51 protein-coding genes are annotated in these 57,671 nt (G+C 70.8%); 5 read left to right on the forward strand and 46 right to left on the reverse strand.

The window, feature by feature from the left end; translation table 11 throughout:
* Positions 1-244: 244 nt before the first annotated feature.
* Positions 245-829 carry a hypothetical protein gene (locus ACFYYH_RS31630; RefSeq protein WP_388558391.1) on the reverse strand — a complete coding sequence of 195 codons (585 nt, stop codon included), beginning with the start codon at positions 827-829 and terminating at the stop codon, positions 245-247.
* Between the two features lie 319 nt (positions 830-1,148).
* On the opposite strand from ACFYYH_RS31630, the gene ACFYYH_RS31635 reads away from it, so the two are divergent.
* From ACFYYH_RS31635 to ACFYYH_RS31645, 3 genes are all read left to right on the forward strand, one after another.
* Complete coding sequence (locus ACFYYH_RS31635) at positions 1,149-2,558, forward strand: histidine kinase (protein WP_388558558.1); 1,410 nt, start codon at positions 1,149-1,151, stop codon at positions 2,556-2,558.
* Positions 2,555-3,205, forward strand: coding sequence for a response regulator (locus ACFYYH_RS31640; protein WP_388558393.1), 651 nt, complete (start codon positions 2,555-2,557; stop codon positions 3,203-3,205). The genes ACFYYH_RS31635 and ACFYYH_RS31640 overlap by 4 nt, the downstream gene beginning before the upstream one ends.
* 189 nt (positions 3,206-3,394) lie before the next feature.
* Positions 3,395-5,254, forward strand: coding sequence for a glycosyl hydrolase family 18 protein (locus tag ACFYYH_RS31645; RefSeq protein WP_388558396.1), 1,860 nt, complete (start codon positions 3,395-3,397; stop codon positions 5,252-5,254).
* Positions 5,255-5,393: 139 nt separating this feature from the next.
* Here ACFYYH_RS31645 and ACFYYH_RS31650 read toward each other — a convergent pair whose 3' ends face one another.
* The 25 genes from ACFYYH_RS31650 to ACFYYH_RS31770 form a co-directional block, all read right to left on the reverse strand.
* Positions 5,394-5,840 (reverse strand): DUF2550 domain-containing protein, encoded by a 447-nt coding sequence (locus ACFYYH_RS31650; protein ID WP_388558399.1) that lies wholly within the window; start codon positions 5,838-5,840, stop codon positions 5,394-5,396.
* A gap of 126 nt (positions 5,841-5,966) precedes the next feature.
* The gene (locus ACFYYH_RS31655; RefSeq protein WP_388558402.1) at positions 5,967-6,341 is read right to left on the reverse strand and encodes a F0F1 ATP synthase subunit epsilon; all 375 of its coding nucleotides are present in this window, start codon (positions 6,339-6,341) and stop codon (positions 5,967-5,969) included.
* 121 nt (positions 6,342-6,462) lie between these two features.
* Positions 6,463-7,914 (reverse strand): F0F1 ATP synthase subunit beta, encoded by a 1,452-nt coding sequence (gene atpD, locus ACFYYH_RS31660; RefSeq protein ID WP_388558405.1) that lies wholly within the window; start codon positions 7,912-7,914, stop codon positions 6,463-6,465.
* Positions 7,915-8,832 (reverse strand): F0F1 ATP synthase subunit gamma, encoded by a 918-nt coding sequence (locus tag ACFYYH_RS31665; RefSeq protein ID WP_388558408.1) that lies wholly within the window; start codon positions 8,830-8,832, stop codon positions 7,915-7,917.
* Positions 8,833-8,852: 20 nt separating this feature from the next.
* Complete coding sequence (atpA, locus tag ACFYYH_RS31670; RefSeq protein WP_388558411.1) at positions 8,853-10,448, reverse strand: F0F1 ATP synthase subunit alpha; 1,596 nt, start codon at positions 10,446-10,448, stop codon at positions 8,853-8,855.
* 170 nt (positions 10,449-10,618) lie between these two features.
* Positions 10,619-11,434, reverse strand: a complete 816-nt coding sequence (locus tag ACFYYH_RS31675; RefSeq protein WP_388558414.1) for a F0F1 ATP synthase subunit delta — start codon at positions 11,432-11,434, stop codon at positions 10,619-10,621.
* The gene (locus ACFYYH_RS31680) at positions 11,431-11,976 is read right to left on the reverse strand and encodes a F0F1 ATP synthase subunit B (RefSeq protein ID WP_388558560.1); all 546 of its coding nucleotides are present in this window, start codon (positions 11,974-11,976) and stop codon (positions 11,431-11,433) included. Before ACFYYH_RS31680 ends, ACFYYH_RS31675 begins: the two co-directional genes overlap by 4 nt.
* Before the next feature lie 50 nt (positions 11,977-12,026).
* Positions 12,027-12,257, reverse strand: a complete 231-nt coding sequence (gene atpE / locus ACFYYH_RS31685; protein WP_388558417.1) for an ATP synthase F0 subunit C — start codon at positions 12,255-12,257, stop codon at positions 12,027-12,029.
* A gap of 77 nt (positions 12,258-12,334) precedes the next feature.
* Positions 12,335-13,171 carry a F0F1 ATP synthase subunit A gene (gene atpB / locus ACFYYH_RS31690; protein WP_388558563.1) on the reverse strand — a complete coding sequence of 279 codons (837 nt, stop codon included), beginning with the start codon at positions 13,169-13,171 and terminating at the stop codon, positions 12,335-12,337.
* 213 nt (positions 13,172-13,384) lie between these two features.
* The gene (locus ACFYYH_RS31695) at positions 13,385-13,831 is read right to left on the reverse strand and encodes a hypothetical protein (RefSeq protein ID WP_388558420.1); all 447 of its coding nucleotides are present in this window, start codon (positions 13,829-13,831) and stop codon (positions 13,385-13,387) included.
* 274 nt (positions 13,832-14,105) lie between these two features.
* Complete coding sequence (locus ACFYYH_RS31700; protein WP_388558423.1) at positions 14,106-15,464, reverse strand: MraY family glycosyltransferase; 1,359 nt, start codon at positions 15,462-15,464, stop codon at positions 14,106-14,108.
* A 146-nt stretch (positions 15,465-15,610) separates the two neighbouring features.
* Entirely contained in the window at positions 15,611-16,870 is a 1,260-nt protein-coding gene (gene glyA, locus ACFYYH_RS31705) for a serine hydroxymethyltransferase (protein ID WP_388558425.1), read from the reverse strand.
* Positions 16,871-16,984: 114 nt separating this feature from the next.
* The gene (locus ACFYYH_RS31710) at positions 16,985-17,635 is read right to left on the reverse strand and encodes a protein-tyrosine-phosphatase (protein WP_388558427.1); all 651 of its coding nucleotides are present in this window, start codon (positions 17,633-17,635) and stop codon (positions 16,985-16,987) included.
* Entirely contained in the window at positions 17,632-18,279 is a 648-nt protein-coding gene (locus ACFYYH_RS31715; protein WP_388558430.1) for an L-threonylcarbamoyladenylate synthase, read from the reverse strand. The genes ACFYYH_RS31710 and ACFYYH_RS31715 overlap by 4 nt, the downstream gene beginning before the upstream one ends.
* A 106-nt stretch (positions 18,280-18,385) precedes the next feature.
* A complete protein-coding gene (gene prmC, locus ACFYYH_RS31720) occupies positions 18,386-19,267 on the reverse strand; it encodes a peptide chain release factor N(5)-glutamine methyltransferase (protein WP_388558433.1) in 882 nt (293 codons plus the stop codon).
* Between the two features lie 48 nt (positions 19,268-19,315).
* Entirely contained in the window at positions 19,316-20,395 is a 1,080-nt protein-coding gene (gene prfA, locus ACFYYH_RS31725) for a peptide chain release factor 1 (protein WP_388558435.1), read from the reverse strand.
* Between the two features lie 97 nt (positions 20,396-20,492).
* Positions 20,493-20,717 (reverse strand): 50S ribosomal protein L31, encoded by a 225-nt coding sequence (gene rpmE / locus ACFYYH_RS31730; RefSeq protein ID WP_066950131.1) that lies wholly within the window; start codon positions 20,715-20,717, stop codon positions 20,493-20,495.
* A 185-nt stretch (positions 20,718-20,902) separates the two neighbouring features.
* Complete coding sequence (locus ACFYYH_RS31735) at positions 20,903-22,012, reverse strand: LCP family protein (RefSeq protein ID WP_388558438.1); 1,110 nt, start codon at positions 22,010-22,012, stop codon at positions 20,903-20,905.
* 387 nt (positions 22,013-22,399) lie between these two features.
* Positions 22,400-24,436, reverse strand: coding sequence for a transcription termination factor Rho (gene rho, locus ACFYYH_RS31740; RefSeq protein WP_388558441.1), 2,037 nt, complete (start codon positions 24,434-24,436; stop codon positions 22,400-22,402).
* A 385-nt stretch (positions 24,437-24,821) separates the two neighbouring features.
* The gene (gene thrB, locus ACFYYH_RS31745; protein ID WP_388558444.1) at positions 24,822-25,739 is read right to left on the reverse strand and encodes a homoserine kinase; all 918 of its coding nucleotides are present in this window, start codon (positions 25,737-25,739) and stop codon (positions 24,822-24,824) included.
* 389 nt (positions 25,740-26,128) lie between these two features.
* Positions 26,129-27,211: a threonine synthase gene (gene thrC / locus ACFYYH_RS31750; protein ID WP_388558447.1), complete on the reverse strand. Its 1,083-nt coding sequence runs from the start codon at positions 27,209-27,211 to the stop codon at positions 26,129-26,131.
* A 7-nt stretch (positions 27,212-27,218) separates the two neighbouring features.
* A complete protein-coding gene (locus tag ACFYYH_RS31755; protein ID WP_388558566.1) occupies positions 27,219-28,520 on the reverse strand; it encodes a homoserine dehydrogenase in 1,302 nt (433 codons plus the stop codon).
* Between the two features lie 108 nt (positions 28,521-28,628).
* On the reverse strand, positions 28,629-30,023 hold the full coding sequence (gene lysA / locus ACFYYH_RS31760) for a diaminopimelate decarboxylase (protein ID WP_388558450.1): 1,395 nt from the start codon (positions 30,021-30,023) through the stop codon (positions 28,629-28,631).
* Positions 30,024-30,168: 145 nt separating this feature from the next.
* The gene (nrtL, locus tag ACFYYH_RS31765; protein WP_388558453.1) at positions 30,169-31,320 is read right to left on the reverse strand and encodes an ArgS-related anticodon-binding protein NrtL; all 1,152 of its coding nucleotides are present in this window, start codon (positions 31,318-31,320) and stop codon (positions 30,169-30,171) included.
* 112 nt (positions 31,321-31,432) lie between these two features.
* A complete protein-coding gene (locus ACFYYH_RS31770) occupies positions 31,433-31,873 on the reverse strand; it encodes a PleD family two-component system response regulator (protein WP_388558455.1) in 441 nt (146 codons plus the stop codon).
* A gap of 106 nt (positions 31,874-31,979) precedes the next feature.
* On the opposite strand from ACFYYH_RS31770, the gene ACFYYH_RS31775 reads away from it, so the two are divergent.
* Complete coding sequence (locus ACFYYH_RS31775; protein WP_388558458.1) at positions 31,980-32,336, forward strand: hypothetical protein; 357 nt, start codon at positions 31,980-31,982, stop codon at positions 32,334-32,336.
* On the opposite strand, the gene ACFYYH_RS31780 is transcribed toward ACFYYH_RS31775, so the two are convergent.
* On the reverse strand, positions 32,320-32,721 hold the full coding sequence (locus ACFYYH_RS31780) for a MerR family transcriptional regulator (RefSeq protein ID WP_388558461.1): 402 nt from the start codon (positions 32,719-32,721) through the stop codon (positions 32,320-32,322). The genes ACFYYH_RS31775 and ACFYYH_RS31780 overlap by 17 nt on opposite strands.
* A gap of 330 nt (positions 32,722-33,051) precedes the next feature.
* Between ACFYYH_RS31780 and ACFYYH_RS31785 the strand changes: the two genes are divergently transcribed.
* Entirely contained in the window at positions 33,052-34,200 is a 1,149-nt protein-coding gene (locus ACFYYH_RS31785) for an MFS transporter (protein WP_388558569.1), read from the forward strand.
* A 137-nt stretch (positions 34,201-34,337) separates the two neighbouring features.
* Here ACFYYH_RS31785 and ACFYYH_RS31790 read toward each other — a convergent pair whose 3' ends face one another.
* From ACFYYH_RS31790 to ACFYYH_RS31880, 19 genes are all read right to left on the reverse strand, one after another.
* Positions 34,338-35,177 (reverse strand): phosphate ABC transporter ATP-binding protein, encoded by an 840-nt coding sequence (locus tag ACFYYH_RS31790; RefSeq protein WP_388558464.1) that lies wholly within the window; start codon positions 35,175-35,177, stop codon positions 34,338-34,340.
* Positions 35,178-35,198: 21 nt separating this feature from the next.
* Positions 35,199-36,140: a sortase gene (locus ACFYYH_RS31795; protein WP_388558467.1), complete on the reverse strand. Its 942-nt coding sequence runs from the start codon at positions 36,138-36,140 to the stop codon at positions 35,199-35,201.
* Between the two features lie 220 nt (positions 36,141-36,360).
* Complete coding sequence (locus ACFYYH_RS31800; protein WP_388558470.1) at positions 36,361-37,833, reverse strand: Ig-like domain repeat protein; 1,473 nt, start codon at positions 37,831-37,833, stop codon at positions 36,361-36,363.
* 215 nt (positions 37,834-38,048) lie between these two features.
* Complete coding sequence (locus ACFYYH_RS31805) at positions 38,049-39,056, reverse strand: substrate-binding domain-containing protein (RefSeq protein WP_388558473.1); 1,008 nt, start codon at positions 39,054-39,056, stop codon at positions 38,049-38,051.
* A 254-nt stretch (positions 39,057-39,310) separates the two neighbouring features.
* Positions 39,311-41,818 (reverse strand): hypothetical protein, encoded by a 2,508-nt coding sequence (locus ACFYYH_RS31810; protein WP_388558476.1) that lies wholly within the window; start codon positions 41,816-41,818, stop codon positions 39,311-39,313.
* A complete protein-coding gene (locus tag ACFYYH_RS31815; protein WP_388558479.1) occupies positions 41,815-43,566 on the reverse strand; it encodes a phosphate ABC transporter substrate-binding protein PstS in 1,752 nt (583 codons plus the stop codon). Before ACFYYH_RS31815 ends, ACFYYH_RS31810 begins: the two co-directional genes overlap by 4 nt.
* Complete coding sequence (gene pstA, locus ACFYYH_RS31820) at positions 43,563-44,834, reverse strand: phosphate ABC transporter permease PstA (protein WP_388558482.1); 1,272 nt, start codon at positions 44,832-44,834, stop codon at positions 43,563-43,565. The genes ACFYYH_RS31815 and pstA overlap by 4 nt, the downstream gene beginning before the upstream one ends.
* Before the next feature lie 120 nt (positions 44,835-44,954).
* Positions 44,955-45,989, reverse strand: a complete 1,035-nt coding sequence (gene pstC / locus ACFYYH_RS31825; RefSeq protein WP_388558485.1) for a phosphate ABC transporter permease subunit PstC — start codon at positions 45,987-45,989, stop codon at positions 44,955-44,957.
* 288 nt (positions 45,990-46,277) lie between these two features.
* Complete coding sequence (locus tag ACFYYH_RS31830) at positions 46,278-46,625, reverse strand: hypothetical protein (RefSeq protein WP_388558488.1); 348 nt, start codon at positions 46,623-46,625, stop codon at positions 46,278-46,280.
* A 356-nt stretch (positions 46,626-46,981) separates the two neighbouring features.
* Positions 46,982-47,848 (reverse strand): FAH family protein, encoded by an 867-nt coding sequence (locus ACFYYH_RS31835; protein ID WP_388558491.1) that lies wholly within the window; start codon positions 47,846-47,848, stop codon positions 46,982-46,984.
* Complete coding sequence (locus tag ACFYYH_RS31840) at positions 47,845-49,038, reverse strand: mandelate racemase/muconate lactonizing enzyme family protein (RefSeq protein ID WP_388558494.1); 1,194 nt, start codon at positions 49,036-49,038, stop codon at positions 47,845-47,847. Before ACFYYH_RS31840 ends, ACFYYH_RS31835 begins: the two co-directional genes overlap by 4 nt.
* Positions 49,031-49,912: an alpha/beta hydrolase gene (locus ACFYYH_RS31845; RefSeq protein WP_388558497.1), complete on the reverse strand. Its 882-nt coding sequence runs from the start codon at positions 49,910-49,912 to the stop codon at positions 49,031-49,033. The genes ACFYYH_RS31840 and ACFYYH_RS31845 overlap by 8 nt, the downstream gene beginning before the upstream one ends.
* A gap of 4 nt (positions 49,913-49,916) precedes the next feature.
* On the reverse strand, positions 49,917-51,590 hold the full coding sequence (locus tag ACFYYH_RS31850) for a GH3 auxin-responsive promoter family protein (protein ID WP_388558500.1): 1,674 nt from the start codon (positions 51,588-51,590) through the stop codon (positions 49,917-49,919).
* 146 nt (positions 51,591-51,736) lie between these two features.
* The gene (locus tag ACFYYH_RS31855) at positions 51,737-52,210 is read right to left on the reverse strand and encodes a flavin reductase family protein (RefSeq protein ID WP_388558503.1); all 474 of its coding nucleotides are present in this window, start codon (positions 52,208-52,210) and stop codon (positions 51,737-51,739) included.
* An 84-nt stretch (positions 52,211-52,294) separates the two neighbouring features.
* The gene (locus tag ACFYYH_RS31860) at positions 52,295-53,404 is read right to left on the reverse strand and encodes an LLM class flavin-dependent oxidoreductase (protein ID WP_388558506.1); all 1,110 of its coding nucleotides are present in this window, start codon (positions 53,402-53,404) and stop codon (positions 52,295-52,297) included.
* A 105-nt stretch (positions 53,405-53,509) separates the two neighbouring features.
* Positions 53,510-54,787, reverse strand: a complete 1,278-nt coding sequence (locus tag ACFYYH_RS31865) for an ATP-grasp domain-containing protein (RefSeq protein WP_388558509.1) — start codon at positions 54,785-54,787, stop codon at positions 53,510-53,512.
* A 67-nt stretch (positions 54,788-54,854) separates the two neighbouring features.
* A complete protein-coding gene (locus tag ACFYYH_RS31870) occupies positions 54,855-56,153 on the reverse strand; it encodes a PLP-dependent aminotransferase family protein (RefSeq protein WP_388558512.1) in 1,299 nt (432 codons plus the stop codon).
* 1 nt (position 56,154) lies between these two features.
* Entirely contained in the window at positions 56,155-56,481 is a 327-nt protein-coding gene (locus tag ACFYYH_RS31875) for a YciI family protein (RefSeq protein ID WP_388558514.1), read from the reverse strand.
* 36 nt (positions 56,482-56,517) lie between these two features.
* Positions 56,518-57,264 (reverse strand): SDR family NAD(P)-dependent oxidoreductase, encoded by a 747-nt coding sequence (locus tag ACFYYH_RS31880; protein WP_388558517.1) that lies wholly within the window; start codon positions 57,262-57,264, stop codon positions 56,518-56,520.
* Between the last annotated feature and the right edge of the window lie 407 nt (positions 57,265-57,671).

The following is a 57,671-nucleotide window of genomic DNA, read 5'->3' on the forward strand; positions in this document are numbered from 1 at the left end:
CCGATACGACAAGCGCGGCTACATCTTCCTCGGCACCGCAACAGCGGCAGCCCTCACCATCTGGCTCCGAACATGATCGGCCGGACAAGTCCTAGACGCGCGCCCCGGACCGGCACATCGGCCGACCGGCCACGCCCACGGTCCGACCGGCCACCCCGCCGGTCCGACCGGTCACCCCCGCCGGTCCGACCGGTCACCCCCGCCGGTCCGACCGGCCATGCTCGCAGTCCGACCGGCCGCGGCCTCACCGCTTCGTCATCGACGGCGGGCTTCCCGCATCGGCCGAACCAGGGTCCGCCGGGGCCTTCCTGGGCCAGATCGCGTACGTCAGGGCGATCAGGCCGTGGATGCCCACGACCCGCAGCGCCGTGAACTGCCACCCCGTCAGCGATCCGGTGCGGCTGTCGTCGCCCACGTACAGGACGGCGAGTTGGAGCAGGGTGATCGCGACGGCGGCGGCCAGGACCGTACGGAGCCACAGCCGGCCCTCGTGGCGGGCACGGGCCATACCGTGGCGCGGGGGCCCGACCGGGGGCGGGGCGCCGGCGAGGCGGTGGGCGGCATGGCCGTCGATCCACATGACCGTGTAGTGGCCGTAGGCGACGGTGTAGCCGAGGTAGAGCGCGGCGAGACCGTGCTTCCAGTCGGGCTCGGCCCCGTTCTTGAGGTCGACGGCGGTGACGACGAGCAGGACGATCTCCAGCAGCGGCTCCATGAGCAGGACGGCCGCGCCCAGCCGCCGCATGCCCACCAGATAGCGCAGGGCCAGCCCGGCGGCCAGCAGCACCCAGAAGCCGGCCTCGCAGACGACGATCAGCGTGACGATCACGGACCTCTCCCTCCGGCCTTCGCCTCGGATCCTGTTCAGCCTCCCGTGCGCGCGGCCGGGGTACGTCGTCGTCAGTGACGAACCGGGCCTGCATCCTTCGATGTATCCGGCGCTCCCCCGGGATGAGGACGTCCGGGGCCCGGGGGCCGTGTTTCATGGGAGGGTGAGCGTTCCCCTCCGGCTTCCGCGCCCGTTCCGCGACGGCCTCCCCCGGCGTGACGCCCTCTCCCGTGACGCCCTCCCCAGCGACGCCCTCCCCCGTCCCGTCGGCCGTCCCGTCGGCCGCCCGCACCGCCACCGCCGCCCGCACCGCCACGATCTGCTGATCGCCGCCGCCGGGCTGCTCGGCGGTCTGGCGCTGTGGGCCGTCGGGCTGCGCACCATCCAGGACCCACGGCCGCTGACCGGCGCCTGGGTGCTCGTGCCGGTGGGCGTCATGGCCGGGCTGGAGGCGCTGCGCAGGACCGCGCCCCGGACGACCGTGTTCGCCGGCACCCTCACCCTGGTCGCCGACCAGTTCACGAGCGGCAGCCTGGCGACGCTGGTGATGTTCACGGACCTGATGTACGCGGCGGTGCTGTACGGGACGCCCGCCGCGGCCCGTCGTATCCCCTGGACCTCGGCGATGGTCACGGTCGCGGTGCCGCTCGGGCTCCTCACCTGGCTCCCCCAGGCGGACGCGCTGCTGGTCGGCCTGTTCACCGGGATGATCAGCTTCGGTCCCGCCGCCACCGGCGCCCTGGTGCGCAACCACCGCGACGCCGCGGAGGCGGCCCGGCTGCGGGCCGAGCAGACCGCGCTGCTGGCCGAGATCGACCGCGGTCAGGCGGTGCTGGCCGAGCGCGCCCGGATGGCCCGTGAGCTGCACGACGTCGTCGCCAACCATCTCTCGGCGATCGCGATCCACTCGACCGCCGCGCTCTCGCTGGACGACGAGCGGACGACCCGGGACGCGCTCTCCGTCATCCGGCGGAACAGTGTCGAGGGGCTGGCCGAGATGCGCAGACTGATCGGGCTGCTCCGGGACAGCGGCCGGGACCAAGGTGGAGGCGGGGGCTCGGACGGCGGTTCGGGCGGGGGCTCGGGAGGCGACGGCACCGCACCGGCCGCCGCGCCGACCTTGCGCGCGCTGGACACGCTGCTGGAGCAGGCCCGGACGAACGGCGCGTCCAGCGGTCTCGACTTCGCCCTGGACGACCGGCGCCGGAGCCGGCCCTCCGCACACCGGCCGCACGCACACCAGCCGCACGAGCACGGAGCCCGCGAGCACGGACCCCGTGAGCACGAGCCGCACGAGCACGTACCGCGCGAGCACGAGCCGCACGAGTACGGACCCCGCGAGCACGAGCCGCACGAGCCGTACGACCACCGGGGCGACGCCCCCGCCCTTCCCGTCCCGGTCGATCTGGCCGCCTACCGCATCGTCCAGGAGTCGCTGACCAACGCGCTCAAGCACGCGGCGCCCGGCACCGTCACCGTCGAACTGGCCTGGTCGGAAAGGGCGTTGACCATCCGGGTCGGCAGTCCGTTCGGCGTCCGGCCGGGGCCCCGCGCACCGGGCTCCGGCGCCGGTCTGGTCGGGATGCGCGAGCGGGTGGCGCTGCTGGACGGTGTGTTCGAAGCGGGTCCCGTCACCACCGGTGGCGGCGGCAGGATCTGGCTGGTACGGGCCGAACTGCCCGTCGGGGAAGGGAGCGGGTACGGGATGACGAGAAGCGGTACGGCATGACGATCCGGGTCCTGGTCGCCGAGGACCAGTCGGCGGTCCGCGCGGGTCTGGTGCTCATTCTGCGCAGCGCGCCGGACATCGAGGTCGCCGGGGAGGCCGCGGACGGCGAGGAGGCGGTCGCGCTGGCCCGTGAACTCCGCCCCGATCTGGTGCTGATGGATGTGCAGATGCCCCGGCTCGACGGTGTGTCGGCGACCCGGAGAGTGGTCGCGGAGGGGCTCGCGGACGTCCTCGTACTGACGACCTTCGATCTGGACGAGTATGTCTTCGGGGCGCTGCGCGCCGGGGCCGCCGGTTTTCTGCTGAAGAACGCCGAGGCCGGGGAACTGCTCGCGGCGGTGAGGACGGTGGCCCGGGGCGAGGGTCTGATCGCCCCCGCCGTGACCCGGCGGCTGATCGCCGAGTTCGCCGCGCGGACGCCCGCCCGGCCGGCCGGCGCGGCCGGGCCCGAGCCGCTGAACGCGCTGACGCGCAGGGAGCGCGAGGTGCTCTCGTGTCTCGGTGAAGGTCTGTCGAACGCGCAGATCGCCGTACGCCTGACGATGGCGGAGGCTACGGTGAAGACGCATGTGAGCAGGCTGCTCGGCAAGCTTGAGCTGCGCAGTCGTGTGCAGGCGGCTGTTCTGGCCCAGGAGTTGGGTATCTGATCCCCGGGCCCCGGCCGGCCCGCGGGCCGGCCGTTCTCGTGCCCCGTGTCACCGCGCCTTTGGTCTGGACCTATTGACGAGTGGTCCAGACCTTCCTACTCTCACCGCACACACTGCGGTGAGCCGTCGCAGGGTGAGCAGTGCACGGACCCACCCCCGCTTTGTCCGGTACTCACCTGAGGAGCACGCTTGAACATCCAGACCGCCCTCCACAGAACGCGATTCAGATCCAAGGCCGTCGCCGGCCTGACCGCCCTGCTGCTGCCGCTCGCGGCGCTGGTCGGACTGGCCACCCCTGCGGAGGCCGCCGCCTCGGCGACCGCCACGTACACCAAGGCCTCCGACTGGGGCACGGGCTTCGAAGGCAAGTGGACGGTGAAGAACACCGGCACCACCAGCCTCAGCTCCTGGACGGTGGAGTGGGACTTCCCCTCCGGCACCGCCGTCACCTCCGGCTGGGACGCCGACATCACCGGTTCGGCCAACCACTGGACCGCCAAGAACAAGTCCTGGAACGGGACCCTGGCCCCCGGCGCCTCCGTCAGCTTCGGCTTCAACGGCAGCGGCTCGGGAGCGCCCTCCAACTGTAAGCTCAACGGCGCCTCGTGCGACGGCGGGCCGAGCGTCCCGGGCGACAACCCGCCCTCGGCTCCCGGCACCCCCACCGCGAGCGACATCACCAACACCTCGGTGAAGCTGAGCTGGACCGCGGCCACCGACGACAAGGGCATCAAGAACTACGACGTCCTGCGGGGCGGTTCGAAGATCGCCACGGTCACCGGTACGACGTACACCAACACCGGTCTGACCGCGGGCACCGACTACTCGTACACCGTCCAGGCGCGTGACAGCGCCGACCAGACGGGCCCGGTCAGCGGCGCCCGCGCGGTCCGCACCACCGGTGGCGGCGGCACCGACCCGGGCCCGGGTCCCGGCGGCAAGGTCAAGCTCGGCTACTTCACCGAGTGGGGCGTCTACGACCGCAACTACCACGTCAAGAACCTCGACACCTCGGGTTCCGCGGCCAAGATCACGCACATCAACTACTCGTTCGGCAATGTCACCGGCGGCAAGTGCGTCATGGGTGACGCCTACGCGGCGACCGACAAGGCGTACACCGCCGACCAGAGCGTCGACGGCGTGGCCGACACCTGGGACCAGCCGCTGCGCGGCAACTTCAACCAGCTCCGCAAGCTGAAGGCCAAGTACCCGCACATCAAGGTCCTCTGGTCCTTCGGCGGCTGGACCTGGTCCGGCGGCTTCGGCCAGGCCATGCAGAACCCGACCGCCTTCGCGCAGTCCTGCTACGACCTGGTGGAGGACCCCCGCTGGGCCGATGTCTTCGACGGCATCGACCTGGACTGGGAGTACCCGAACGCCTGTGGTCTGTCCTGCGACACCAGCGGCCCGGCCGTCTTCAAGAACATGATGCAGGCCATGCGGGCCCGCTTCGGCACGAACAACCTGGTCACGGCGGCCACCACGGCGGACGCCTCGGCCGGCGGCAAGATCGACGCGGTCGACTACGCGGGCGCGGCCCAGTACATGAACTGGTTCAACGTCATGACCTACGACTTCTTCGGCGCCTTCGCCGCGCAGGGTCCGACGGCTCCGCACTCCCCGCTCACCTCGTACCCGGGCATCCCGCAGGCGGGCTTCAACTCCGCCGACGCGATCGCCAAGTTCAAGGCGCAGGGTGTGCCGGCCGGCAAGCTGCTGCTCGGCATCGGCTTCTACGGACGCGGCTGGACCGGTGTGACCCAGGCGGCGCCCGGCGGCACCGCGACCGGCGCCGCTCCGGGCACGTACGAGGCCGGTATCGAGGACTACAAGGTCCTCAAGAACACCTGCCCGGCCACCGGCACCGTCGCCGGGACCGCTTACGCCAAGTGCGGCAGCAACTGGTGGAGCTACGACACCCCGGCCACCATCGCCACCAAGATGGCCTGGGCGAACCAGCAGAACCTGGGAGGTGCCTTCTTCTGGGACTTCACGGGAGACACCGCCAACGGTGAGCTGGTGACCGCGATCAAGAACGGTCTCGGATAACACCCGGGACACAGCACGACTGAGGCATGACTGAAGGGGGCGGCGCCCGAGCGCCGCCCCCTTCACCGTGTTCCGCACGAGCGCCGTTCCGTACGAGACCTGTCGCGTACGACGAGTCCTGTCGTGTACGGGGGCGGGCTCAGGCCACGTTCACGCGCTGTCCGGGCGGAGCCGCCTCCAGCCAGGCGAGAAAGCCCGTCAGGGCGTCGTCGCTCATGGCGAGTTCCAGCCGGACCCCGCGGTGCGTACAGCCGAGAATGACCGCGTCGGAGAGCAGTGCCAGCTCCTCCTCGCCCTCGGGCGCCCGGCGGGCCAGCACCTCGATCGCGGAGCGCTCCAGGGTACGGCGCGGGCGGGGGGCGTACGAGAAGACCCGGTACCAGTTGATCCGGTCGCCGTTGTAGCGGGCGACGCCGTACACCCAGCCCTTGCCGGAGGGGTCGGGTTCCTCCGGCACGTTCCAGCGCAGACTGCAGTCGAACGTCCCGCCGGATCGCTGGATCAGCCGCCGGCGCAGGCCGAAGACGAAGAGCCCCGCCGCAACCAGTACGACGACCAGTCCGCATACGAGCAGAGCGAGGACCATCAACACCGACCTCCTCGCCTCATCCAGTACCGGAACAGAAACCGCACCCGCATCGCCTCAGCCGCGACCCGGTCTGGAGAAGTCCAGCCAGGGCCGCGGCTGAGGGTAGAACCGTTGTGACAGCGCTCAGCGCACCGCCACCGCACGCAGCCGGACATCGGCGCGCCGTTCGGCACCGGCGTCGTCCTCCGACTTCGCGCGCTCCAGCGCCAGCTCCGCGCGCTGGGTGTCGATCTCGTCCGCCAGCTCGGCGATCTCCGCCAGCAGCGAGAGCTTGTTGTCGGCGAACGAGAGGAAGCCGCCGTGCACCGCGGCCACCACCGTTCCACCGTCACTCGTACGGATGGTCACCGGGCCCGACTCCAGCACACCGAGCAGCGGCTGGTGACCGGGCATGACGCCGATGTCGCCGGACGCGGTGCGCGCGACGACCAGGGTGGCCTCGCCGGACCAGACACTGCGGTCAGCGGCGACCAGCTCGACATGCAGCTCAGCAGCCAAAGGTGGCTCCTCGGGTCACCACCCGGCTGTTCGGCCGGGTGTTGGGCTTGATTCTATGGGGTGTCGACGAGAGCGTCGGAGGGGGGCGGGACGAACCCGCCCCCCTCCATGAGCCGAGGGCTCAGGAGACGCCCAGCTCCTTGGCGTTGGCCTTGAGGTCCTCGATGCCACCGCACATGAAGAACGCCTGCTCGGGGAAGTGGTCGTAGTCCCCGTCGCAGATCGCGTTGAACGCGGTGATCGACTCGTCGAGCGGCACGTCGGAACCGTCCACACCGGTGAACTGCTTGGCGGCGTGGGTGTTCTGCGACAGGAAGCGCTCGACACGACGGGCACGGTGGACAACGAGCTTGTCCTCCTCGCCCAGCTCGTCGATACCGAGGATCGCGATGATGTCCTGGAGGTCCTTGTACTTCTGAAGGATTCCCTTGACGCGGCTGGCCGCGTCGTAGTGCTCCTGCGAGATGTAGCGCGGGTCCAGGATGCGGGACGTCGAGTCCAGCGGGTCGACCGCCGGGTAGATGCCCTTCTCCGAGATCGGACGCGACAGCACGGTCGTCGCGTCGAGGTGCGCGAAGGTCGTGGCCGGGGCCGGGTCGGTCAGGTCGTCCGCGGGCACGTAGATCGCCTGCATCGAGGTGATCGAGTGACCGCGGGTCGACGTGATGCGCTCCTGGAGCACACCCATCTCGTCCGCCAGGGTCGGCTGGTACCCCACCGCGGACGGCATGCGCCCGAGCAGCGTGGAGACCTCGGAACCGGCCTGGGTGAAACGGAAGATGTTGTCGATGAAGAGCAGCACGTCCTGCTTCTGCACATCGCGGAAGTACTCCGCCATGGTCAGCGCGGAGAGCGCCACCCGCAGACGGGTGCCCGGCGGCTCGTCCATCTGGCCGAAGACCAGCGCGGTCTTGTCCAGCACGCCCGACTCGGCCATCTCGTCGATCAGGTCGTTGCCCTCACGGGTGCGCTCACCGACACCGGCGAACACGGAAACACCATCGTGCAGATTGGCCACACGCATGATCATTTCCTGGATGAGGACGGTCTTGCCGACGCCCGCACCACCGAACAGACCGATCTTGCCGCCCTTGACGTACGGGGTCAGCAGGTCGACGACCTTCAGGCCGGTCTCGAACATCTCGGTCTTGGACTCGAGCTGGTCGAAGGCCGGGGCCTTGCGGTGGATCGGCCAGCGCTCCGTGATCTGGGACTCGGCCTCCGGCTCGTTCAGGATCTGACCGAGGGTGTTGAACACCTTGCCCTTGGTCACATCGCCGACCGGAACGGTGATGCCGTTGCCCGTGTTGACCACCGTCGCCTGGCGGACCAGACCGTCGGTGGGCTGCATCGAGATCGCGCGGACCAGGCCGTCACCCAGGTGCTGGGCGACTTCGAGGGTCAGCGTCTTCTTCTTGCCGTCCTCGGCCGGGTCTGCGACCTCGACATGGAGGGCGTTGTAGATGTCCGGCATCGCGTCGACGGGGAACTCCACGTCGACGACCGGGCCGATGACCCGGGCGACGCGGCCCGTGGCCGCGGCCGTCACAGCATTCTCGGTAGTCGTCGTCATTTACTTGTCACTCCCCGCGGTCGCGTCGGCCAGAGCGCTGGCGCCTCCGACGATCTCGCTGATTTCCTGGGTGATTTCGGCCTGGCGGGCCGCGTTGGCAAGCCGGGAGAGGCTCTTGATGAGGTCCCCGGCGTTGTCGGTCGCCGACTTCATCGCGCGCCGCGTGGCGGCGTGCTTGGAGGCGGCGGCCTGCAACAGCGCGTTGTAGATACGGCTCTCGACGTACCGCGGCAGCAGGGCGTCGAGGACGTCCTCCGGCGACGGCTCGAAGTCGAAGAGCGGAAGGATCTCGCCCTTCGTGCCCGACTCCTCGGCCGCCTCGTCGAGGCTCAGCGGCAGCAGCCGGCGCTGGACCGGCGTCTGCGTCAGCATCGAGACGAACTCGGTGAAGACGATGTGGAGCTCGTCCACGCCGCCCTCGGCCGTGTCCTGCCGGACGGCCTCGATCAGCGGCGCCGCGACCCTCTTGGCATCCGCGTACGTCGGGTTGTCGGTGAAGCCGGTCCACGACTCCGCGACCTTGCGCTCACGGAAGCCGTAGTAGGAGACACCCTTGCGGCCGACGATGTACGAGTCGACCTCCTTGCCCTCGCCACGGAGCCGCTCGGTGAGCTGGTCCGCCGCCTTGATGGCGTTCGAGGAGTAGCCGCCGGCCAGACCGCGGTCGCTCGTGATGAGCAGGACCGCGGCGCGGACGGGCGTCTCCGCCTCGGTGGTCAGCGGGTGCTTGGTCGTCGATCCCGTCGCCACCGCGGTGACCGCGCGGGTCAGCTCGGTCGCGTACGGCGTGGAGGCCGCCACCTGGCGCTGCGCCTTGACGATGCGCGAGGCGGCGATCATCTCCATCGCCTTGGTGATCTTCTTGGTCGCGGTGACGGATCGGATGCGACGCTTGTAGACCCGGAGCTGGGCTCCCATGAGTCAGGTCCCTTCCGTCGTCACTTGGAGACGTTGGTGGCCGGTGCGTCGTCGCCCAGGAGCTTGCCGTCCGAGGTCTCGAACTGCCGCTTGAAGGCCGTGATGGCGTCCGCGACGGACTGCAGGGTGTCGTCGGACATCTTGCCGCCCTCGGCGATGCTGGTCAGCAGCTCCTTGCGCTCACGGCGCAGGTACTCCAGCAGCTCCGTCTCGAAGCGGCGGATGTCGCCGACCGGTACGTCGTCCATCTTGCCGGTGGTGCCGGCCCAGACGGAGACGACCTGCTCCTCGATCGGGTACGGGGAGTACTGCGGCTGCTTCAGCAGCTCGACCATGCGCTTGCCGCGCTCCAGCGACGCCTTGGAGGCCGCGTCCAGGTCGGAGCCGAAGGAGGCGAACGCCTCCAGCTCGCGGTACTGGGCGAGGTCCACACGCAGTCGGCCGGAAACCTGCCGCATGGCCTTGTGCTGGGCGGAGCCACCGACACGGGAGACCGAGATACCGACGTTCAGCGCGGGCCGCTGGCCGGCGTTGAACAGGTCGGACTCCAGGAAGCACTGTCCGTCGGTGATGGAGATGACGTTGGTCGGGATGAACGCCGACACGTCGTTGGCCTTCGTCTCGACGATCGGCAGACCCGTCATCGAACCGGCGCCCATGTCGTCGGAGAGCTTGGCGCAGCGCTCCAGCAGACGCGAGTGCAGGTAGAAGACGTCGCCCGGGTAGGCCTCACGGCCCGGCGGACGGCGCAGCAGCAGGGACACGGCGCGGTAGGCGTCGGCCTGCTTCGAGAGGTCGTCGAAGATGATCAGGACGTGCTTGCCCTGGTACATCCAGTGCTGGCCGATGGCCGAGCCCGTGTAGGGGGCCAGGTACTTGAAGCCGGCCGGGTCGGACGCGGGGGCGGCGACGATCGTCGTGTACTCGAGCGCGCCCGCCTCCTCCAGCGCACCGCGTACGGACGCGATGGTGGAGCCCTTCTGGCCGATGGCGACGTAGATGCAGCGGACCTGCTTGTTCGTGTCGCCCGAGCGCCAGTTGTCCCGCTGGTTGATGATCGTGTCGACGGCCAGCGCGGTCTTGCCGGTCTGGCGGTCGCCGATGATGAGCTGACGCTGGCCGCGGCCGATCGGCACCATGGCGTCGACAGCCTTGTAGCCGGTCTGCATCGGCTCGTGGACGGACTTGCGGACCATGACGCCCGGAGCCTGGAGCTCCAGGGCGCGGCGGCCTTCGGTCTCGATCTCGCCGAGGCCGTCGATCGGGTTGCCGAGCGGGTCGACGACGCGACCCAGGTAGCCCTCGCCGACAGCGACGGAGAGGACCTCGCCGGTACGGGTGACCGACTGTCCCTCCTCGATACCGCTGAACTCACCGAGGACGATCGAACCGATCTCGCGCTCCTCGAGGTTGAGGGCGAGACCGAGGGTGCCGTCCTCGAACTTCAGCAGCTCGTTCGCCATGGCCGAGGGAAGCCCCTCGACCTTCGCGATGCCGTCGCCGGCAACGCTGACCGTACCGACCTCCTCGCGCGAGGCCGCGTCCGGCTTGTACGACTGGACAAAGTTCTCCAGCGCGTCCCGGATCTCCTCCGGCCGGATCGTGAGCTCCGCCATCTGGGTTCCCTGCTCTCCTTGTTGGGCCCGAAGTTTCTTTGGGGGTCTGCGTGCATCGGGGTCTGGGGGCGACCCCCAGGAATCTTCTGCAATCTCTGCACGGCCCAACCGGGCCGCTGGTGTTGCTCTGTTCTGTTGGCCGGCGTCCGCCGTCCGGCCGCTGCCCGCGGTCAGCCGGCGAGCCGCCGTTCCGCCTCTTCGAGACGGCCCGCGACCGTGCCGCTGATCAGCTCGTCGCCGACCCGCACCGAGACCCCGCCGAGGACCTCGGGGTCCACGTCCAGGTTCAGATGCATCGGGTGGCCGTACAGCTTCGCCAGTGCCGCGCCGAGGCGCCGCTTCTGTCCCTCGGTGAGCGGTACCGCCGAGGTGACGACGGCGACCATCCGGTCCCGGCGCGCCGCGGCGAGCCGGGACAGGGTCTGGAGACCCGCTTCCAGGCTACGTCCCCGGGGCTGCGTCACAAGACGCGCGACCAGGCGTTCGGTGGTCGGGTTGGCCCGGCCGCCGAGCAGGCTGTGCAGCAGGGCGGTCTTGGCGGCGACCGTGGCCGAGCGGTCGGTCAGCGCGGCGCGCAGCCCGGTGCTGGACTCGATGATCCGGCCGAACCGGAACAGCTCGTCCTCCACGTCGTCGAGCGTCCCGGTCCGCTGCGCGGCGGTCAGCTCGGCGAGGGACGACAGCTCCTCGACGGAGTCGACCAGGTCACGCGGCTGCGACCAGCGGGAGCGGACCATACCGGCGACCAGATCGGCGGTCGGGCCGCCCACCCGGCCGCCCAGCAGGCGTCCGGCCAGCTCGGCCTTGGCCTCGCCGGGCTGCGCCGGGTCGGTCAGGACCCGGCGCAACGACACCTCGCGGTCGAGCAGCGCGGTAACGGCGGCCAGCTCCTCGGCGAGCTTCGCGGCGTCGACCGACGTGCTGTCGGTCAGCGCGTCGAGGCGCTCACGTGCGGCGGCCAGTGCCTCGCGGCTCGCTCCGTTCATCGCCTGGCCTCGGCCTTCTCGGCGCCGTCCTCGAGCTCGTCGAGGAAGCGGTCGATGGTGCGGCTCTGCCGGGCGTGGTCCTCCAGGGACTCACCGACGAGCTTGCCGGCCAGTTCCGTGGCGAGCTTGCCCACGTCCTGACGCAGCGCACTGGCCGCGGCCTTGCGGTCGGCCTCGATCTGGGCGTGACCGGCGGCGATGATCTCCTCACGCTGCCGCTGTCCCTCCGCCTTCATCTCCTGGATGATGACGGCGCCCTGCTCGGTCGCCTCCTGGCGGAGACGAGCGGCCTCGTGGCGGGCTTCGGCGAGCTGGGCCTTGTACTGCTCCAGCACGCTCTGAGCCTCGGTCTTGGCCTCCTCCGCCTTCTCGATACCGCCCTCGATGGCCTCTCGGCGCTCTTCCAGAACCTTGTTGATGTTCGGGAGGAGCTTCTTGGCGAGGAAGCCGAAGACGATGACGAAGGCGATCAGGCCGATGACAAGCTCGGGAATCGGCGGAACCAGCGGGTTTTCCATCTCCGCAGCCGCGACATTGAGCATTGCGCTCACATCAGTGCCTTTCGTCTAGTGGGCTGGTCGTGAATCAGAGATCACGGGCCGTAGACGAACGGCATGACCAGACCGATGAGGGCGAGCGCCTCACAGAACGCGAAACCAAGGATCTGGTTCGTACGGATCAGGCCGGCCGCCTCGGGCTGACGGGCGAGGGCCTGGGTGCCGTTACCGAAGATGATGCCGACGCCGACGCCGGGACCAATGGCGGCCAGGCCGTAGCCGATGGAGCCGAGCGAACCGGTGACGGCGGCAAGAGTCTGGGACATGCCAGTTCTTCCTTCTCTTTCACGGACCGGTGGGGGTTGGCCACCGGACGACTGTGGGGTCTGGGACGGGAGGGCGATCAGTGGTGCTCGGCGAGCGCGCCCTGGATGAAGCTGCACGTCAGAAGCACGAAGACATACGCCTGAAGGGCCTGGATGAACAGCTCGAAGACGGTCATGACGATGACCATCACGAACGACACACCGGCGTAGGCAATGCCGATACCGTTCAGCAGGTACCAGCTCGCGATCGTGAAGAGCAGCAGCAGCGTGTGGCCCGCGAACATGTTCGCGAAGAGTCGCACCGCGTGGGTGAAGGGGCGGACCAGCAGGTTCGAGAACAGCTCGATGGTCATCGAGAGCGGCAGGACCGCGCCGAGCGACTTGTCGTAGCCGCTGAAGTTCTTGAAGGCGCCGACGAAGCCGTGGCGCTTGAAGGTGAGCGACACCCACACGACGTAGACGATCGCCGCGAGCCCCGCCGGGTAGGAGATGATCGCCGTCACCGGGAACTGCGCGACCGGGACGATCGACCAGAGGTTCATCATCCAGACGAAGAAGAAGAGCGAGACGATCAGCGGTACGTACTTCTCGCCCTCCTTCTTGCCGATGATCTCGTAGACGACATTGCGGCGCACGAAGTCGTAACCGGCCTCGGCCACTATCTGAAGCTTGCCCGGGACAACCTTCGGCTTGCGGAACGCGGCCCAGAAGAACCCCACGATGATGAGGGAGCCCAGCAGCGCGAGCAGCATCGTCTTGTTGAAGTACACGCTGCTGTCCGCACCGCCCACGAGGGGCTCGAACAGGAACGAGTGCAGGCCGGGTGCCGGGAAACCACATCCGTCGAAGATGTGGCAGTCGGTCTCGAAGGCGAGCACCTGCGTCGGGTCAGCACTCACCGCGGGCTCCTTCAGCATGGCGCATAGGTACGGCAACCTCGTTGTGTCGGCGCGGCGCGGAGCCGCGGTTCGGCACTGGACTGGGGGTGTTACGGATGTGGAGACGGCGGTCGGGCGTTGAGCCTCGCGTGAGAACAGGCGTCAGCTCGGATGCCCGCGCCCGCAATGCCGCAGTTGGCACCGGACGATAGCAGGATCTCGAACGGACACTTATCCCGGCCCTACTCCTCACGCCGACGATCCCGACTTCTCGGACGCGTCGGCGGACTTCTCGGAGGAGGCCGCGGGGTCGACGTAGAGGATCTTGGCCTTCATATGGGCACGTGCCTGGGCGGCGACCCAGACGAGGGTCGCCACAACGAGCGTGAGGGCGAAGGCCTTCGGGTCGAACAGCGTGGTGTTCTTGAACGCGGCCACGAAGATGAAGAGCAGCAGGAGCTGGGCGGTGTAGAGCATCAGGCCCATCGCCTGGAACAAGTGCGGAAGCGACCTCGCCGTTCGCTGGAGGACCACCAGCCCGATGCCCATGAAGACCACGACCACCAGCGCGCCGACAGCGGCTCCCAGCGCCCCCTTGCCGCCCGCGACCACTCCGGCGGTCACCGTGGCGAGCACGCCGACGGCCGCCGTGGGGACGGCGGTGTGCAGGAGAATCCGGGCGTCGTTGGACGGCATGGCGGCAGCTCCGCTTACTGGGTGGGGCAGATGGTGTCGTCATGGACGAGCGTAGGCCCGGTCCGAGAGAAGGTTTCTCGGGCCAACGAACCGTCGCACTACGGTCCTTCGGCTCTGTCGCCGGGTCTCGTGAACAGTATCACAAACTATTTGATGAGGTCTTTACCATGGTGGTGTGCTAACTGTCACACGTGAGAGTTACCCCGCGCGTGTGTGCAGGACACCACGCCATGTTGTCTGCTATTGCCCCTCGGTGAGGGGAATGACAGCGGGGTCAGTTCCTCGAACCGGCCTTCCGGCGATCGGGAAAACGCGAACGAGCGCCGAGCGCGGTCGCCCCGTTGACGCCCGCGGGAACAGGCGTGCGCTCCTCGGGCGCGGGCGGTGTCTCCCGCACGGGCGACGCGAGCGCGGCCACGGGAGCGAGGTCATCCGCGGCCTCCCCGCCGGCCGGCCCGCCCCTCCGCTTACGGCGGTAGCGCGGCGGTACGAACGACTGCGCCCAGAGCGGGGCCCGCGGGGTGAAGCGCGGCAGCAGCAGAAGCACCAGGCCCACCGCGCTCAGCGCGACGATCACCAGCAGGATCCACATCGACGCGGAGTGCACCGAGTAGGCGACCACACCGAACGCGATCAGCGCCGACCAGAAGTACATGATCAGCACCGACCTGCTGTGCGAGTGCCCGATCTCCAGCAGCCGGTGGTGGAGATGGCCCCGGTCGGCGGCGAACGGTGACTGGCCGTTCCAGGTACGGCGCACGATCGCCAGCACCAGGTCGGCGAAGGGGATCGCGATGATCGTCAGGGGCAGCAGCAGCGGGATGAAGACCGGCAGCGCGGCGTGCGTGGCCTCACGGGTGGAGCCCTCGAAGATCTTCAGCACATCGAGGTCGACCTGGCCGGTCACCGAGATCGCGCCCGCGGCCAGCACCAGACCGATCAGCATCGATCCCGAGTCGCCCATGAAGATCCGGGCGGGGTGCATATTGTGCGGCAGGAAACCCACGCACATGCCCATCAGGATCGCCGAGAAGAGTGTGGCGGGGGCCGCCGCCTCGATGCCGTAGCCGTACCAGAGACGGTAGGTGTACAGGAAGAAGGCCGCGGCGGCGATGCACACCATGCCGGCCGCGAGGCCGTCGAGACCGTCCACGAAGTTGACGGCGTTGATGGTGATCACGACCAGCGCGACGGTGAGGAGCGTGCCCTGCCAGGAGGTCAGCGAGACCATCCCGGCGCCCGGCACCGGGATCCACAGGATGGTCAGACCCTGCATGACCATCACACCCGCGGCGATCATCTGGGCGCCGAGCTTGATCAGCGCGTCGATCTCGAACTTGTCGTCCAGGACACCGATCAGCCAGATCAGGGCGGCACCGGAGAGCAGCGCGCGCGGCTCGTTGGACAGCTCGAAGACCCCGTTGAGGTTCTGGAGGTTGTCCGCGACGAGCAGTCCGGCGCACAGGCCGAAGAACATGGCGATACCGCCGAGCCTCGGCGTCGGTTCGCGGTGCACGTCTCGGGCGCGGATCTCCGGCATCGCTCCGGTCGCGATGGCGAACTTCCGCACCGGGCCGGTCAGCAGATAGGTCACCGCAGCCGTCACACAGAGCGTCAGCAGATAATCACGCACGGGCTGCCCCACAGGAATAGCTGGCCATCTCAGCCCCACACACTAGCCCGCGCCGGACCCACTGTCGGATACCGAGTCGCCATATGAGCCAGGACGGGCGGCTGAGCGGGATTGGTTGCACGGCTCTGCGCCGCACCGTGTTCCCGTCAGGAGAGCTTCCCATACGGAGGGAACCGGCCGACCAGTTCCCGCACTTCGGCACGGACCCCGCGCGCCGTCTCCGCACCCCCGCGCAGCGCCGAGGCGAAGAGCTGCGCGATCCGCGCCATTTCGGCCTCCGCCATGCCCTGGGTGGTCACGGCGGCGGTGCCCAGCCGGATGCCCCGGCCTCGCGCGCACGGCAGCGCGCATGTGTCGAGAACCACACCCGCGGCGGCCAGCCGGCCGCGGGCCGTCCTGCCGTCCACCCCGAGCGGCCCCGGATCGGCGGTGATGAGATGGGTGTCCGTACCGTCCGTGGTGATGTGGAGACCCTCCGCGGCCAGGGCCTTGGCGAGCGCGCGGGCGTTGGCGACGACCTGGTGCGCGTACGCCGAGAACGCCGGGGTGGCCGCCTCGCCGAACGCGACGGCCTTCGCCGCGATCGTGTGCATCTGCGCGCCTCCCTGGGTGAACGGGAACACCGCGCGGTCGACGCGCTCCGCCAGCTCCTCGCCGCAGAGGATCATCCCGCCGCGCGGGCCGCGCAGCACCTTGTGGGTGGTCGCGCACACGACATCGGCGAACCCCACCGGACTGGGGGCCGCTCCCCCGGCGACCAGCCCGATCGGATGCGCGGCGTCGGCGATCAGATACGCTCCGACGTCATCGGCGATCTGCCGGAACAGGGCGTAGTCGATATGGCGCGGATACGAGATCGACCCGCACACGACGGCCTTCGGGCGGTGTGCGCGGGCCAGGGCGCGCACCTGGGGATAGTCGATGACGCCCGTCCCGGCGTCGACCCCGTACCCGACGAAGTCGAACCAGCGGCCGGAGAAGTTCACGGGCGCGCCATGGGTGAGGTGCCCCCCGTACGGCAGCCCCATGGCCAGCACGGTGTCCCCGGGCCGCAGCAGCGCGGCGTACGCGGCGAGGACGGCGGAGGAGCCGGAGTGCGACTGCACATTGGCGTGCTCGGCGCCGAAGAGTGCCTTCGCCCGCGCGATCGCGATCCGCTCGGCGGCGTCGACCAGCTCGCATCCGCCGTGGTGGCGGTGGCCGGGGTAGCCCTCGGCGTACTTGTTGGCGAGGGGGGAGCCGAGGGCGGCGAGCACGGCGGGCGAGGTGAAGTTCTCGGCGGCGATGAGCTGGAGGCTGTCGGCCTGGCGGCGGGTCTCCCCGAGGATCACCTCGGCCATCTCGGGATCCTGCCGCAGCAGCGCGTCCGACAGGGCCGTGTGGGGTGATGCGCTGACGACCGGCATGGCGGGCTCCGGACCTCGGGGGTACGTGCGCTCTCCAATGTAGGCCGATCCGCCTCCCGGCGGGCGGCGCGGCGCCCCGCGGTCCCCCGTCGGGAGGCGGCCCGCGCCGGGTCCTCAGACGTCCGACGGGACGCCCGTCAGCGCCGTGACCACCGGATCCAGCGCCTGGTGGATCTCCTCGCCGATCGAGCGGAAGAATGTGATCGGTGCCCCGTACGGGTCGTACACCTCGTCCGCCTCGGCCGTGGGGGCCAGCAGCCAGCCGCGCAGGGCCGCCGCCGCGCGCACCAGGGCGCGGGCGCGCTCGACCACGCCCTCGTCGACCGGGTCGGGCAGCGTCGCCGGGTCTATGGCCCGTACCAGCCGGGTGAACTCCTTGAGCGTGAAGGTGCGCAGCCCCGCGGAGTGGCCCATGGAGATCACCTGGGCACGGTGGTCGCGGGTCGCGGTGAGGACCAGGTCCGCGCGGATCACATGCTCGTCGAGCAGCTCACGGCCGACGAAGCCGGACGCGTCCGCGCCGAAGTCGGCCAGGACGGCCTCGGCGTTGGCCTCCATGGGGGCGCCCTCGTGCCCCCAGGTGCCGGCGCTCTCCACGATCAGACCGCCGGTGAGCCGCTCGCCGAGGCGGACGGTCAGGGCATGCCTGTTCAGCCGCTCGGTGATCGGCGAGCGGCAGACATTGCCGGTACTGACGTGGAGGATGCGGAAGGTGTTGCCGGTGTGTGCGGTCTCCGCTATGCCACGCCCCTCAGGGGCGGTCAATTGGCCACCTCGAGGTCGGGTACCACCTTGCGCAGCTCCTCCGCGTCGAGGGCGCCGGCCCGCAGCAGCACCGGGACCGCGCCCGTCACATCGACGATGGAGGAGGGCACGATGCCGGGCGTCGGACCGCCGTCGAGGTAGACGGAGACGGAGTCCCCGAGCATCTCCTGCGCGGCGTCGCAGTCCTCGGGCGCCGGGTGTCCCGTGAGGTTGGCGCTGGAGACCGCCATCGGGCCGACCTCGGTGAGCAGTTCGATGGCGACGGGGTGCAGCGGCATCCGGATCGCCACGGTGCCCCGGGTGTCGCCCAAGTCCCACTGGAGGGACGGCTGGTGCCTGGCGACCAGGGTGAGCGCACCGGGCCAGAACGCGTCGACCAGTTCCCACGCCTGCTCGGAGAAGTCGGTGACCAGGCCGTGCAGGGTGTTCGGGGAGCCGATCAGCACGGGCGTGGGCATATTGCGGCCCCGGCCCTTGGCGTCGAGCAGATCGGCGACCGCCTCCGAGCCGAAGGCGTCCGCGCCGATCCCGTACACGGTGTCGGTGGGCAGCACGACCAGCTCACCACGGCGTACGGCCGACGCGGCCTCGCGCAGACCCGTCGAACGGTCGGTCGCGTCGTTGCAGTCGTATCGCCGTGCCATCAGCCTGACTCCCTGTTGTGTGGGGCTCGGCTCGCCGCCGGGGCGCTCGGTGCCCCCGCCGACGGCCGACCGTGCTCGATCCGTTCGTCCCTCTCGAACCTCCCCGTCACGGCAGTGCCTTGCGCGCCGTGGCGAAACGAGGGCGCTTGTTCAGGTCCGGGTGGTCCGCGGCGTCCGCCCAGCCGGACTCCTCGCTGAAGATCCACGGGACCTGTCCGCCCTGGGTGTCCGCGTGTTCGACGACGACCAGCCCGCCCGGCCGCAGCAGCCGGTGCGCGGTGCGCTCGATACCGCGGATGGTGTCGAGACCGTCCTCACCGGAGAAGAGGGCCATCTCCGGATCGTGGTCCCTGGCCTCGGGCGCGACGTACTCCCACTCGGTGAGCGGGATGTACGGCGGGTTGGAGATGACCAGGTCGACCTGGCCGTCCAGCTCGGGGAGGGCCCTCAGGGCGTCTCCCTGGTGCACGGTGACCCTGGACCCCTCGGCGTTCTTCCGCGTCCACGCGAGGGCGTCCTCGGACAGCTCCACGGCGTGCACCCGTGACCGCGGCACCTCCTGCGCCATGGCGAGCGCGATCGCGCCGGAGCCCGAGCACAGATCGACGATGAGCGGCTCGACCACGTCCATCGCCCGTACGGCGTCTATGGCCCAGCCGACGACCGACTCGGTCTCCGGGCGCGGCACGAACACCCCGGGCCCGACCTGGAGTTCCAGATAGCGGAAGAAGGCGCGCCCGGTGATGTGCTGGAGCGGCTCCCTGGCCTCGCGGCGGGCCACCGCCTCCCAGTAACGGGCGTCGAAGTCCGCGTCCTGGACGCGGTGCAGTTCCCCGCGCTTGACGCCGTGGACGTACGCGGCCAGTTCCTCCGCGTCGAAGCGGGGTGAGGGTACGCCCGCGTCCGCCAGCCGCTGGGTGGCCTGCGCCACCTCGGCGAGCAGCACGGAGCGGGGGTGCGGGGGTCGCCCCCCGGGGGGTAGCTGCACGCTGGTCCTCCGGGCTGGAGTCGTACGGTCGTTTACGCGGGTGCTTGCTTACTGCGCGGCCGCGAGCTTCGCGGCCGAGTCGGCGTCCACACAGGCCTGGATGACGGCGTCCAGCTCTCCGTCGAGCACTTGGTCCAAGTTGTACGCCTTGAAACCGACACGGTGGTCCGAGATCCGGTTTTCCGGGAAGTTGTACGTACGGATCTTCTCGGACCTGTCGACGGTACGGACCTGGCTGCGCCGCGCGTCGGCGGCCTCCTTCTCCGCCTCCTCCTGCGCGGCGGCGAGCAGCCGCGAGCGCAGGATACGCAAGGCCTGCTCCTTGTTCTGGAGCTGGCTCTTCTCGTTCTGGCAGGAGGCGACCACACCGGTCGGCAGATGGGTGATGCGGACGGCGGAGTCCGTCGTGTTGACGGACTGGCCGCCGGGCCCGGAGGAGCGGTAGACGTCGATGCGCAGATCGTTGGGGTTGACCTCGACGTCGATCTCCTCGGCCTCGGGTGTCACCAGCACACCGGCGGCGGAGGTGTGGATACGGCCCTGGGACTCGGTCGCGGGCACACGCTGCACACGGTGCACACCGCCCTCGTACTTCAGCCGGGCCCAGACGCCCTGTCCGGGCTCGGTGGCGCCGTTGCCGCCCTTGGTCTTCACCGCGACCTGGACGTCCTTGTAGCCGCCCAGTTCGGACTCGGTGGCGTCGATGATCTCGGTCTTCCAGCCGACGCGCTCCGCGTACCGCAGATACATCCGCAGCAGGTCACCGGCGAAGAGCGCGGACTCGTCGCCGCCCGCGCCGGCCTTGACCTCCAGGATGACGTCCTTGTCGTCGCTGGGGTCGCGCGGTACGAGCAGCAGCCTGAGCCGTTCGGTCAGCTCCTCGCGCTGCTTCTCCAGGTCCTTCACCTCGGCCGCGAAGTCGGGATCGTCGGCCGCGAACTCGCGGGCGGTGACGATGTCCTCGCCGGTCTGCTTCCAGGAGCGGTACGTGCCGACGATCGGGGTCAGCTCGGCATAGCGCTTGTTGAGCTTGCGTGCGTTCGCCTGGTCCGCGTGGACCGACGGGTCGGCGAGCTTCTTCTCCAGATCGGCGTGCTCGCCGATCAGTTCCTCGACCGCCTCGAACATCGGGTGCTCCTGGGTTCGTACGAAAGTGCTTCGGGACGCCAAAGCGCCGGTCTCGGCACCCCGGGACGGGGCACCGAGAACCGGCGCAGATGGCTCGCTACTTCTTGGCGGAGGCGGCGGCCTTGCCGAAGCGGGCCTCGAAGCGGGCCACGCGGCCACCGGTGTCGAGGATCTTCTGCTTGCCCGTGTAGAACGGGTGGCACTCGGAGCAGAGGTCCGCACGGATGGTGCCGGACTCGATGGTGCTCCGGGTGGTGAACGACGCGCCGCAGGTGCAGCTCACCTGGGTCTCGACGTACGCGGGGTGGATGTCGCGCTTCAAGGGTTTCTCCTAGTTCAGGGAGGGCTCCGGGTCGTACACGCGGATTGCTCGTACGTGAACCGGGGCCGACGTACCAGTCTGCCAGGACCGGCCGTATCTCCCAAAACCGGGGGGGCGCCCGGAGGTATTCCGGCTTCCGGACCGCGGCTTCCGGACCGCGGCTTCCGGGCGGGGCCGTCCCGCGCTCAGCCGCCCTCGACCGTGCCCGCGCCCTCGCCGGTCTCGCCCGCGGAGTCCTCGGTCGCGGAGGCGGGGATGGGTCTGTCCTCCCTGAGCGCGGTCCAGACCTGCCGGACGCCGGAGGGGATGGGCAGGACCCGGTTCGGGTCGGCGGGGTCGTAGGCCACCGGGAGTGTGATCATCCGGACATTCCTGGTGTCGAGGTCCTTGAGTCCGCCCGCGAATCCGATCAGCGCCTGCACCGAGTCGAGCCGGGAGTCCGGGGTGATCGCCCGGGTGGCGGTGTCGGCGAGGTCGTAGAGCTTCTTCGGGCTGCTGAACAGGCCGACGCTCCTGACCTGCTCGATCAGCGCCCTGACGAAGGCCTGCTGGAGCTGGATGCGGCCCAGGTCGCTGCCGTCGCCCAGGCTCTTGCGCGTCCGTACGAGACCGAGGGCCTGTTCCCCGTCGAGGGTGTGGGTGCCGGGTGGCAGGGTCAGATGGCTCTTGGCGTCGTCGATGGGCCGGGTGGTGGTGATCCTGACCCCGCCCAGTTCGTCGACGAGGTTCTTGAAGCCGGTGAAGTCGATCTCGATGTAGTGATCCATCCGGATGCCGGACATCGTCTCGACGGTCTTGACCGCGCAGGCGGCGCCACCGACCTCGTAGGCGGTGTTGAACATGGCCAGCCGCTGTCCCGGGACGGTGCCGCCGTCGGGGCCGGCGCAGTCGGGGCGGTCGATCAGCGTGTCGCGGGGTACGGAGACCACACTGGCCTTCCGGTGGCCCGGATAGACATGGATGATCATGGCGGTGTCGGAGCGGGCGCCGCCCCCGTCCCTGCCGTACACCGCGTTGGCGCCGGCGCGGGAGTCCGAGCCGAGGACCAGGATGTCCTCGGAGCCGTTGTCGACATCGGCGGGACGGTCCCGGCCGAGGATCCGGTCGATGTCGATGCCTCTGAGGTTGCCGTCGAGCGTGACATAGACATATCCCAGTCCCGACCCGCCGAGCAGGAGCAGGACGGCGGCCGACCACGCGACGACGGTGGCGGCCCCGCGGCGCCTGCCGCGTCCACCGCGCTCCGCGCGGCGCCCGCGACGGCCGGGTATTCGGCTGCTGCTCCCGTCGGTCATGGTCTCCCTCTGTCCGTGGTCCGGTCCCGCCGCCTCCAGCCCTGGGTGATGAAGCGCACCATGTCCTTACATATCCAGCCAGTGAAACACCACGCAGGGGGCCCGGCACCCCGGGGGCGGCCGACCAGGGGGCGGAAGGGGCCTGTGGGGCGCCCGGCGGCGGCCCTGCCCGGGGGCGGGGGCTCCGGGGCGGCGCGGGGCCCGATGCCGCGCGTACGGGCCCCTCAGGCCCCGCCCGTCCCCCGCCCGTCCCCCGCGCGGCGTGCGCGGCAGCGGGCGCGCGGGGCGGACAGGACGGAGGACGGGCGGACGGGCGGACGGGACGGAAACGGAGAACCGCCCCGGCGCACAGGCGCCGGGGCGGTTCTCCGTGAAGGACGGGCAGGGTCAGTCGTTGCCGTTGCCCGGACCGGGCGTCGTCTTCTGGATCTGGAGCAGGAACTCCGCGTTCGACTTCGTCTGCTTCATCTTGTCCAGGAGCAGCTCGATCGCCTGCTGCTGGTCGAGCGCGTGCAGCACCCGGCGCAGCTTCCAGACCACGGCCAGTTCCTCGCCGCCGAGCAGGATCTCCTCCTTGCGGGTGCTGGACGCGTCCACGTCCACCGCCGGGAAGATGCGCTTGTCGGAGAGCTTCCGGTCGAGCTTGAGCTCCATGTTGCCGGTGCCCTTGAACTCCTCGAAGATCACCTCGTCCATGCGCGAGCCGGTCTCGACCAGCGCGGTGGCCAGGATGGTCAGCGAGCCGCCGTCCTCGATGTTGCGCGCGGCACCGAAGAAGCGCTTCGGCGGGTAGAGCGCGGTCGAGTCGACACCACCGGACAGGATGCGTCCGGAGGCGGGCGCCGCGAGGTTGTACGCACGGCCCAGACGGGTGATGGAGTCCAGCAGGACGACCACGTCGTGACCCAGCTCGACCAGGCGCTTGGCGCGCTCGATGGCCAGCTCGGCGACGGTGGTGTGGTCCTCGGCCGGACGGTCGAAGGTCGAGGAGATGACCTCGCCCTTGACCGACCGCTGCATGTCGGTGACCTCTTCGGGACGCTCGTCGACCAGGACGACCATCAGGTGGCACTCGGGGCTGTTGACCGTGATCGCGTTGGCGATGGCCTGGAGGATCATCGTCTTGCCGGTCTTCGGCGGGGCCACGATCAGACCGCGCTGGCCCTTGCCGATGGGGGCGACCAGGTCGATGATCCGCGTGGTCAGCACACCCGGGTCGGTCTCCAGCCGGAGCCGGTCCTGCGGGTAGAGCGGGGTCAGCTTCTGGAACTCCGGGCGGCCGCGGCCGGTTTCGGGCGCCATGCCGTTGACGGAGTCGAGGCGGACCAGCGCGTTGAACTTCTCACGGCGCTCGCCCTCCTTGGGCTGGCGCACGGCGCCGGTGACATGGTCACCCTTGCGCAGACCGTTCTTGCGGACCTGGGCGAGCGAGACATACACGTCGTTGGGGCCCGGCAGATAGCCGGAGGTCCTGATGAACGCGTAGTTGTCGAGGATGTCGAGGATGCCCGCGACGGGGATCAGCACATCGTCGTCGGCGACCTGCGGCTCGCCGGGGCCGAACTCGTCACGGCCGCGGCGTCCCCGGCGGTCCCGGTACCGGCCGCGCCGGCCGCGCCGGCCGCCCGCCTCGTCGTCGAAGTCGTCCTGCGGGCCGGTGTTCTGGCTGCCGCGGTTGTCGCGCTGCTGGCGCTGTCCGCCGCCCTGCGGCTGGCCGCCACCCTGGCCGCCCTGCTGCTCGTCGGTCTTGCCCCGGCGGTCGCGCTGGCGGTCGCGGCGGTCCCCGCGGTCACGGTCGCCGCGCTCGCCGCGCTGGCCGCGGTCCTGGCGCTCTCCGCGCCGGCCGTCGGCGTCGCCCTGGGCGGCTCCCGCTCCGGAGACGGCGACAGCGGCCTCGGCCCTGCTGTCGGTCTGCGCCTCGACCTTGACGTCGGCCGGGGCCTCCGTGGTCTCGGGGCTGCCGGCCTGCGCGGTGGCCCGGCGGCGACGGCGCTCGCCCGCGGGCTGGTCGTCGCTGGCGGGCTGGCCGGGGATGTCGATCTGCTGCGGGGCCACGGCCTTGCCGGCCTCGCCCGCGCTCTCCCCGCCGGCCGCGGCCTCACCCGTACGGGCCTTGGAGGTGGCGCGCCGCTTCGGCTTGGTCTCGGCGTCTGCGCTGCCCGTGTCGGTGGCCTTGGACGCGGACGGCGAACCGGCCTGCGCCTCCTTGATGACCTCGATCAACTGGCTCTTGCGCATGCGCGCGGTGCCCCTGATACCGAGGCCGGACGCGACCTGCTGCAGCTCGGCCAGGACCATGCCCTCGAGGCCGGTGCCGGAGCGGCGGCGCCGTGCGGTGGTGCCAGTGGCAGCACCTGTGGCGGGCGCGGTGGCGTCGACACTGTTGTCGGCAGTCACGCCCATCAGATCGGTGGTGTCGCTCACGAAGGGTCCTTCCCTGGAGCGGACGTCGGCCTTCTGGCTCGGCGACCGGTTGTGCTGTCCGACGGCGGTCCCATCCTGTGGACCGTGCCGGGGCGGTGGTCCCGCCGGGTACGGCGGAGAAACATGCGTACGTGCGATGGGTCCGGCCCGAGGTCCCCCTGCTCGGCCCTCCGCTAGGAAAAACGGGGGGTGTCGTGCCGGTTCCGGTGCGTGCTCAAAACTGCTCAGGCAGGCTGCTCAGGCAGTTGGGGAGGCTCCCGGAAGAAGGTTGGCCCCGAAACGGGACACGAAGCACCGCGCCTCAAAGACGTCGGTTGCAGACTTGAGGTTAACACTACCGGCTCCAACAAACATTCCCCCTCTCCCTCACCGGCAATCTCGCGCTCTAGGCGCCGAGCGGCAGAACACTCGCACCCGCGGCGTCGAGGGAGAGCCGGTTGGCCGCCCACCCCTCTCCCGCGAGCCGTGCGACCTTGTCGGCCGCACCGTCCTCGACCAGCGCGAGCACCGTGGGGCCCGCGCCGGAGATGACCGCGGGGACGCCGTCCGCGCGCAGTCGGTTGACCAGGGCGACGCTCTGCGGCATCGCCGGGGTCCGGTAGTCCTGGTGGAGCCGGTCCTCGGTGGCCGGGAGCAGCAGCTCGGGGCGCCTGGTCAGCGCCTCGACGAGCAGGGCCGCGCGGCCGGCGTTGACCGCGGCGTCCACATGGGGAACCGTGCGCGGCAGCAGGCCGCGCGCCGTCTCCGTGAGCACCGGGCTGCCGGGCACGAAAACCACCGGAACGATGGAATCGGCGGGATCCATCCTGATGGCGCGCGCCGCTCCCCCGTCCATCCAGGCCAGTGTGAATCCGCCGTGGAGACAGGCCGCGACATTGTCGGGGTGTCCCTCGATCTCGGTGGCCAGTTCCAGCAGCGCCGCGTCGTCGAACCGGGCGTCCCCGCCTATGGTCACGGCGCGGGCGGCGACGATCCCGGCGCAGATCGCGGCCGAGGAGGAGCCGAGACCGCGGCCGTGCGGAATGCGGTTGGCGCAGACGACCTCCAGGCCGCGCGGCTGTCCGCCGAGCAGGTCGAAGGCCGTGCGCAGGGCGCGTACGAGCAGATGACTCTCGTCCCGGGGCAGCGTGTCCGCGCCCTCACCGGCGATGTCGACATGCAGGCCGGAGTCGGCGACGCGGACGACCACGTCGTCGTAGAGCCCCAGCGACAGACCCAGGCAGTCGAAGCCCGGACCGAGATTGGCGCTGGTGGCGGGGGTGCGCACCCGTACGGCGGCGGCGCGGAACGCGGGACCGGCCATCGCTCTGACGACTCTCCTTGTGACGACGTGACTGCGTGCTGGGGACTGGGCTGACTGGGGCTGTGGTGTGGTGCGACGGGCGAGATGTTCGAGGACACGCGGAATGCCCGGGGGCCACGGGGGCGACAACACCGCGGCATATGCGGCGGGGCGGGTGGGGTACAGCCTATCGAAGGAAGGTTGTATGGCGACATAGGGCGCACAGGAGGCGCACGATGCGTGTCGCGTGCCTCCTGTGCGCCTTTGTCGGCCTTGCCGCCCTTGCGCGGTGTCCGGGACGCGCCGCGGCGCGGTCCCGGTGTCCGTCGGGCTGTCCGTCCGGCCCGGCTCCGGTGGCGCTCCGGAGGGTTCCTGGCGGGTTCCGGCGGGGTCCTGGCGGGGTCCCTGCGTCAGCTCAGACCGAGGCGCCGCGCGGCGACGGTGGCGTCGACCGGCACGGTGACCGGCTGGGGCGCTCCGGCGACCGCCCAGTCCGGGTCCTTGAGGCCGTTGCCCGTGACCGTGCAGACGATGCGCTGGCCCCGGTCGACCTTGCCCTCTTCGGCCGCCTTGAGCAGACCGGCCACGGAAGCGGCCGAGGCGGGCTCGACGAAGACGCCCTCCTGGGCGGCCAACAGCCGGTAGGCGGAGAGGATCTGCCGGTCCGTCACCGCGTCGATGAAGCCGCCGGACTCGTCGCGGGCGGCCAGCGCGTACTGCCAGGACGCGGGGTTGCCGATCCGGATCGCGGTGGCGACGGTGTGCGGGTCCTTGACGACCTCGCCGCGCACGATGGGCGCGGAGCCGGAGGCCTGGAAGCCCCACATACGCGGCGTACGGGCCGCCGGTCCGTTGGCGGCGTACTCGGTGTAGCCCTTCCAGTACGCCGTGATGTTGCCGGCGTTGCCGACCGGCAGCACATGGATGTCCGGGGCGTCACCGAGCGCGTCCACGATCTCGAACGCGGCGGTCTTCTGGCCTTCGATCCTGACCGGATTGACCGAATTGACCAGGGCCACCGGGTAGTTGTCGGAGAGCGACCGCGCCAGTGTCAGACAGTCGTCGAAGTTGCCGTCCACCTGGAGGATCTTCGCGCCGTGGACCAGCGCCTGGCCCATCTTGCCGAGGGCGATCTTGCCCCGGGGCACGAGGACGGCGCAGACCATGCCGGCCCGTACCGCGTAGGCGGCGGCCGAGGCCGAGGTGTTGCCGGTGGAGGCGCAGATGACCGCCTGGGCGCCCTCCTCCTTGGCCCGGGTGATGGCCATGGTCATGCCACGGTCCTTGAAGGATCCGGTGGGGTTGGCGCCCTCGACCTTGAGATGAACGTCACACCCCGTCCGCTCGGACAGCACCTGCGCCGGGACGAGCGGCGTGCCGCCCTCGCGGAGCGTGACGACCGGCGTCGTGTCCGTCACCGGGAGGCGGTCCCGGTACTCCTCGATGATGCCGCGCCACTGGTGGGTGCCCCGCTGGGTGCCGATGCTGGTCATGGGTCCCTTACTCCCCTTCCACACGCATGATGCTGGCGACACCGCGCACGGTGTCGAGCTTGCGCAGCGCCTCGACGGTCCCGGAGAGGGCGGCGTCGGGCGCGCGATGGGTGACGACGACGAGGGAGGCCTCGCCCGCGCCCTCCTGCCGTCCCTTCTGGCGCACCGTGTCGATGGATACGCCGTGCTCGGCGAAGACCGTCGCGACCTGGGCGAGAACGCCCGGTTTGTCGGCCACGTCGAGACTGATGTGGTAACGCGTCACGACCTCGCCCATACCGCTCACGGGCAGCCGGGTGTACGCGGACTCACCGGGGCCGGTGGCGCCGCTCAGCCGGTTGCGGCAGACGGCGACCAGATCGCCCAGTACGGCGGAGGCGGTCGGTGAGCCGCCCGCGCCGGGTCCGTAGAACATGAGCTGCCCGGCGGCGTCGGCCTCGACGAAGACCGCGTTGTACGCCTCGCGCACGGAGGCGAGCGGATGGGTGAGCGGGATCATCGCCGGGTGGACGCGGGCGGTGACGGACCTGCCGTCGGCGGCGCGCTCGCAGATGGCGAGGAGTTTGACCGTACAGCCCATCTGTTTCGCGGAGGCGAGATCGGCGGAGGTGACCTCCGTGATGCCCTCGCGGTGCACGTCGTCGAGGCGGACGCGGGTGTGGAAGGCGATCCCGGCGAGGATGGCGGCCTTGGCGGCGGCGTCGAAGCCCTCGACGTCCGCGGTGGGGTCGGCCTCGGCGTACCCGAGGGCGGTGGCCTCGTCCAGCGCCTCGGAGTAGCCGGCGCCCGCGGAGTCCATCCGGTCGAGGATGAAGTTGGTCGTGCCGTTGACGATGCCGAGGACCCGGTTGACCTTGTCACCGGCGAGGGACTCGCGCAGCGGCCGGATCAGCGGTATGGCACCCGCGACGGCGGCCTCGAAGTACAGATCCCTGCCGTGCCGCTCGGCGGCCTCGTAGAGGGTCGTGCCGTCCTCGGCAAGCAGCGCCTTGTTGGCGGAGACGACGGAGGCCCCGTGCTCGAACGCGGTGGTGATCAGCGTACGGGCGGGCTCGATACCGCCGATGACCTCCACGACCACATCGATGTCGCCGCGCTTGACCAGGGCGGTGGCGTCGGTGGTGATCAGGGCGGGATCGATGCCCTCACGGACCTTGGAGGGGCGCCGGACGGCCACCCCGGCCAGCTCCACCGGGGCGCCGATCCTGGCGGTGAGGTCGTCGGCGTGCGTCGCCATGATGCGCGCCACCTCTGAGCCGACCACGCCACAGCCCAGCAGCGCCACCTTCAGCGGACGCGTACGCATCATCCGACCTACGCCTTTCATCCATCACAGCCTTTGAAAGCGGTAATCCGAACCAGTCTCACTCACCGGACGGGGGTTTCTGTCCCCCGTCCAGATTGCGAGACATGTATTTCACTCTCCGACGTCGAGACGCAGAAGATCTTCCTCCGTCTCACGCCGGACGATCACCCGGGCCTCGCCCTCCCTGACGGCGACGACGGGCGGCCGGAGCGCGTGGTTGTAGTTGCTCGCCATCGAGCGGCAGTACGCGCCGGTGGCGGGCACGGCGATCAGGTCCCCGGGGGCCAGGTCGGCGGGCAGGAACGCGTCCCGTACGACGATGTCGCCGCTCTCGCAGTGCTTGCCGACGACGCGCGTCAGCATCGCCTCGGCGTCGGAGCGGCGGGAGACGAGCGCCACGCTGTACTCGGCGTCGTACAGGGCCGTACGGATGTTGTCGGACATGCCGCCGTCCACACTGACATAGGTGCGCAGGCCTTCGAGCGGCTTGATGGTGCCGACCTCGTAGAGCGTGAAGGCCGTGGGACCCACGATCGCCCGGCCGGGCTCGACGGAGATACGCGGGGTGCGCAGCCCGGCGGACTCACACTCACGGGTGACGATGTCGGTGAGCGCCTTGGCGATGTCGTGGGGTTCGCGGGGGTCGTCCTCGGAGGTGTACGCGATCCCGAGGCCGCCGCCGAGGTCGATCTCGGGCAGCTCCACCCCGTGCTCGTCCCGCACCTGCGCGAGAAGCTGCACCACGCGGCGGGCGGAGACCTCGAAGCCCGCCATGTCGAAGATCTGCGAGCCGATGTGCGAGTGGATGCCGATCAGTTCGAGCCCGTCGAGGGTGAGCGCCCTTCTGACGGCCTCGGCGGCCTGCCCGCCGGCCAGCGCGATACCGAACTTCTGGTCCTCGTGGGCGGTGGCGATGAACTCGTGCGTATGGGCCTCGACGCCGACGGTGACCCGGATCTGCACCCGCTGGCGCGTGCCGAGTCGCTGGGCGACATGCGCGACCTGGACGATCTCCTGGAAGGAGTCGAGGACGATACGGCCGACACCGGCCGAGACGGCGCGCTCGATCTCCTGGAGGGACTTGTTGTTGCCGTGGAAGGCGATGCGCTCGGCGGGCATCCCGGCGGCGAGCGCGGTGGTGAGTTCCCCGCCGGAGCACACGTCGAGATGGAGCCCCTCCTCGTGCAGCCAGCGGACCACGGCACGGGAGAGGAACGCCTTGCCCGCGTAGAACACGTCCGCGTCGGCGCCGAAGGCGTCGGACCAGGCACGGCAGCGGGCGCGGAAGTCGGCCTCGTCGAGGATGTACGCCGGCGTGCCGAACTCCTCGGCCAGCCGGGTCACCTCGATGCCGGCGACGGTCGCGACGCCCGCCTCGTTCCTGCGGACCGTGCGCGACCAGACCTTCTCGTCGAGGACGTTCAGATCGGCGGCCGGGGCGGTGTAGTGCCCTTCGGGAAGTACATCCGCGTGGCGGGGGCCTGCGGGGTGTGCGGAACGGCTCATCTCGTGGCTCTCTTGGCTCTCTCAGAAGTGTTCGGTGTGCGGTGTGCGATGTGCGATGTCCGGCGGGGTGTCCGGCGGGGGGCGTGTGCTGTCGCGCGGATGCGCGGGGAGGTGTGCCGAGGCGCGGGGAGTGTGCCGGCGCGCGTCAGAGGTGTTCGGGCGCATCGATGCCGAGCAGGGACAGGCCGCCGGCCAGCACGGCCCCGGTGGCTTCGGCGAGCGCGGTCCTGGAGCGGTGGGCGGCCGAGGGTTTCTCGTCGCCGAGCGGCAGCGGACGGCAGATCTCCTGGAAGCGCAGGAACGCTTCCGCGGTGTGTTCGAGATGGCGGGCGAGCCGGTCGGGCGCGCGCAGCCGGGCGGCGGCTTCGAGGACGGCGGGGTGATCGCCGAGGGCGGTGAGCAGGACGGAGGTGGCGGCGGCCCGCGCGGAGGCGTCGGCGGGGCGCGCGGCCGCAGGGGGCGTGTCCTGGCCGACGGGCGCGGGGGGTCCGGCGGGCGCGGCGGGTTCCGTGGGCGCGGGGGGTTCGGCGTACTCGGCCGTGATGCCGAGCCGGGCGGCCTCGCGGACGAGGGCGCGGGTACGGGCGTACGCGTACCGCACCGTGAAGAGGGGGTTGCTCTCGCGCTGGACGAGCAGTTCCGTACCGGTGTACGGACGGTCATGGGCGGCGGGCCGCAGCAGCGCCCAGTGGGCGGCGTCGTGCCCGAGCCGGGTGAAGAGATCCCCGGGCCCGTCCTCGGGACGGGCAGGACGGGGGCCGGGACCGGGACCGGCGTCGGCGTCGGCGTCGGCGTCGGCGGGTACGACTGTCAGCCTCTCCGCGCCGTCCGGTACGACCGCCGCCTCGGCCCCCTGGCTCCGGAGCAGCCGTACGACGGCCCCGGTCCAGACCCGCGCGCGGGCGTCGCCGTCGGGCGGGGGCGCGAAGGCCGCGACCGTACCGGCGAGCGCGTCGCCGTGTCCGTACCCGGCGGGGTCGCGCAGGATCGTACGGACCAGTCCGGCCCGGCTGTCGGCGCCGAGTGTGAAGTTCAGGAAGCCGGGTCCGGTGATCTCGACCCGGGCGATGCCGGTGGTCGTGTCGACCCGGCGGCGCAGGATCTCGGCGATCTCGCGGGGCGGGCGGCCCGCCGGGCCCGCGAGCCGCAGCGCGATGTTGCTGGCGTAGTCCCCCCGGCCCCCGGGGCGGGACCGCTCGACGCCGACGCGTTCCGGTACGGGCCCCGGCAGGGCGTCGTCCTCGACCGCGCGGCACACGGCGCGCCGTACGGTCCGGGAGAGTTCTGCGGGGGTCACGGGACCAGCCTAGGGGAGGAGGGGGGCCACTTCGCGAACCGGTTTCGCGATGCGGTCTCCCGGCCGCGGCCGTGGTCGCCGGCGGCCGGGGGGCGGTCGCGGTCGGAGGACGTCAGCCCCGGGCGCTTCCCGCACGGCCCGCGCCGTGCCTGCCGTCGAGGTCGAGGGAGGGCGGGCCCTCCCGGCGGGTCAGCCGCCGTACGAGCCGCACCAGCTCGGCCGGTTCGAAGGGCTTGGCGAGAAAGGCGTCCACTCCGGCGGCGAGGCCGGACTCCACCTCGTACTGCGTACAGGCGCTGATGATCGCTATCGGCAGCCGGCTCGTCCGGGGGTCCGCGCGCAGCCGTGCGGCGGTGCGCGGCCCGTCGAGACGGGGCATCACCACGTCCAGGGTGATGACATCGGGCATCACCTCGTGCACCACGTCCAGGCACTCGGCACCATCGGCCGCGGTCACGACCTCGAAACCCTCCAGTTCGAGATTGACCCTGATCAGTTGCCGGATGACCCTGTTGTCGTCCACGACAAGCACCCGGCCGGACGCGCCCGACACATGTCGAGGGTAGGTCGGACTCCGGGGCCGCGTCCGGCTTTTGCCGACTTCCGCTCCGGGCGGGCGACCCGGGCGGGCGACCGGGCGGGCAGCCTAGGCTGCGCTTATGGAACAGAGCGAAGTCGTTCTCAGGGCCATCGGCATTCTCACGCAGTCCGCGGAGTGGATCCGTACCGCCGACCGGGATTCGGCCGCGGGCGCCGAGTCGGGCGCGGGGCAGATCGGGTCCCTGCTCGCCGAGGTCTTCCCCTCGTTCACGGTCTCCTCCGAGGCCACCCCCATGGAGGCGGCACACGCGGTCACCGAGGCCGCGCTGCCCGCGATCATGCAGCTCATCGGGGCGTTCAGCTTCGTCTACTCCGAGCTGGCCGAGGTCCATGACAGCGGCCGTACGGACATCACGTCGGAGGCGCTTCTGCGGGAACTGGCCCTGAGGATGTCCCGTCCTAACGACGCGGTGTAGGCGGCGGGGGCGGGTCCGCGGGGGCCGGCTGGACGGCGGCGAGATAGCCGTGGATGGCGTCGCGGTTGCGGGCCAGGCAGTCGATGCGCTGCTGGATCCGATCCGCCTCGCCGCGCAGCAGGGCCGCCGTCTCGGGGGTGAGGCACTCCGGGTGGAGGTGGATCTCGTCCGGCTCGTTCAGAAAGGGCAGGATCCGGCGGATGATCTCGGTGGTGAGGCCGGAGTCGAGGAGACCGCGGATCTGCTGGACCCGGTGGACGGCCGCCGGGTCGTAGGAGCGGTAGCCGTTGTCGGCCCGCGCGGGGTGGAGCAGATCCTGTTCCTCGTAGTAGCGCAGCATCCGGGTGGGGACGCCGGTGCGGCGGGAGAGTTCACCGATCTTCATGGCGCTCCGTGCGGTGCGGGGCCTCGGGGGAGGCGGGGGCGGGCCCGGTGGGCATCGGAGACGACCGGGCTTGCCTTCACACTGGTGTGAAGGTTTCACCATGCTCGCATGTCGACCGTATCGAGAGACGGCTCCGGCGCCGGGGAGCGGTCCAGGCCCGTGATGTCCGGCACATCCGGGGCCGGGACACACGGGTCCGGGGCACACGGGGCCGGGACACACGGGCCCGGGGCACGCGGGTCCGTGACACACGGGCCCGCGACACACAGGCGCGGGACACACAGGCCCGGGACACACGGGGCCGGCGCGTCCGCGCCCGCCGCGGCGCGGCTGCCGCTGTGGGGGCTGCTCGCCCTGTTCACGGCCGCGTTCACCGCCGTGCTGACCGAACTGCTGCCCGCCGGGCTGCTGCCGGGGATGAGCCGGGGGCTCGGGGTGTCCGAGAGCCGGGTGGGGTTCCTGGTGACCGGTTACGCCGCCGCCTCCTTCCTCGCCGCCGTCCCGCTCACCGCCGCGCTGCGCGGGCTGCGCCGACGTCCGGTGCTCATCGGCACACTGGCCGGCTTCGCGGTGTGCAACGCCGTCACGGCCTTCTCGTCCAGCTACGCGCTGACCTTCGGGGCCAGGCTGGTGGCGGGTGTCATGGGCGGCACGCTGTGGGCGATGCTCGCGGGGTACGCGGCCCGGATGGTCCCGGCGGAGCGCCGGGGCCGCGCCATCGCGGTCGTGCTGGCCGGGATCACCGTCGCGCTCTCCTTCGGCATCCCGGCGGGCACGGCCCTGGCCGGACTCCTCGGCTGGCGGGCGGCCTTCGCGACGGTGGCCCTGCTGGCGGCGGTGCTGGTGGCCTGGGTGGCGTGGCGGGTCCCCGACTTTCCCGGCGAACCGGCGGGCGAACGGCTTCCGTTGTGGCGTATCGCCGCCATGCCGGGCATCCGGACGGTGCTGACCATCACGCTGCTCCTGCTGCTGGGGCACCAGGCCGTGTACACGTATCTGGCACCGTTCACCGGGCGCTCCGGCTTCGGCCGTACGGGTCTGGTCCTGTCCGTCTTCGGCCTCGCGACGGTCGCCGGGATCTGGCTCGTCGGCGTACTGATCGACCGTCACGCGCGGTCCGCGCTGCTGGGCGCGCTGGCCCTGATCGCCGCGGCGATGCTCGCGCTGGGCCTGTCCGGGCGGAACCCGGTGGTCCTGCTGACGGCGGTCGCGGCGTGGGGCGTCGCCTTCGGAGGAGCGCCCACGCTGCTCCAGACGGCGCTGGTGCGTATCTCGGGGCCCGGCAGGGCGGATGTGGCGACCTCGATGCAGACGACGGTCTACAACGCGGGTATCGCGGCGGGGTCCCTGGCGGGCGGTGTCGTCCTGGAGCGCGCGTCCACCGGGGCGGGCGCGCTGCCGTGGACCGCGCTGCCGCTGATCGCCGTGGCCCTGGCCACGGTGGCGGCGGCCCGCCGCCACGCCTTCCCGGCCCGGTGACGCCCGCCGGGCCGGGCCGCCGGACTTCGGCAGGCCGTCCGCCGCCCGGCCGGCACCGGTGCGCGAACCTGTCGGCAGATGCCTGTGCGGCGCATGGCTGAGGGCCCGTCGTCCCGTCGGCGTCCAGCGCGCGGGCTCTATCCGAAGCGGCCGTTGACGTAGTCGGCCGTCCGGGAGTCCTGGGGGCTGTTGAACATCGCGTCCGTGTCGCCGTGTTCGACGATGACTCCGGGAGTGCCCTGTTCCGCGAGGAAGAAGGCACAGGTGTCGGAGACACGGGCCGCCTGCTGCATGTTGTGGGTGACGATGACGATCGTCACCTCCGACCTGAGTTCGGCAATCGTCTCCTCGATACGGCGGGTGGAGGTGGGGTCGAGGGCGGAGCAGGGTTCGTCCATCAGCAGGACCCGGGGGCGCACGGCCAGGGAGCGCGCGATGCAGAGGCGCTGCTGCTGACCGCCGGAGAGGGCGCCGCCCGGCTGGCGGAGGCGGTCCTTGACCTCGCGCCAGAGCCCGGCCTTGGTGAGGCACTCCTCCACGAGATCGTCCCTGCCGTCCCGTTGGGCCTTGATGCCGTTGAGCTTCAGACCGGCCAGGACGTTGTCGTACAGGGACATGGCGGGGAACGGGTTGGGCTTCTGGAAGACCATGCCGATCTGGCGCCGGGCATGGGTGATGCGGCGCCCGCGGTCGTAGATGTCCCCGCCGTCGAGCAGTACGCGCCCGCCGAGGCCGGCGGACGGGATCAGCTCGTGCATACGGTTGAGAATGCGCAGGAAGGTCGACTTGCCGCAGCCCGAGGGGCCGATCAGCGCCGTGACCTCGCGCGCGGGCATGGTCAGCGAGACGCGGTCGAGCACCTTGTGCTCGCCGAACCACGCGGAGACGCTGTCGGCCTCCAGCGAGGCGGCGGTGTCACGGCCCACCGCGGGCAGCGGCACGGTGTCGGCGGGGTGATGCGAGGCGGTGGCGGTCATGGTGGATCAACTCCCGGTGGTTCAGAGAAGGTTGGGCAGAAGGCGGGTGACGGCGCCGGCGCAGGCCAGGCCCAGGGCGGCCAGTACGGGCACGGCGCAGATCCAGGTCTGCCAGCGGCCCCATACGCGCTGGGCCCAGGCGGCGAGCAGCGCGGCGAGAAGAAGCCCCTGGGTCCAGAGGAAGACCGCGAGCCAGGCCCCGCTGTCGCCCTTGAGCGCCTCCTCCGCCGTACCGATCCAGCCGGAGCGCCGGTCGCGCGGCGGACCGGGCTGTACGGCGCTGGTCAGTTCGGCGTCCACACGCAGCACTCCCGAGGGGGTGTACGCGGGCCCGGTGGCGGTGATCAGGGTCAGCCTGCCCCGGTCGGGGCCGGCGCCCTGCGTGGGCAGCGCGTCACCGGCCCGCCGGACGCCGGTGACCCGGTACTCCGCCTTGCCCTGACCGGTCATCACGGTGACCATGGCGTTCACCGGGAGCCGGTCGAGCTGGGCGAAGGGGCTGCCGTACCCCCACTGCCTGCCCATGATCACGGCGGTGCCCGCCTGTCCCGGCAGCGGGGTGTCACGCCGGTGCCCGGGACCGGACATCAGCACACCCGAGGTGGTCCCCTCGCCGACGACCTCATGGACGCCGAGGGCCGGGATGTCCAGCAGCGCGACGGGCGCGCCGAGCGCGAGGGGCCTGCCCTCGATGTCGCGCCCGCCCACCGGGGCGGTGCCCTCGGCGAGTTGCTTGCGCAGCTCGTCGTACGCGATCTGCTGGTCGCGCGCGTGCTTGAGATGCCCGACGACGGTGAGATTGGCGGCGAAGCCGAGCAGCACGGCGGCCAGCACGCACAGCGCGGCCCCGGTCAGCGCCAGTCCGGGGCGGGCGGGCGCCGGGGCGCCTCCCCCGCGCTCGACGGGCCCTCGGGGCCCGGCCTGCGGGGCGGGGGCGGCGGGCGGCGATATCAGAACGGCCACGGTGGCTGCGCTCCTCGCTCTCGGGTGGAGGGGTTCAGGGGGCAAGGCATGGGGTTCAGTGGATGGAGGGTTCAAGGGAGGGGGGGTTCAAGAGGTGGGCGCGGTACGGGCGCGGGGTGCGGTACGGGTGCGGGCCCGGGGGCGGGTCGTACGGCCGTACCGCCCGCCCCCGGAAGCCCTCGCCCTCGCCCTCCCGTTCCGCCCGCCCTCCCGTTCCGTGTCAGTCGGCCGGGGTGCCGGACGGCGCGGCGAACGTCAGCAGCCCCTTGCGGCGCACGGCGATCACCAGGGCCGCGCCCACGAGGAGCAGGGCCAGCGAGCCCAGCCCGATCGCCGCGACCCCGGTACCGGTCGACGCGAGCGAACCGCCTCCGCCGGTGCCTCCGTCGTCCCCGCCGCTCGAGCCGCCGTCCGTGCCGCCGCCGGCCGTGCCGCCGGAGTCACCACCGGAGCCGCCCGAGCCGCCCGAGGCCCCCTCGGAGGTACCGCCGTCCTCGCCCGTGGAGTCGCTCGGCTCGGGGGTGGGATCCGCCACCTCGCCCGTGGTGAAGGCGAACTCCACCCGGTGGCCGTCCGCCGTCTCCTCCGCGAGCGTCAGTACGTGGTCGCCGTCGGCGATGTCCTCGGGGACGGTGAACGCGTATCCCGAGACGGTGCCCTCCGCGTCCGCCGTGGCGTTCTGGAAGACATCGGCGCTGTCGCCGAGGGTGACCTTCACCGACGCGTCCGCGGCGTAGCCGCGCGCGGTGATCGTCACCTTCTGCCCGGCCTCCAGGTGCGGGTTCGTCTCCAGCGGGTCGCCGTCCGCGTCCACCACATGGAGGTCGGCGGGCTCCTCGGGGGTCCCGGAGCCGCTGGGCGTCGGGGAGCCGCTCGGACCGGGGCCTGCCGCGTCCACCGTGTAGCCGTTGAGGGCCACCGAGGAGGCGGCGTAGGCGTCGGGGTCGGCCGGGGTGAACTGGGCCCTGATGTTCTGTACGCCCGTGGTCAGCGCGGACGTCCTGATCACCGCGCTGCCGTTCTCGACCGTCCGGGTGCCGAGTCCGACCGGCTCGGCTCCGACGCGCTCCGAGGTCAGGGTGATCTCGCCGGCCGCCGCCGCGGGGGTCACCGTCGCCGTGAAGGTCACCTCGGTGCCCTGCGCGGGGTGGTTCTCCGGGGAGGCGGTCAGGGCGATGCTCGTGGTCTCGGCCTGGGCCAGGGCCCAGGTGTCGCCCGTCACCTCGATATTGGTGGTGAAGAAGGCCGGCGGCAGGGTCGTGTCGAGGAAGTTGACGCAGTCCAGCCGCAGTTCGTACGTACCGTCGTAGGGTCCTTCGCCGAACCAGGTGGTGAGGGCCCGGGAGAAGGTGAAGAGGAAGATACTGGCCGGCATCTCGGTGTCGACGGGCGCGGTGTCGTAGCCCCCGGTCGTCGCCTCGCCGATCTTGGCCAGCGTGCCGTCCGTCGGGTGGACGGCGCTGAGCCGCACCAGGTCGCCCTGGCCCGCCGGGCAGGCCGCGTCGGTGGAGACGCGCGGGCTCAGGGGGTTGTCCAGGATGGTGCCCGACGTCTGGCCGAGGGTCAGATCGCCGAGACGGCCCGCCGCGCTCGCGCCGGCCGCGGCGCCGAGCACGGCGGCGACCGCGCCCAGGAGCAGGGCGCAGCACATCAGCAGCGCCGGGAGTGTTCTCGCTCGCGCGAGGCGTGTCATGGTCGTTTCTCCTAGGAGGTGTCGGGCACGAGGTGCGGTACGCGGCGCCGGTGCCGGTGCCGGATGGATACGGATTTACGGATTTACGGATACGGATACGGACGGGACTCGGGACGCGGATACGCCGTGGGGCCAGGCACCCGCGGGGGTGCCTGGCCTTGGCGCGGTGGGAAAGAGCCGTGGAGGAGGAGCCGGTCAGCGGCCGCCCTCGGTGATCAGCGCTCGCCCTTGAGGGTGGTGGTGCCGCAGCCGGCGGTGCCGAGGGAGCCGAAGCCGTACGCGGTGATGACGGCCGACTGGGCGCAGACCTTCGAGGTGCCGCCGACGAAGGCGCCGATCAGGTCGGCGTCCGGGGTGGCGCCACCGGTCAGCTTGGCGGTCGGGACGACGTTGTAGACGTCACGGCTGTAGGGGAAGGCCGTGTTGAGCGTGCCGTTGGCGTTGCGGGGCGCGACGGTGTTCACCTTGCCGAGGACCGTGACGCCGTGACGGTCGGTCACCACGCCGGTGGTCTGGGCGATGTACTGGGCGATGGAGTACGGGGCGATGTCGCCGGCGCTGTCCAGCGCGGTGCCGTCGTGCTCCTGGACCGTGCCGTTGACGCAGGTGCCGAGCTGGGCCTCGGTGACACCGATCTTCTCCAGGAAGAAGGTCCGGGTGCCGGAGCCCGACTGGGGCAGCAGCGGCGTCAGGGCGACGCCGTTGTGCGTGGTCTTGACGCAGGTGTAGATGTCACGGAGCTGGGCGGTGGTGAGGTCGAGGCCGGGGGCGGTGTTGAGCGCGCTGTCCGAGCGGACCGCGACGGTCACCGCGTCCTTGCCGAACGGGATCCAGGTCAGCTTGGTGGTCGACGTGTCGGCCGGACCACGCGACGAGCGGGCGAAGTCGATGCAGCCCGTGTTGTTGAGGATCGCGTTGCGCAGCGCGTCGATACCGGCCGAGGAGCCGTTGGGCCGGTTGATCACACAGTTGACGGCCCGGGTCTTGACGGTCGCGCTGCCCGTGGCGTTGTAGGACGCGATGAGCTGGTTGTCCGGGGTGCCGTTCGGGTCGGTGACGACCTCGCCCAGGCCGTTGAGCACGTCCTGCGTGGTGTCCGAACCCACGCCGACGAGCTGACGGAACTCGGGCGTGTCCGCCGACGCGGGGGCGGCGAACAGGCTCAGACCGAGGGCGACGGCGCCGACAGCGGCGGCCATGCGAATACGGGACTTGACGTTCACTTCTGTTCTCCTCCGTGAATACGGATTGCGAGGAATGGACGGTCAAGAGGAATCCGGATTTTCGTTGCTGCCGACCCGTCGGCCGACACCGTGAACAGTTCCGTATTCTCCCGCCGGAGAACCACCAACTCCATTGAATGAAAAGGTTACGGGGGCATTTCCTAGGCGACCCCTAGGGAATTCGCGCATGGCTGCGCGGAATTCCCGGAGGGCGGGACGCCGCTCCGGGAATTCCGGGGCCAGGGAGCGTCAGCTCATCCGGAGCCGCCCGTCGCCGCCCGCCGTGCGGAGAGCCGCAGGAGTACGGGACCGGCCAGCGCGGCGGCGCCGCCCGCGACCAGCACCCCGAGCAGCACCCAGCGGACGGCGCCCAGGACCTCGCCGGGGGTCGGCCCGCCGGACGAGGCGAGGGCGCTCTTCGCCGGACCGGGGCCCCCCGCGCCGCCGGTCGCCCCGCCCGGTGAGGCCGAGGGGCCGGGCGCGCCGTCGGTGCCGGCGGCGGTCGCCGCTCCCCCGGCGCCGGCGCCGCCGGTGGTCGCGGAGCCGTCGCCGCCGGCGGGCGCGCCCGCCGCGCCGCCGCCACCGTCACCGCCGGTCCCGGCGCCGGACGCCGGCGGTGCGCCGGGGCCGGCCGGCGCGCCGCGTACGAGCCGGTCGGCGGCGGCGAGCGCCTGGTCCCGCAGGGCCTTGGGCATCGGGGCGTACCCGGGCGGCAGCTCACCGGGGGCCAGCCCCGGGCTCTGGCCGGCGCCGGCCGCGTACCGGATCAGCCGCGCGTAGTCCCGGCGGGCGTCCGCCGGCTGGTCCAGCGGGGCGACGGCGTAGGCGACCGCGGTCAGCGGGTAGGCGCCGTCCTTCGCCGTGGCCGGCGTGGGGGCCTTCACGCCCTTGACGGCGGAGTCGGGCATCCGCGCGACGGCCTTCAGCAGGGAGTCCTCGGTCGGCTCGACATAGGTGCCGTCGGCGTCGGGGAGGGCGGCGAGGTCGAGCTGGTAGCGGGCCGCCGACGCCGTGTCGACGATGCCGTACGCCATCCGCTCACCGGGGTTGACGTCGGAGGTCACCAGTTTCATGCCGCCGGGCGAGGACGCGTCGAGCGCCGGGACGAAGGCCGCCCCGGTGGCGCCGCGCCGTACCCGCAGCGCGCCGTTGTGCATGTCGTTGGAGTACGGGGACTTCTCCAGCTGTCCGTACGGCAGGGTCATCTCCTCGCCGTTGATGACCAGCCGCGCCCGGGTCTCGGTCGGATCGGCCTTCGGGAAGTCGAGGGGGGCGGTCTCGTCGAGTCCGAGGTCCTTGTAGTAGGGGTTCACCTTCATTCCCCAGGGATCCGCTTTCCCCTGGAGGAATTCCCGGGCCTCGGTGTCGGACTGGAGATAGTTCCAGACGAGTGCGTTGACATCGGAATTACCCGCCTGGACGAGTATTCCGCCGGGATTGAGCTGGGCCGCCGCCGGACGGTCGAGGGCGGGATTGAGCTTCCGGAACTCGGGGTCGACCACAATGGATTCCGCGTTCCCCCGGAGATGGTCGGGAACGGGATTGGTGAAGTCGAGCTGCCGTATGTCGTAGGGGTAGGAGCCCGTCAGCAGTTTGGCGAGCAGCCGTGGGCTGAGCCGGAGATCGCGTACCTGCTGTCCGCCGTTGTCGCGGTCCTCCCAGAAGAAGCCGACCGCGACCCCGCTGACGGCCACCGGGGCGTGCACCACCTGCGGCTCCTCGGTCTCCAGGGGCGCGACGGTGATGCCCAGGCCGGGCGAGGTCGAGGTGGGGTTCTGGATGAGGTTGCGCGTGTAGTCCTCGCCGAACTGGCTGAAGGTGAAGCGCGAGTCGGCGCCCTCGCACAGTGCCGACTGCCAGGAGGTGATGGCGTCGGTCAGCAGCTCGGACCCGCTGAGCCGGCGCTCGGCCATGTCCGCCGGGCAGGAGTTGCCCACCGGTCCGAAGTCCATCGGGAAGACGAGCCGCTGGTCCCAGTTGGACTGGCTGAGCGGCGAGGTGGTGAGACCGTCGGAGGGGTTGACCGATCCGTCGGGGTCGCTCTCCCCGCGCGGGACGACGACCAGCCAGCACCGCCGGGGCGTGCCGGGACCACCGGCCCGTTCGACGGCGCCGCAGCCCAGATAGGGCGCCTCGACGGCCGTCTTCACCTCGAAGACCGCCTCGCCGGTGCCGTCGCTCCTTGTCCTCAGCCACGGCTGGGCGTTGGTGTCGTTGGGGCTGAAGTACGTCCAGTCGGACACCGAGTCGGTCGGCTCGCCCTCCACCGGCCGGAACGGCACGAAGGGATTGCCGACGGGGTGGTCGACGTACTCCTTCTCCAGCGGGTCCGAGCCCTGGGGCAGGTCGCGCTGGCTCATCCAGCGGGTGCCCGCGCGGCTCGCCCCGAACTCGCACTGCTCGCGGTCGGGACCCGCCGGACCGTCCCCCCAGCACTGCATGATCTGGAGAAAGTTCCGGTACCCGTTCGAGGGTGGCGTCTCACGGCTCGTCCAGGTCACCCGCACGCCCTGCGCGCGTAGATTCCTCGTCTGGTGGACCGTCACCCGGAGGTCGGAGAAGTCGTCGTACGGGCCCTTCCCGCCGGTCAGTGTCAGCGCGGAGTCCTCCGCGCCGGCCCTCGCCTCCACCGCCCCCGCCTCCGCCGCCCGCGCCTGGTCCCCGCCGGACGGCAGCGGGACGAGGGCCAGCAGCAGGGCGCCGGCCAGCGCGGCGACACCGGCCGTCACCCGGCGGGTCCTGAGCAGGTCGCGCGTGCTCATCCCGATCCCTCCCCGCGGCGGTTGCGCGAGGAGAGCGCGCGTGCGGTGAGCGGCGGGCCGATGATCACGCCGACCAGCAGCAGGGCGGAGAGCGCCATCAGCGCGCCGCGCAGCCCCGAGGTCTCGCCGGAGGCCAGGGTGACCGGATTCCCGACGACCGAGGGGTCCCCGCCGCCGGAGGCGCCATCGGTGATCAGCTCGCCCGTGTCGGGGTCGATCACCCCGCCGGACGCGCCGGCCGCCGCGGCGGCCGGGTCCTGGGAGCCGGAGGCGCCGCCCGTGGCGCCCGCGGCCGTGCCCGCTCCCGCGGTGCCGGCCGGGGTGGCGCCCGTACCGCCGGGGCCGCCGGTCCCTCCGGTGCCGCCCGTGCTCCCGGTGCCGCCCGTGCCGCCGCTGCCGGAACCGCCGTTGGCGCCCTGCGCGGAGGGCTTCACCGGGGTCTGCTGTCCCTTGGCGCCCGCGGTGCCGGTCGAGCACTGGGTCGGGCCCTTGCGGTCGCAGTCCTTCGGCCGCGGGGCGTTCCTGGCGAGGGTGTTGGTCCCGTCCGAGGAGAAGGTGGGGTTGCGGCAGGAGTTGATGTTGATCTTGTCCGTGGGGGCGCCGGGGATGCGCTTGACCTGCTCGAAGCCCGCCTGCACGAGGTTCTTCGGCAGCGGTGAGTACCCCAGCTCCTCGGCCATCTGCTGGCCGTCGCAGAGGAAGTAGTTGGCGAAGGTGCCCAGGGAGAGGCCCTTGGCCCTGGTCATCGGGTTCTGCTCGCCCTCCAGCGAGGTGGGGATGATCATGTAGCTGTAGCTGGAGAGCGGATAGGACCTGGTGTCCCGCGAGCGGTAGACGCCGTCGAGGATCTGGGTCAGATAGTTGGTGGAGTTCTTGTCCGGGTTGATCCTCGCGTCGAGCAGGGCCACGGCGACGCTGGAGGCGGTCGGCTCCACGTAGTAGCCCGACTCGTTGAGCATCTTGGCCACCGGGAAGCCGGTCGAGATGGCGTACGAGTACTCGACATAGGTGAGCGCGCCCTCGGCCTGGCTCTGCTTCACATAGCTGGAGACGCCGAGCGAACCGGACTTGGCGATGGTCGAGGTGCCGGGCACGACCGGGAAGTACGAGGTCGCGCCGCACGGTGTGGCGCGTCCGGCCCGCCCGCAGTAGTCGTTCCACGTGGAGCCGTGTTCCTCGGCCAGCCAGGAGGTGAGCTGCGCGGTCGTACCGGAGCCGTCGGAGCGTACGACGGGGACGATCCGGCGGGCGGGCAGGGTGAGCCCCGGGTTGTCGGTCCTGATCTCGGGCGCGTTCCACATGGTGATCTTCGAGGTGAGGATCTTGGCGAGGACCGCGCCGGAGAGCCGCAGATTGGTGACCCGCTTGCCGCCGATCCGCAGGTTGTACATGAAGGCGGTACCGCCGGCCACGATCGGCATATAGGCGTAACCGCGTCGGGGCGGGGCGTCGGTGACGCCGCCCTCCTTCAGCCCGTACGGGATCTCGGAGACACCGAAGTCGACCGAGCCGTTCCTGAACTGCTCACGGCCGTTGGACGAGCCGGTCGCCGCGAAGTTGACGGTCATACCGAAGTTGGAGGCGACATTGCGGCGCCACTGGTCCAGCGCGTTGGCGCTCCAGGTGGAGCCCGCGCCGTTGATCTTCGGATAGGTCGCCGCCCAGGCGGGCGGCGGGCCGACGGCGAGCAGCGCGCAGAGCAGCGCGGCCAGCCCCATGCACAGTCGGGAGACGGTCGCGGGTCTCACGGGGAACTCCTGAAGGGGTGGGCGGAGGGTGCGGGCGGCGTGCGGCCGTCCTCACCGGTGCGGGTGCGGGTGCGGGTGGCGAAGCGCTCGGCGTCACGGCGCGAGGCGAGCACGCGCCGATGGGTCTGACGGCGGGTCAGCTGCCCGGGTGCGCGCCCGCCGATGACACGGGCGAGGACGAACAGCAGCAGCACCAGCGCCATCAGGGTCGCCGCGGTGCCGAAGCCGCGGGCGATCATGGCGGGTTCGGGCGACGCGACGAACTGGAAGGCGGCGAGCGGCAGGGACACCTGCGCGCCGTCGAACGGATCGGCGTTCATCTCCGCGGTGAAACCCGCCGTGAGCAGCACCGGGGAGGTCTCGCCGACCCCGCGCGCGGTGCCGAGGATCACCGAGGTGGTGAGGCCGGAGCGCGCGGTGGGCAGCACCACGTGCCAGGCGGTGCGCCAGCGTGAGGTGCCCAGCGCGTACGACGCCTCGCGCAGCGTGCCCGGGACCAGCCTGAGCACCACGTCGGAGGCGCGGATGATGATGGGCAGCATCATCACCGCCAGGGCGAGGGAGGCCGCGAGGCCCGACCTCCCGGTGCCCAGGCCGAGGATCACGGTGGCGTAGACGAACAGGCCGGCGACGATGGACGGCAGCGCGGTCATGGCCTCGACGATGGTGCGGACGAACCGCGCGAACCGTCCCGGCACCTCGTTGAGGAAGACCGCGCAGAGCAGCCCGGCCGGCACGGTCAGCACCAGCGCGATGGCGATCTGCTCCAGCGTGCCGACGACGGCGTGCAGGATGCCGCCCACGCTCAGCGGTTCGAGCGGCCCGGAGAGCGTCATGTCCTCGGTGAAGAAGTTGAGATGGGGCAGTGCCCTGCGCCCCTGCCACAGGGTGAAGACGATCACGAAGGCCAGGGCGACCAGCATGATCAGGCCCATCCCCCGGACGACGACCCCCGCGACCCGGTCCCGTACGGTCGCCCCGTCCTCGTCGAAGGAGACCAGCAGCGCGTACAGGGCGAGGAAGATCACGTACCCGGCGCACAGGAAGCCGACCACCCCGTCGAACGGCAGCAGCCAGACGAAGAGCAGCGCGGTCAGGGCGACCGCCGCGCACGCCGCGCCCAGCAGCGCGTAGGTGTCCGTGGCCCTGCTCAGCCCCAGGGAACGCCGCCGCTCCCCGCCCGGCTCGACGGGCCGTGGCCGGCTCGCGGGCAGCACGGTGCGCCGGTGCGCCGTGGCGGGCGGCGGCGTCTCGGGTGCGAGGGTCATGACGGGTGGATCCCCTTTGACGGCGGACGGTGGGCTGGTGGACATCGGCGCGCGCGGCGGCGAGGAGGGAGAGCGGACCGGCGGCCGGACGGCCCCGGTGGACCGGTCGAGGTCATGGCGTCAGGCGTCGCTCGCCGCGCCGGAGCGGCTGCGGGCGACGATCGACGAGGCGGCGAAGTTGACGATCAGGGTCATCACGAAGAGCGCGAGGCCCGCGGCCATCAGCGCGGACATGGCGAAGGGGCCGGCCTCTCCGTACCGCAGCGCGATCAGTGAGGAGACCGAGCTGGTGCCGCTCTGGAGGACATGCCACTGGATCACAAAGACCGGCGAGATGATCAGATAGACGGCGATGGTCTCGCCCAGGGCCCGGCCGAGGCCGAGCATGGTGCCCCCGATCATGCCGCCCTTGCCGAACGGCAGGACGACGGTGCGGATCATGCCCCAGCGGGTGGCGCCCAGCGCGTACGCGCCCTCGCGCTCACCGGCCGGTGCCTGGGTGAACACCTCACGCATCACCGAGCAGATGATCGGCGCGACCATGAGGCCCACCACGATGCCCGCGATCAGGGTCGAGGAGGTGTAGACGGTCTCGGTGGAGAGCGGGTCGCCCGGGTCGACGCCGACGACGCCGAACGGGGGGAACCAGCCCAGATAGGTGGCGATCCAGCGGGCGGTGGGCAGGACCGCGCCCTCGAAGAAGAAGAGCCCCCAGAGTCCGTAGACGACGCTCGGCACGGCCGCCATCAGGTCGACGACGCTGATCAGCGTGGTGCGGACACCGGGCCGCGCGTACTCGGAGATGTAGAGCGCCGCGCAGACCGCGAGCGGCACCGCCACCACGATCGCGACCAGGGCGATCAGCACCGTACCGACCAGGACGGCGGCGATACCGAAGCGGCCGGCGTCCGGCTCCCAGGTCTCGGTGGTCAGGAAGGACCAGCCGGCCCGGTCGAGCGCCGGCCACGCGCGGTACAGCAGAAAGCCGCCGACCAGCAGCATGACGGCGAGCACCAGGGCGCCGCCGCCCCGGGCCACACCGCGGAAGATCCGGTCGGGCAGCCCGGGGTCGGCGTACAGCACGCGCGAACGGTCGGCGGCCGGCGCGTCGCCGGAGTCACCGCCGAAGGGCCCGCCGGCGATACCGGCGGCCACAGTTCGCTCCCTTGTTCGTCTCAGCACACCCACGACGCTCACGGGGCGCGGTTGACACGTGGGCACCTTCATATGAACGAGGGGCGCCCTAGAGGCAACTTCCGGTGACGAACGTGTGCGAGTGCCGTGTACGGAGGGCGGGCGGGGCGGCGGCCCCCTGCCCCTGGACTCCCCGCACTCCCTGGACTCCCTGACTCCCCGGACTCCCTGGGCTTCTGCTCCCGCGTCCGCGTCGGCGTCGGCGTGCGCGAGGACCGGACCACCGCCTCAACGGACCGGACCACCGCCTCAACGGCCGCTCCACGGGATCTCGCCGCTCGCGCCCAGCTCCCGCAGCAGATCGCGGAAGCGGGCGTACGCCGCCCGGCAGGTCGAATACCGCTCGTACGAGCGGGCGGACACGATCAGACGCCGTCCGCCCTCGTCCCTGACGATCCACATCCAGCCGTTGTTCTCCTGTGTGTGCTGGACACCTCCGGTGAGGACCGCGTGCTGTCGGCACACCTCCTCGAAGGAGGCGCGGCACCGCTCGTACGAGGCGAAGGCGATCGCCGACACGGCCACCACCCGCCCGTTCTGCGCGACGACGCGCCATCCGTAGCGGCCGTCGGCGTCGATGTCGGTCTGACAGCGCACGCCGGCGGCGCTCCGTAATCTCCCGGTCTCATCGGGCGATCCCATGTCCCCACCCCTGCCACTCATCCCAAGTCGGGCCGCGGTTACGGCCCTTGGAGCAGCAGGTGCAACCTAGTGAGACGTTCGTGACACGTGGGATTCATCCGGCCGCCTGACGGGATGATTCGCCAGGATGTTGCCCCTTGGTCATGGAGAGGTCACCGTGCGCCACGGGGACGCACGTGGGGAAACCCCCTTCTCTCACCATGAATCACTCGCGTCACACCGGCGGGGCGCCGGACGGCACGGAGCCGGACGCGGAACGACCGCGGACCGGTGCTCCGGTCCGCGGTCGGTGGGTCTCGGGTGACGTCCGGTCAGCGCCAGTCGACGGTGTTCGCCAGGGTCACCCCGTGCGTCTCGAAGCTGATCTCCACCCGGTCCCGGTCCGCCGTCCGGAAGCCGGCGTGGAAGCTGCTGCGGTCCGCCCCGATGTAGACGTAGTGCACCCGGCCCGGGTGGAGCAGCGGGGTGTACGAGAACAGCTCGGCCATCATGTCCGGCAGCCCGTAGTGCAGGGCCTTGGTGCCGGTGGTGAAGGTGCCCTCCCAGGCGGTGGCTCCGTCCCGTTCGATCGTCACCCGGCCGGTGACCGACTCGGGCGGGGCGTCGAGGAAGAGCAGGGGCGCCACTCCCGAGTCGCAGAGCTTGGCGTAGGAGAGATGGCCGTTGTGGCGCTTGAAGCGGCCGATGTCGGTGAGGTCGTTGCCGAAGGTGTAGCCGACGTAGCGCGGGACGCCCGCCTCGTCGGTGACATAGACGAGGACGACCTCCGCCTCCTCGCAGACGGCGACGGCGTCCCCCGGTACGGCCAGCGCCTCGCCCGGGACCTTCAGGGTCTCGCCGAGGCCCTTGAAGAACCAGTTCGGCTGGGACTGGGTCGTCGCGTCGGCCTTGACGTTGTGGGTCTGCATGAACCCGCTGACCAGCGCGTCCCCGAGGGAGTCCGGCAGGAGCGGGGGGCGGAAGGTCACGGTGTCCCGCTCGGCGGCGGGTACGGTCGTGGCCTCCCTGCCCTCGGTCAGCGCCGCCACCAGCGCGGCGCCGTCCCCGTCCGCCGCCAGCAGCCGGGCCCGCAGGTCCTCGCCGCCGAGCGGGTACAGCCGCAGCGGCGCGCCGTCCACGGGCGCCTCACAGCCGAAGTGCCGTTCGCCGCGGTGGACGCATTCGAAGAGGACGGTCACGGGGTTTCTCCTTGGCGTGTGGTGGGGGGTGCCGGATACCAGCCGGGGCCGCGCCCCTCGCTGTGGGCGAGTACGGACCAGGGCTCGGCGGCGTCGTTGAGCCGCATCCCGAAGCCGGGGCCCCCGGCAGGCGCGATGGTGTTGGTCCCGCGGTCCACGGCCGGGCGGGGCGAGACGATCATCTCGGGGAAGAAGCGGTCGGACTGCCCGGCCTCGACGGTCAGCGCGTCGGGGTTGCGGAAGGCCAGGGCCCGGCCCGCGTTGATCAGCGGACCGGTCTCGGCGACCTGCACCCCGATCTGGAAGGCCTTCCCGGCGGCCCGCGCGAGGCCGACGATCCGGGCGGCGTTCAGCAGTCCGCCGTTCTTGGCGACCCGGACGTTGACGGCGTCGCAGGCCTCGGCCTCGAACGCCGTACGGGCGTCGTCCGCCGTACACACCGACTCGTCCAGCATGACGCGGATACCGGTCGCCCGGCGCAGCGCGCGCAGACTCTCCCAGGACCGCCGGGGCAGTGGCTCCTCGACATGCTCCACCCCGCAGGCGCGCAGCCGCCGGGCGTTGGCCACCGCCGTCTGCGGCGTCCAGCTCATATTGGCGTCCACCATGAGGGGAACGCCGTCGCCGAGCCGTTCCCGGATCGTCGTCGCCGTACGGGCGTCCCGCTCGATGTCGTCCGACGCCTTGATCTTCACGAAGTGGAACGGGCCCCGGGTGGCGAGGAACTCCTCGGCGCCGATGCTCAGATCGAGCACCTGGGAGACGGGCAGGGCATCCGTGCCACCGGGGTCCGGGGCGGGCCCGGGGAGCAGGTCCCCGGCGGGGACGCCGAGCCGGTGGCCGAGCAGATCGAGCACGGCCGTCTCCAGCAGACAGACCAGATTGTTGCCGCCCTCGATGTCGAACACCGTCTCGAAGCCGTCCTCGTGGAGCCGGCCGAGCAGCTCCGCCGGGGGCAGCGAGCCGAGCCGCGCGAACAGTTTGTCCATCGGGACCCGGCGCAGCGCCTCGACCACACCGTCGGCGGTCTCGCCGGTGACATACGCGCGGGGCGCGCACTCCCCGGTCCCGCTCGTCCCGTCGGCCTCCAGGCGCAGCACCAGGCTGTCGCTGGTGCTGCGCCGGGCCGCCGGGTGGTCGAACCCGATCCGCATGGGCAGGGCCACCCGGTACAGGCGTGCCTCAGACATCGCGGTCCAGCCCCTGGAGCAGGGTGTAGGCCGAGGCCCAGTCGATCAGGCTGCCGCTGACGTCGGTGTAGAAGAGATAGTGCTTGTCGGTGGGGAATTTGATGATCATCCCCCGGCCGGAGACCAGTTCGTGGAAGACCCGGTGGGTGGCGTCGAGATCGACGATGGGGTCGGTCAGGCCCGACACGAACGCCGCCGGGACCTCGGGGGGCCGGTGCCGCGGTTCCATGTAGAGCCGCTCCAGCTCCAGCAGGGTGGCGCGGGAGCTGCGGACGAGCCGCCGTACCGCGAGATCGTCGTGGTCGATGTAGTCCCGGTAGGTCGGGTCGTCGGTGAAGTCGGACGACTTCAGACCGGCGTCCCACAGCTCCCGGCTCCGGTCGGCGGCGAGCGCCGCCCGCTCCTCCTCGCCGAGGGTGGCGTGGAGCCGCCCCAGCCAGGCCGAGCAGTAGACGACGGCGTCGTAGCGGGTGGTGAAGTCCGGGTGGTGCAGCAGGGCGGCCAGGAAGGATCCGCCCAGGCAGTGCCCGAAGAGCGAGAGCGGCACCTCGTCGCCGATGGACTCCCGTACCCACGCGAGGGCGTGGACGTAGTCGGCGATGACCGTCTCCGCGTCGGGCAGTTCGCCGCGTTCGCCGGAGCTGATGCCGCTGCCGCGCCGGTCGAGGACGTAGAAGGCGATGTCGTTGTCGGCGAAGCGCGGCCCCACCTCCCACAGCCATCCCGCGTGGCTCTGGAGGCCGTGGAAGTAGAAGACCGCGCCCTTCACCTCGTTACGGGGCCGCCAGAGGTGGAGGGCCAGCTCGGCTCCACCGGACGACAGGGTGATGATCTCGCGCCGGACGTTCTGCGGCGGCCTCTTGGTCTCGATCATCCCGTCACCCTCCGGAGTGGCCGACGAGGTCGGCGACGAAGTCGGCGTCCTTCTGGAACGGCTTGTACTTGTACTGGGTCGTGTTGCCCTGCTGGCGGCGCGACTCGGTGTACGCGGCGATCCGGTCGGGCGAGACGGTGAAGAACCTGAGCGGGCCGAGGCGTCCGCTGTCGCGCTTCGAGGCGTACTCGATATTGATCGTCCGCAGTTCCCGGTCGACCGACCCGGAGAGCGCGTGGTCCAGTTCGGCACGCGGCTCCGGCACTTCGCCGACGACCACGTAGTGCGGCGGCTCGCCCCACTGCGGCCCGCACAGATACAGGCCGTTGGACAGGCCGCCGGTGGCGAGGGCCTGCTCGATGGCCTGGGTGACCTGGGACTCGGTGATCTTCTCGCCCGTGAAGGAGTGGAAGATGCCGGCGCGTTCGACGAAGTGGATCCACGGGGTGCCGTCCACGATGCGGTCGACGCGGTAGATGTCCCCGCTCCACAGCCGGTAGAGGCCGTTGCCCTGCGACATGATCAGGTGGTAGTCGCGCCCGGCCTCGACCTCGTCGAACAGCAGGGTCTCGGGCCGCTCCCCCGCGTCGACGAGCTCCCCGAGGGGCACCTCGGCCGGTACGAACTCGAAGAACGCCTGGTTGACGGCGAGCGGCTGGCTGTCCAGTGAGCCGTCGACCGGGATGGTGGTCACGCCCTCGGTGCCGCAGCTCATGAACGGCATCTTGGCGACGCCCGGCAGGACCGCGTCCAGCTTGGACTGGTAGAGACCGGCGGAGGAGGAGAGCCAGCAGCTGTAGAAGCTCAGCGACGGCCATACGTCCTTGAGCGTGAACCGCCCCCGGGCCAGCACGGCTTCGAGCTGGTCGGCCGCCTCGTGGTCCGGCTCGCCGTACGGCTCGCCCTCCAGGGTGCCCGCGCGTAGATCGCGGACCAGGGCGGGACCGTGCTCCGCGATCAGATCGCGCAGCGAGATGAGGGTGCTCGGGTTGATCGCCGATATGAAGTGCAGCGGCCTGCCCAGGAGATGGCGGATGCGGTGGTACATCCGGCCGGAGTGCGACGAGGGCGCCTCGGTGCCGAACCACGGGGACGCGGCCCACGGCGGGTTCCAGTCGCGGCTGTTGATCCGCGGGTGCCGGTTGCTGATCGCCTGGTACTGGACTCCGTACAGATGGTCGTCCACGTTCTCGTGGACGGTCTGGGTGTCCAGGGTGGCATAGGGGTGGGAGAGCAGTTCGGGATGGTGCTCGACATATGTCCCCCACATGGCCTGCATGGCGGCGATGCGGTAGGTCAGCAGCCAGTGCAGGGTGTACGGGACCCGCTTGGGAACCCCGGTGGTGCCGCTCGTCTTGAGCCAGCGCAGCACCGGACTGCACGACAGCACCCCGCCCTTGGTGCGGGTCTCCCGGTCGATCTCCGCGTCGAAGTCGCTGTACCGCATCACGGGCAGGACCGAACGGAAACTGCCGGGGTCGGCGGCGACCGAGTCGTACCCCCGCTCCTTCCAGTGGAGCGAGCCGGCACAGACGCCGATGATGTCCGCGAGGACCCGGGCCTGGGCGGCTCCGGGGTCCTTGAGGTCGGCCAGCAGAGTCGCGCGGGCCTCCGCACACTCCTGTAAGAAGGGAACACGACGCGCATTCCAGTGCTCTTGCCAGTGCGATCTGCCCACGACTTCGACTTCTCCCTAAGTTGATCTCTAACCTGTAGTGCCGATGAATGTGCATACGGGAATTGAGCTCGGGAAAGCGAGAAAGGCTCGGGGAAGGAAAGCGGCCGGCTCGGTGCGGAAAGGCGCGCGGGGCCGCTCGTACGGCCTCAGGCCACCAGCTCCCGGAAGCGGCCGGCGTGGAACACCAGCGGATCCGCCGCTTCCGTCACCTCCCCCTCGGCCGCCGAGGCGATGACCAGTTCATGGTCGCCCGCCGGGTGGATCACGGAGATACGGCAGTCCAGCCAGCCCAGCCCGTCGGCCGGGATGGGGTGTCCGGCCCGGGTGAGGGCCCACTCCCGGCCGGTGAACCGGTCGGCTCCGCGGGAGCTGAAGAGACGGCACAGATCCGCGTGGCGGTCACCGAGGATGGTGACCGCGAAGCTCCCGGCCGCCCGGATGGACGGCCAGGTGGTCGAGGTGTACGCGGCGCACACGGCGACGAGCGGCGGTTCCAGCGATACGGAGGTGAAGGAGTTGACGGCCATGCCCACGGGCCCGTCCTCCGTCTGCGCGGTGACCAGTACGACTCCCGTGGTGAATCGCCCGAGAATGTTACGAAACGAACGCTGATCCAGCATCTGTTCTTCCACTCGGTCCGGCGGGACGGTCTTGGCGGACATGCGGGAAACGGCCCGGCGCGGAACGCCGGGCCGCCGGTACGGCTACTTGGCGCGGCTCGCGATCGCCCAGTCGACGGCTTCCCTCGGCCGGGCCGCCGCGCCGTTGATCTGCGGGGCGACATAGCGGGCGAGCAGTTCGAGGCTGCGGTTGGTCCGCTCCGAGGAGGCCCAGTCCGCGACGTACACCAGCAGCTTGCCGAAGCCTCCGGTGGCCTCCTGCATCCTGCGGATGCCGGAGACGACCTCGTCGACCGAGCCGACCAGCGCGCCGCCGGCCTCGACCCGTGCTTCGAGCGCCTTCTCCCGGGGGGTGCCGGGGCTGAGGACCTCGCGGCCCGCCGCCTTGGCGAAGTACTCGAACAGCCAGCGGTCGTAGCCGTCGCGGACCTCGTCGAAGGCCTGCTTGCTCGTCTCCCCGACATGGACGGGCAGCGCGATCCGCCAGTCGTTCCGGTCGAGGACCTGGCCGTGCTCCTCGGCCGACTCCTCCGCGTGCTTCCACTGCTGCGCCAGGCCGATGTGGTCCGGGGCGCCCGGGGTCAGCAGCGCGAAGGGCAGCGCGAAGGAGGTCATGCTCAGCCCGTACCGGCCCGCGAGGCGCGGGCTGGTCACCGAGGTGCCGGAGGTGGCCATCGCCACCTCGATCGGTCCCGGCCCGAAGCGCGGCAACTGGAGCTTGGCGTCCCTCAGTTCGTACCAGTCGGTCTTCTGGGTGACCCGTGACTCCCCGTTGACCAGTTCCAGCACGGTCGGCAGCGCCTCGTCGAGCCGCTTGCGCTGGGTGGCGCCGTCGAGACCGAACATCGTCGCGTCGAAGGGCACCCCGGGACCCACACCGAGGATGTAGCGGCCCCGGGTGAGATGGTCGAGATGCACGGCGCGGCTGGCCACATGGAAGGGGTGGTGGCCCGAGAGCGGCACGACTCCGTGCGCGAGTCTGATCTGGCTGGTGCGCTGGGAGGCGGCGGCGATCAGTGTCTCGGGAGCGCCGACCAGGCCCCAGCCCAGGGTGTGGTGCTCGCCGAACCACGCCTCGTCGAAGTTGAGCCGGTCCGCGTGCTCGACCAGTTCCAGGTTCCGCTGGATCGCGAGGTGCGGGTCCTGCCCCGTCTCATGGACGGGCGAAAGGAAAAGGCCTATTCGGCTGTGCACAGCTTTCCTCCGGGGAAAGTGAGGGGACGGGGCGGAACGGGACGTCGGAAGCATCTGGGGTCTTTCGTTCGGATCGGGCCCAGCAAGATCCGGACGGGACACCCCTCAGGCCCTGTCCGGCACCTGGGCGAGTCGGTAGACCGAATCCTTCAGGGCGCGGATCTTCTCGTAGTCGGCCTGGATCTCCTCTTCGCTGGACGACAGCAGATAGATCTTCATGGAGCTGGACAGCAGGTCGGTGGTCGGGCGGAGCCGGGAGCCCGGTGCCACCTTGAGCCCGGCCAGATAGACGCTCGGCAGCGCGTTGATCTCGTCCACGGCCGCCTGGTCGACGGACTCCACGACTCCGTCGAGTTCGTTCGGCGAGTTGTAGACGATGCCGCACTTGAGCTTGCGGTAGACACCGCCGGCGTACCGCTTGATGAACGCCTCGGGGTCGACATAGGCCTGTGCGGCCAGCGAGGGCTGGTTGTTGCCCAGGCACTCGTCCTGGAAGGGGGCGTTGAGGTTCCCGTTGAGCCGGGTGGCGATCTCCACCAGCACCGGGCCCTCGTCCGTGACCATGACCTCGGCGTGGGAGGGACCCCACCGCACCGCGAGCGCCGCCAGGACCTCCCGCACATAGGCGATCAGGGCCGGGACCGGTGCGCTGTCCTGGGGGTGGAGGATGTCCATGTCGTAGATGTTGCGGCCGGACCTGAGCAGGTTCTTCTTGTACTGCCAGACGGCGTTGGTGTAGTGGTGGCCGTCCGCGCTCACGGTGTCGACCACGTACTCGGTGCCCTTGAGGTACGACTGGACGAGCGCCTCGGTGTTGGCGAAGCCGAAGATGTCCTTGGTGGTCAGGACGCGCTCGGCGGCGACGCGGACGTCGTCGGCGCTCTCACAGATGAAGACGCCGTCCGAGGCGGCCGAGCTGATCGGTTTGACGACGACCGGGTAGGTGCCGTGCTCCTCGGCCCACTTGACCACCGCCGCGGGGTCGCTGCTCTTGAACTGCTCGGCGCAGCGCACCCCGGCCCGGCGCAGGGCCTCGATCATCTCGTACTTGTTCCGGCGGGCCGGCGAGAGCGCGGTGCCGTTGGAGGCGACACCCAGCGCCTCACTGATCCGGTCCGCGAGCCGGACGGCGGACTCCTGGCCGGCGACGACACAGACCGGGGCGTACGGGCGGAGCAGTTCGACCAGCGCCCGCGGGTCGGTGCACACGATGTTCTCCGCGTACAGCGACAGATTCGGCGCCAGCATCGTGGGGATGAGTTCGGCGGTGCTCTGGACATGGATCACGCGCGCGCCCGCCGCGGTGAAGGCCGCGGGATAGAAGTTCCCGGCTCCGTAGCCGTCGATCACCACGGCGGTCGGACTGTCACTGGTGCTGCTCATACTCGTCCTTCTGACGCAAGGGTCGGATGGCGTCTTCGGCCAGGGAGGGGCGGACGGCCTCGGGCCGTCAGTCGCGGGGGGTCTCGCCGATGAAGCGGGCGAGCCGCGCGATGCCTTCGCGGATGGCTTCCGGGGTCAGATTGCTGAATCCGAGCCGGATCTCCCGGTCGCCTCCGCCGTCGATGTAGAACATGTTCATCGGTGCCCAGCTCACCCCGTAGTCACGGGCCGAGCGCTCCATGGCCGCCAGGTCGGCGGTGAAGGGGACCGTGATGGTGAGGAAGAACCCGCCGCGCGGGGTGTTCCAGCGCACGCCGTGTTCGGCGGACCGCTCGGGCGGGAAGTGCTCGGCGAGCGCGGCCAGGGTGGCGTCCAGCCGCTCGATGTAGACGGCCGCCAGCTCCCGGGTGGCGGAGCGCAGATCGTAGTCGTTCTCGACGAGGATGCCGCCGATGGCCGCCTGGGACAGGGTGGAGGAACCGACGGTGAACATGGCCTTGGCCTTGGAGAGGACCTGGGCCAGCGTGCGGGTCGAACCGGTGGCGTCGGTGACCGGCTGGTCGGCGACGAGATAGCCCAGCCGCGCGCCCGGGAACGCCGACTTGGCGAACGACCCGAGGTAGGCGACCCGCTGGTCGGTGTCCAGCGACTTGAGGGTGGGCTTGGACTCGCCGTCCCGCGCGAACAGGCCGTACGGGTTGTCCTCCAGGATGATCAGGTCCTCCTCGGCGGCGACTTCGAGGAGGCGCTCCCGGGCCTGGAGGGGGAGCACCGTTCCGGACGGGTTGGAGAAGTCGGGGACCACATACAGGGCGACGGCGCGCTTGCCCTCCGCCCGTACGGCGCGGGCCGCGGCGGCCACGTCCTCGGGGTCCATCCCGTCGGGCCCCTCGGTGATGCCCCTGACCGTGATGCCGAGCATCCGGGCCGCGCCGCGGATGCCCACATAGGCGGGTGAGACGGCGAGGAGCACATCGTCGGGTGAGGAGAACAGGCCCCGCAGCGCGACCAGGGCCGCCTCCTGGAACCCGTGCGTGATCATGATCGCCTCGGCCGGGACATCGATGTTCTCGTCCCGCTTCAGCATCAGGGCGACCTCGTCCTGGATGAAGCCGTTGACCGGTCCGTACTGGAACAGCAGCCGGGTGATGCGCTGTTCCGGCATACCGCTGTCGCGGAGATGCTTGATGTAGCGGTCGATGTAGAAGGAGAGATTCGTCAGATCGTGATTGCCGTCGTAGGGAGCGCCCGAGGAGAACGACAGCGCGTCAGGAAACCTGAGGGCGGTCTCACTGAGGATCCGCATCGAATCCATTTCCGGATCGACGATCCCGGCATGCAGTGACTCATGCTTCAACGAAACCATTTCAGGGGGTGTCCTCTCTCCCGGAGTCCCGCTCGGTCCGGTTCAGTGCCGTGATCCAACTGCCCTTGCCGGGTTCCCAGCGCTGAATGCGCGTGCCGGCGACGATCCCGCCCCTGACATAGGGCTCCTCGTCAAGAATCTTCTGGAGTTCCTCGCGGTCGTCCACCTCGTAGACGAGCAGCCCGGCATTCTCTTCGGACAGGGGTCCCGCCAGCAGCAGTACTCCGCGCTCGGCGAGGCCGTAGAGGTTCTCGGCATGCGCGGGATGCAGATGCTGACGCCCCGCCCGGTCGACGTTGTACTTGAATTCCACGACAAACTTCGCCACACCCAGCTCCTTGTGATGATCTGCGCGCGTAACACGTCACATGTAGAGGCCGCCGTTGATGTCGATCACGGATCCCGTGGAGTATCCGGCGCTTTCCGAGCAGAGATGCAGCACACTGCCGACCGCCTCGGCGACCGTGCCCATCCGCCGCATGGGCAGCTTGGAGAGCACGGCTTTCTTCGACTCCTCGTCGCGGCGCTCCCAGGCGCCGGCCACCCGGGCGGTCGCGATGGGGCCGTGGGCGACGACATTGACCACGACGCCGGTCGAGGCGAGTTCGTACGCCATCTGCTTGGTCATGCCGATGACGGCCGCCTTGGCCCCGACATAGGCCGCGTTGTTGAAATGGCTGTACGTACGCCCGCCGGCCGAGGCGAAGTTGACGATGCGGCCGTAGCCGTCGTGAGCCATCCGGGGGGCGCACACCTTGATGGCGATGAACGTGCTGACCACGTTCTCCAGGTAGGTCTCGTCGAAGTGTTCCCTGGTCAGGTCCGCGTAGCCGATGACCCGGGTGTCCCCGCCCACACCGTTGACGAGGATCGACGGCGCGTGCCGTTCGACGATGTCCGTGAGCTGACGCTCCGCCGCGGCGATCTCGGTGATGTCCCCGACGACCACGTCCACCTTGGTCCGCCGGGACAGCTCGTCACCGAGGATCCGTACCGCTTCCTCGTTCTTGTCGAAAAGTACGAGCGAGTGCCCCTCGTCGGCGAGCCCTCGGGCCACATCCTGGAGAATTCCACCCGCGGCACCGATCAGAAGCGCCGTACGTGCGTTCATCGTTGCTATTCACCTGGCTTCTCTGGATTTGACGACCCCGCGCGAACGGGGCCCCTGCAAGGGAACTCGATAGATCGCCATACCGCGTGCGAGGAACTTCTTTCCAGCCGCACCCCGACAGGAACGGAGTATTCCGTTCCCTTTACGGAGCGGCGCGCGCCAGTGAGGGCCAAGTGCCCTCGGCTCCGGATAGACGATCACGCAACTCGGTGTCTCTGTCAACGAGTTTCGGACGTCCGTTCATACGAGCGTCGCAATCGCACCCGAGATATGCCATGTGATGTACGTCACCCAGCCGTCCGTCTACATATCGTTGATCCGCGCTGGCCGACGACCTTAAAGTCGGGACAAGAACTAGCCATTACGGTCTTTCTCAAGCCAAGGCAAAGGCGCAGGCACCTAGGCAA

Source organism: Streptomyces sp. NPDC002018 (genome assembly GCF_042890865.1).
Classification (GTDB): domain Bacteria; phylum Actinomycetota; class Actinomycetes; order Streptomycetales; family Streptomycetaceae; genus Streptomyces.

Bases quoted from the DNA above. Each gene is read 5' to 3' on its own strand.
- ACFYYH_RS31790 (WP_388558464.1), bottom strand. From the start codon at position 35,177: ATGACCGCCACCGCCTCGCATCACCCCGCCGACACCGTGCCGCTGCCC.
- ACFYYH_RS31845 (WP_388558497.1), bottom strand. From the start codon at position 49,912: ATGATCGAGACCAAGAGGCCGCCGCAGAACGTCCGGCGCGAGATCATC.
- ACFYYH_RS31855 (WP_388558503.1), bottom strand. From the start codon at position 52,210: ATGCTGGATCAGCGTTCGTTTCGTAACATTCTCGGGCGATTCACCACG.
- ACFYYH_RS31780 (WP_388558461.1), bottom strand. From the start codon at position 32,721: ATGAAGATCGGTGAACTCTCCCGCCGCACCGGCGTCCCCACCCGGATG.
- ACFYYH_RS31640 (WP_388558393.1), top strand. From the start codon at position 2,555: ATGACGATCCGGGTCCTGGTCGCCGAGGACCAGTCGGCGGTCCGCGCG.
- ACFYYH_RS31675 (WP_388558414.1), bottom strand. From the start codon at position 11,434: ATGAACGGAGCGAGCCGCGAGGCACTGGCCGCCGCACGTGAGCGCCTC.
- thrC (WP_388558447.1), bottom strand. From the start codon at position 27,211: ATGACCAGCATCGGCACCCAGCGGGGCACCCACCAGTGGCGCGGCATC.
- prfA (WP_388558435.1), bottom strand. From the start codon at position 20,395: ATGTTCGAGGCGGTCGAGGAACTGATCGGCGAGCACGCCGATCTGGAG.
- ACFYYH_RS31880 (WP_388558517.1), bottom strand. From the start codon at position 57,264: ATGAACGCACGTACGGCGCTTCTGATCGGTGCCGCGGGTGGAATTCTC.
- ACFYYH_RS31840 (WP_388558494.1), bottom strand. From the start codon at position 49,038: ATGTCTGAGGCACGCCTGTACCGGGTGGCCCTGCCCATGCGGATCGGG.
- atpD (WP_388558405.1), bottom strand. From the start codon at position 7,914: ATGACGACGACTACCGAGAATGCTGTGACGGCCGCGGCCACGGGCCGC.
- ACFYYH_RS31650 (WP_388558399.1), bottom strand. From the start codon at position 5,840: ATGGTCCTCGCTCTGCTCGTATGCGGACTGGTCGTCGTACTGGTTGCG.
- ACFYYH_RS31800 (WP_388558470.1), bottom strand. From the start codon at position 37,833: ATGACACGCCTCGCGCGAGCGAGAACACTCCCGGCGCTGCTGATGTGC.
- glyA (WP_388558425.1), bottom strand. From the start codon at position 16,870: ATGCCGGTCGTCAGCGCATCACCCCACACGGCCCTGTCGGACGCGCTG.
- ACFYYH_RS31665 (WP_388558408.1), bottom strand. From the start codon at position 8,832: ATGGGAGCCCAGCTCCGGGTCTACAAGCGTCGCATCCGATCCGTCACC.
- ACFYYH_RS31870 (WP_388558512.1), bottom strand. From the start codon at position 56,153: ATGGTTTCGTTGAAGCATGAGTCACTGCATGCCGGGATCGTCGATCCG.
- pstA (WP_388558482.1), bottom strand. From the start codon at position 44,834: ATGACCCTCGCACCCGAGACGCCGCCGCCCGCCACGGCGCACCGGCGC.
- ACFYYH_RS31775 (WP_388558458.1), top strand. From the start codon at position 31,980: ATGGAACAGAGCGAAGTCGTTCTCAGGGCCATCGGCATTCTCACGCAG.
- ACFYYH_RS31755 (WP_388558566.1), bottom strand. From the start codon at position 28,520: ATGATGCGTACGCGTCCGCTGAAGGTGGCGCTGCTGGGCTGTGGCGTG.
- ACFYYH_RS31735 (WP_388558438.1), bottom strand. From the start codon at position 22,012: ATGACCGACGGGAGCAGCAGCCGAATACCCGGCCGTCGCGGGCGCCGC.
- atpE (WP_388558417.1), bottom strand. From the start codon at position 12,257: ATGTCCCAGACTCTTGCCGCCGTCACCGGTTCGCTCGGCTCCATCGGC.
- ACFYYH_RS31695 (WP_388558420.1), bottom strand. From the start codon at position 13,831: ATGCCGTCCAACGACGCCCGGATTCTCCTGCACACCGCCGTCCCCACG.
- ACFYYH_RS31810 (WP_388558476.1), bottom strand. From the start codon at position 41,818: ATGAGCACGCGCGACCTGCTCAGGACCCGCCGGGTGACGGCCGGTGTC.
- thrB (WP_388558444.1), bottom strand. From the start codon at position 25,739: ATGGCCGGTCCCGCGTTCCGCGCCGCCGCCGTACGGGTGCGCACCCCC.
- lysA (WP_388558450.1), bottom strand. From the start codon at position 30,023: ATGAGCCGTTCCGCACACCCCGCAGGCCCCCGCCACGCGGATGTACTT.
- atpA (WP_388558411.1), bottom strand. From the start codon at position 10,448: ATGGCGGAGCTCACGATCCGGCCGGAGGAGATCCGGGACGCGCTGGAG.
- ACFYYH_RS31715 (WP_388558430.1), bottom strand. From the start codon at position 18,279: ATGGCACGGCGATACGACTGCAACGACGCGACCGACCGTTCGACGGGT.
- ACFYYH_RS31680 (WP_388558560.1), bottom strand. From the start codon at position 11,976: ATGCTCAATGTCGCGGCTGCGGAGATGGAAAACCCGCTGGTTCCGCCG.
- ACFYYH_RS31865 (WP_388558509.1), bottom strand. From the start codon at position 54,787: ATGAGCAGCACCAGTGACAGTCCGACCGCCGTGGTGATCGACGGCTAC.